Origin of the sequence: Streptomyces sp. M41 (assembly GCF_043673425.1) — a bacterium.
Classification (GTDB): Bacteria; Actinomycetota; Actinomycetes; order Streptomycetales; family Streptomycetaceae; genus Streptomyces.
On the sequence record NZ_JBIMKE010000011.1, the window covers coordinates 115343 to 171256 of the forward strand.

Annotated in this window: 56 protein-coding genes, 1 tRNA gene and 1 riboswitch (1 of these 58 running past the window's edge); of the genes, 34 read left to right on the top strand and 23 right to left on the bottom strand. The window is 68.7% G+C overall.

What is annotated here, in order from left to right; genetic code table 11:
- The 6 genes from ACHBTE_RS16590 to ACHBTE_RS16615 all read right to left on the bottom strand — a co-directional run.
- A protein-coding gene (locus ACHBTE_RS16590) for an ArsR/SmtB family transcription factor (RefSeq protein WP_394724630.1) crosses the window boundary here: on the bottom strand, nucleotides 1-530 show its 5' portion. The gene continues 67 nt to the left of window position 1, outside the view; only the first 530 of its 597 coding nucleotides appear in the window; it begins with the start codon at nucleotides 528-530; its stop codon lies beyond the left edge, outside the window.
- Nucleotides 531-618: 88 nt separating this feature from the next.
- Complete coding sequence (locus ACHBTE_RS16595) at nucleotides 619-1587, bottom strand: glycine betaine ABC transporter substrate-binding protein (protein ID WP_394724631.1); 969 nt, start codon at nucleotides 1585-1587, stop codon at nucleotides 619-621.
- Nucleotides 1584-2366 (bottom strand): ABC transporter permease, encoded by a 783-nt coding sequence (locus ACHBTE_RS16600; RefSeq protein WP_394724725.1) that lies wholly within the window; start codon nucleotides 2364-2366, stop codon nucleotides 1584-1586. Before ACHBTE_RS16600 ends, ACHBTE_RS16595 begins: the two co-directional genes overlap by 4 nt.
- Before the next feature lie 80 nt (nucleotides 2367-2446).
- On the bottom strand, nucleotides 2447-3655 hold the full coding sequence (locus tag ACHBTE_RS16605) for a betaine/proline/choline family ABC transporter ATP-binding protein (protein ID WP_394724726.1): 1209 nt from the start codon (nucleotides 3653-3655) through the stop codon (nucleotides 2447-2449).
- Nucleotides 3656-3821: 166 nt separating this feature from the next.
- Nucleotides 3822-4469: an ABC transporter permease gene (locus ACHBTE_RS16610; RefSeq protein WP_394724632.1), complete on the bottom strand. Its 648-nt coding sequence runs from the start codon at nucleotides 4467-4469 to the stop codon at nucleotides 3822-3824.
- Nucleotides 4470-4495: 26 nt separating this feature from the next.
- Entirely contained in the window at nucleotides 4496-4978 is a 483-nt protein-coding gene (locus ACHBTE_RS16615) for an Lrp/AsnC family transcriptional regulator (protein WP_394724633.1), read from the bottom strand.
- A 170-nt stretch (nucleotides 4979-5148) separates the two neighbouring features.
- Between ACHBTE_RS16615 and hppD the strand changes: the two genes are divergently transcribed.
- The 5 genes from hppD (at nucleotide 5149) to nthA (ending at nucleotide 8500) form a co-directional block, all read left to right on the top strand.
- Nucleotides 5149-6294, top strand: a complete 1146-nt coding sequence (gene hppD, locus ACHBTE_RS16620) for a 4-hydroxyphenylpyruvate dioxygenase (RefSeq protein ID WP_394724635.1) — start codon at nucleotides 5149-5151, stop codon at nucleotides 6292-6294.
- A gap of 72 nt (nucleotides 6295-6366) precedes the next feature.
- Nucleotides 6367-7227 carry a Teichoic acid biosynthesis protein C (Precursor) gene (locus ACHBTE_RS16625; RefSeq protein WP_394724636.1) on the top strand — a complete coding sequence of 287 codons (861 nt, stop codon included), beginning with the start codon at nucleotides 6367-6369 and terminating at the stop codon, nucleotides 7225-7227.
- Between the two features lie 23 nt (nucleotides 7228-7250).
- A complete protein-coding gene (locus ACHBTE_RS16630; protein WP_394724637.1) occupies nucleotides 7251-7568 on the top strand; it encodes a hypothetical protein in 318 nt (105 codons plus the stop codon).
- Nucleotides 7569-7638: 70 nt separating this feature from the next.
- A complete protein-coding gene (locus ACHBTE_RS16635) occupies nucleotides 7639-7926 on the top strand; it encodes an SH3-like domain-containing protein (protein WP_394724638.1) in 288 nt (95 codons plus the stop codon).
- On the top strand, nucleotides 7916-8500 hold the full coding sequence (gene nthA, locus ACHBTE_RS16640) for a nitrile hydratase subunit alpha (protein WP_394724639.1): 585 nt from the start codon (nucleotides 7916-7918) through the stop codon (nucleotides 8498-8500). The genes ACHBTE_RS16635 and nthA overlap by 11 nt, the downstream gene beginning before the upstream one ends.
- A gap of 93 nt (nucleotides 8501-8593) precedes the next feature.
- On the opposite strand, the gene ACHBTE_RS16645 is transcribed toward nthA, so the two are convergent.
- The gene (locus ACHBTE_RS16645) at nucleotides 8594-10138 is read right to left on the bottom strand and encodes a tetratricopeptide repeat protein (protein ID WP_394724640.1); all 1545 of its coding nucleotides are present in this window, start codon (nucleotides 10136-10138) and stop codon (nucleotides 8594-8596) included.
- A 92-nt stretch (nucleotides 10139-10230) separates the two neighbouring features.
- On the opposite strand from ACHBTE_RS16645, the gene ACHBTE_RS16650 reads away from it, so the two are divergent.
- The gene (locus ACHBTE_RS16650) at nucleotides 10231-11637 is read left to right on the top strand and encodes an FAD-binding oxidoreductase (protein WP_394724641.1); all 1407 of its coding nucleotides are present in this window, start codon (nucleotides 10231-10233) and stop codon (nucleotides 11635-11637) included.
- Between the two features lie 19 nt (nucleotides 11638-11656).
- Here ACHBTE_RS16650 and ACHBTE_RS16655 read toward each other — a convergent pair whose 3' ends face one another.
- On the bottom strand, nucleotides 11657-12070 hold the full coding sequence (locus ACHBTE_RS16655; RefSeq protein WP_394724643.1) for an SsgA family sporulation/cell division regulator: 414 nt from the start codon (nucleotides 12068-12070) through the stop codon (nucleotides 11657-11659).
- Between the two features lie 309 nt (nucleotides 12071-12379).
- On the opposite strand from ACHBTE_RS16655, the gene ACHBTE_RS16660 reads away from it, so the two are divergent.
- The gene (locus tag ACHBTE_RS16660) at nucleotides 12380-13981 is read left to right on the top strand and encodes an RDD family protein (RefSeq protein ID WP_394724644.1); all 1602 of its coding nucleotides are present in this window, start codon (nucleotides 12380-12382) and stop codon (nucleotides 13979-13981) included.
- Nucleotides 13982-14070: 89 nt separating this feature from the next.
- Nucleotides 14071-14841, top strand: coding sequence for an RDD family protein (locus ACHBTE_RS16665; RefSeq protein ID WP_394724645.1), 771 nt, complete (start codon nucleotides 14071-14073; stop codon nucleotides 14839-14841).
- A gap of 10 nt (nucleotides 14842-14851) precedes the next feature.
- Here ACHBTE_RS16665 and ACHBTE_RS16670 read toward each other — a convergent pair whose 3' ends face one another.
- Nucleotides 14852-15109 carry a hypothetical protein gene (locus tag ACHBTE_RS16670; RefSeq protein WP_394724646.1) on the bottom strand — a complete coding sequence of 86 codons (258 nt, stop codon included), beginning with the start codon at nucleotides 15107-15109 and terminating at the stop codon, nucleotides 14852-14854.
- 391 nt (nucleotides 15110-15500) lie between these two features.
- On the opposite strand from ACHBTE_RS16670, the gene ACHBTE_RS16675 reads away from it, so the two are divergent.
- Both ACHBTE_RS16675 and ACHBTE_RS16680 read left to right on the top strand, forming a co-directional pair.
- On the top strand, nucleotides 15501-17849 hold the full coding sequence (locus ACHBTE_RS16675) for an immune inhibitor A domain-containing protein (RefSeq protein WP_394724647.1): 2349 nt from the start codon (nucleotides 15501-15503) through the stop codon (nucleotides 17847-17849).
- A 158-nt stretch (nucleotides 17850-18007) separates the two neighbouring features.
- Nucleotides 18008-18358 (top strand): hypothetical protein, encoded by a 351-nt coding sequence (locus ACHBTE_RS16680; protein WP_394724649.1) that lies wholly within the window; start codon nucleotides 18008-18010, stop codon nucleotides 18356-18358.
- Nucleotides 18359-18472: 114 nt separating this feature from the next.
- On the opposite strand, the gene ACHBTE_RS16685 is transcribed toward ACHBTE_RS16680, so the two are convergent.
- The gene (locus ACHBTE_RS16685; protein ID WP_394724650.1) at nucleotides 18473-19063 is read right to left on the bottom strand and encodes a nicotinamidase; all 591 of its coding nucleotides are present in this window, start codon (nucleotides 19061-19063) and stop codon (nucleotides 18473-18475) included.
- 135 nt (nucleotides 19064-19198) lie between these two features.
- Nucleotides 19199-20557, bottom strand: coding sequence for a nicotinate phosphoribosyltransferase (locus tag ACHBTE_RS16690; RefSeq protein WP_394724651.1), 1359 nt, complete (start codon nucleotides 20555-20557; stop codon nucleotides 19199-19201).
- Between the two features lie 120 nt (nucleotides 20558-20677).
- Here ACHBTE_RS16690 and clpS point away from each other — a divergent pair, with 120 nt between their 5' ends.
- The 7 genes from clpS (at nucleotide 20678) to ACHBTE_RS16725 (ending at nucleotide 25710) form a co-directional block, all read left to right on the top strand.
- Nucleotides 20678-20995: an ATP-dependent Clp protease adapter ClpS gene (gene clpS / locus ACHBTE_RS16695; protein WP_394724653.1), complete on the top strand. Its 318-nt coding sequence runs from the start codon at nucleotides 20678-20680 to the stop codon at nucleotides 20993-20995.
- A 146-nt stretch (nucleotides 20996-21141) separates the two neighbouring features.
- On the top strand, nucleotides 21142-21750 hold the full coding sequence (locus ACHBTE_RS16700) for a DUF2017 domain-containing protein (RefSeq protein ID WP_394724655.1): 609 nt from the start codon (nucleotides 21142-21144) through the stop codon (nucleotides 21748-21750).
- 340 nt (nucleotides 21751-22090) lie between these two features.
- Nucleotides 22091-23530, top strand: coding sequence for an amino acid permease (locus tag ACHBTE_RS16705; protein ID WP_394724656.1), 1440 nt, complete (start codon nucleotides 22091-22093; stop codon nucleotides 23528-23530).
- 178 nt (nucleotides 23531-23708) lie between these two features.
- The gene (locus tag ACHBTE_RS16710) at nucleotides 23709-24131 is read left to right on the top strand and encodes a Mov34/MPN/PAD-1 family protein (RefSeq protein ID WP_394724658.1); all 423 of its coding nucleotides are present in this window, start codon (nucleotides 23709-23711) and stop codon (nucleotides 24129-24131) included.
- A 122-nt stretch (nucleotides 24132-24253) separates the two neighbouring features.
- Complete coding sequence (locus ACHBTE_RS16715) at nucleotides 24254-24349, top strand: putative leader peptide (protein ID WP_316959376.1); 96 nt, start codon at nucleotides 24254-24256, stop codon at nucleotides 24347-24349.
- Between the two features lie 116 nt (nucleotides 24350-24465).
- Complete coding sequence (locus tag ACHBTE_RS16720; protein WP_394724660.1) at nucleotides 24466-24744, top strand: MoaD/ThiS family protein; 279 nt, start codon at nucleotides 24466-24468, stop codon at nucleotides 24742-24744.
- A 15-nt stretch (nucleotides 24745-24759) separates the two neighbouring features.
- Entirely contained in the window at nucleotides 24760-25710 is a 951-nt protein-coding gene (locus ACHBTE_RS16725) for a PLP-dependent cysteine synthase family protein (protein ID WP_394724661.1), read from the top strand.
- Between the two features lie 28 nt (nucleotides 25711-25738).
- On the opposite strand, the gene ACHBTE_RS16730 is transcribed toward ACHBTE_RS16725, so the two are convergent.
- Nucleotides 25739-26179, bottom strand: a complete 441-nt coding sequence (locus ACHBTE_RS16730) for a type II toxin-antitoxin system PemK/MazF family toxin (RefSeq protein WP_394724662.1) — start codon at nucleotides 26177-26179, stop codon at nucleotides 25739-25741.
- Nucleotides 26180-27148: 969 nt separating this feature from the next.
- On the opposite strand from ACHBTE_RS16730, the gene ACHBTE_RS16735 reads away from it, so the two are divergent.
- On the top strand, nucleotides 27149-27643 hold the full coding sequence (locus ACHBTE_RS16735; protein ID WP_394724663.1) for a hypothetical protein: 495 nt from the start codon (nucleotides 27149-27151) through the stop codon (nucleotides 27641-27643).
- 313 nt (nucleotides 27644-27956) lie between these two features.
- Here ACHBTE_RS16735 and ACHBTE_RS16740 read toward each other — a convergent pair whose 3' ends face one another.
- A complete protein-coding gene (locus ACHBTE_RS16740; RefSeq protein WP_394724664.1) occupies nucleotides 27957-28148 on the bottom strand; it encodes a hypothetical protein in 192 nt (63 codons plus the stop codon).
- Between the two features lie 1352 nt (nucleotides 28149-29500).
- Here ACHBTE_RS16740 and mycP point away from each other — a divergent pair.
- The 4 genes from mycP to ACHBTE_RS16760 all read left to right on the top strand — a co-directional run bounded on the left by mycP (nucleotide 29501) and on the right by ACHBTE_RS16760 (nucleotide 34392).
- Nucleotides 29501-30709 carry a type VII secretion-associated serine protease mycosin gene (mycP, locus tag ACHBTE_RS16745; RefSeq protein WP_394724665.1) on the top strand — a complete coding sequence of 403 codons (1209 nt, stop codon included), beginning with the start codon at nucleotides 29501-29503 and terminating at the stop codon, nucleotides 30707-30709.
- A gap of 222 nt (nucleotides 30710-30931) precedes the next feature.
- On the top strand, nucleotides 30932-31381 hold the full coding sequence (locus ACHBTE_RS16750) for a hypothetical protein (RefSeq protein WP_394724666.1): 450 nt from the start codon (nucleotides 30932-30934) through the stop codon (nucleotides 31379-31381).
- A gap of 5 nt (nucleotides 31382-31386) precedes the next feature.
- Nucleotides 31387-33675 carry a hypothetical protein gene (locus tag ACHBTE_RS16755; RefSeq protein ID WP_394724667.1) on the top strand — a complete coding sequence of 763 codons (2289 nt, stop codon included), beginning with the start codon at nucleotides 31387-31389 and terminating at the stop codon, nucleotides 33673-33675.
- A 48-nt stretch (nucleotides 33676-33723) separates the two neighbouring features.
- A complete protein-coding gene (locus ACHBTE_RS16760) occupies nucleotides 33724-34392 on the top strand; it encodes a hypothetical protein (RefSeq protein ID WP_394724668.1) in 669 nt (222 codons plus the stop codon).
- Between the two features lie 1008 nt (nucleotides 34393-35400).
- Here ACHBTE_RS16760 and ACHBTE_RS16765 read toward each other — a convergent pair.
- From ACHBTE_RS16765 to ACHBTE_RS16785, 5 genes are all read right to left on the bottom strand, one after another.
- A complete protein-coding gene (locus tag ACHBTE_RS16765) occupies nucleotides 35401-36603 on the bottom strand; it encodes a hypothetical protein (protein ID WP_394724669.1) in 1203 nt (400 codons plus the stop codon).
- Nucleotides 36600-36791: a hypothetical protein gene (locus ACHBTE_RS16770; protein ID WP_394724670.1), complete on the bottom strand. Its 192-nt coding sequence runs from the start codon at nucleotides 36789-36791 to the stop codon at nucleotides 36600-36602. The genes ACHBTE_RS16765 and ACHBTE_RS16770 overlap by 4 nt, the downstream gene beginning before the upstream one ends.
- 45 nt (nucleotides 36792-36836) lie before the next feature.
- The gene (locus tag ACHBTE_RS16775) at nucleotides 36837-37745 is read right to left on the bottom strand and encodes a hypothetical protein (RefSeq protein WP_394724671.1); all 909 of its coding nucleotides are present in this window, start codon (nucleotides 37743-37745) and stop codon (nucleotides 36837-36839) included.
- 687 nt (nucleotides 37746-38432) lie between these two features.
- A complete protein-coding gene (locus tag ACHBTE_RS16780; protein WP_394724672.1) occupies nucleotides 38433-39599 on the bottom strand; it encodes a hypothetical protein in 1167 nt (388 codons plus the stop codon).
- Between the two features lie 2 nt (nucleotides 39600-39601).
- Entirely contained in the window at nucleotides 39602-40648 is a 1047-nt protein-coding gene (locus ACHBTE_RS16785) for a DNA-methyltransferase (RefSeq protein ID WP_394724673.1), read from the bottom strand.
- A 555-nt stretch (nucleotides 40649-41203) separates the two neighbouring features.
- Between ACHBTE_RS16785 and ACHBTE_RS16790 the strand changes: the two genes are divergently transcribed.
- Nucleotides 41204-41956, top strand: coding sequence for an MBL fold metallo-hydrolase (locus ACHBTE_RS16790; RefSeq protein WP_394724674.1), 753 nt, complete (start codon nucleotides 41204-41206; stop codon nucleotides 41954-41956).
- Nucleotides 41957-42117: 161 nt separating this feature from the next.
- Here the strand turns inward: ACHBTE_RS16790 and ACHBTE_RS16795 are convergent, their stop codons facing one another.
- Together ACHBTE_RS16795 and ACHBTE_RS16800 are read right to left on the bottom strand one after the other, a co-directional pair.
- A complete protein-coding gene (locus ACHBTE_RS16795; RefSeq protein ID WP_394724675.1) occupies nucleotides 42118-43383 on the bottom strand; it encodes a PTS transporter subunit EIIC in 1266 nt (421 codons plus the stop codon).
- A gap of 424 nt (nucleotides 43384-43807) precedes the next feature.
- Nucleotides 43808-45106, bottom strand: coding sequence for a PTS transporter subunit EIIC (locus tag ACHBTE_RS16800; RefSeq protein WP_394724676.1), 1299 nt, complete (start codon nucleotides 45104-45106; stop codon nucleotides 43808-43810).
- A gap of 182 nt (nucleotides 45107-45288) precedes the next feature.
- Here ACHBTE_RS16800 and ACHBTE_RS16805 point away from each other — a divergent pair, with 182 nt between their 5' ends.
- From ACHBTE_RS16805 to rdgB, 4 genes are all read left to right on the top strand, one after another.
- The gene (locus ACHBTE_RS16805) at nucleotides 45289-45522 is read left to right on the top strand and encodes a glucose PTS transporter subunit EIIB (protein WP_394724677.1); all 234 of its coding nucleotides are present in this window, start codon (nucleotides 45289-45291) and stop codon (nucleotides 45520-45522) included.
- Nucleotides 45523-45668: 146 nt separating this feature from the next.
- On the top strand, nucleotides 45669-46406 hold the full coding sequence (gene rph, locus ACHBTE_RS16810) for a ribonuclease PH (RefSeq protein ID WP_394724727.1): 738 nt from the start codon (nucleotides 45669-45671) through the stop codon (nucleotides 46404-46406).
- Nucleotides 46407-46554: 148 nt separating this feature from the next.
- Complete coding sequence (locus tag ACHBTE_RS16815; protein WP_394724678.1) at nucleotides 46555-46959, top strand: hypothetical protein; 405 nt, start codon at nucleotides 46555-46557, stop codon at nucleotides 46957-46959.
- 137 nt (nucleotides 46960-47096) lie between these two features.
- Nucleotides 47097-47702: an RdgB/HAM1 family non-canonical purine NTP pyrophosphatase gene (gene rdgB, locus ACHBTE_RS16820; RefSeq protein ID WP_394724679.1), complete on the top strand. Its 606-nt coding sequence runs from the start codon at nucleotides 47097-47099 to the stop codon at nucleotides 47700-47702.
- 1 nt (nucleotide 47703) lies between these two features.
- On the opposite strand, the gene ACHBTE_RS16825 is transcribed toward rdgB, so the two are convergent.
- Both ACHBTE_RS16825 and bcp read right to left on the bottom strand, forming a co-directional pair.
- Nucleotides 47704-47790: transfer RNA gene (locus ACHBTE_RS16825), tRNA-Leu, on the bottom strand.
- 39 nt (nucleotides 47791-47829) lie between these two features.
- Entirely contained in the window at nucleotides 47830-48297 is a 468-nt protein-coding gene (gene bcp / locus ACHBTE_RS16830; protein WP_394724680.1) for a thioredoxin-dependent thiol peroxidase, read from the bottom strand.
- Between the two features lie 95 nt (nucleotides 48298-48392).
- On the opposite strand from bcp, the gene ACHBTE_RS16835 reads away from it, so the two are divergent.
- From ACHBTE_RS16835 to ACHBTE_RS16845, 3 genes are all read left to right on the top strand, one after another.
- Nucleotides 48393-48722, top strand: coding sequence for a DUF3618 domain-containing protein (locus tag ACHBTE_RS16835; protein ID WP_394724681.1), 330 nt, complete (start codon nucleotides 48393-48395; stop codon nucleotides 48720-48722).
- A gap of 53 nt (nucleotides 48723-48775) precedes the next feature.
- Nucleotides 48776-49132, top strand: a complete 357-nt coding sequence (locus tag ACHBTE_RS16840) for a co-chaperone GroES (protein WP_128428777.1) — start codon at nucleotides 48776-48778, stop codon at nucleotides 49130-49132.
- 46 nt (nucleotides 49133-49178) lie between these two features.
- A riboswitch (guanidine-III (ykkC-III) riboswitch) is annotated at nucleotides 49179-49250 on the top strand.
- A 36-nt stretch (nucleotides 49251-49286) separates the two neighbouring features.
- On the top strand, nucleotides 49287-49607 hold the full coding sequence (locus ACHBTE_RS16845) for a DMT family transporter (protein ID WP_394724682.1): 321 nt from the start codon (nucleotides 49287-49289) through the stop codon (nucleotides 49605-49607).
- Between the two features lie 33 nt (nucleotides 49608-49640).
- On the opposite strand, the gene ACHBTE_RS16850 is transcribed toward ACHBTE_RS16845, so the two are convergent.
- Nucleotides 49641-52031 carry a transglycosylase domain-containing protein gene (locus tag ACHBTE_RS16850; protein ID WP_394724683.1) on the bottom strand — a complete coding sequence of 797 codons (2391 nt, stop codon included), beginning with the start codon at nucleotides 52029-52031 and terminating at the stop codon, nucleotides 49641-49643.
- A gap of 261 nt (nucleotides 52032-52292) precedes the next feature.
- Between ACHBTE_RS16850 and ACHBTE_RS16855 the strand changes: the two genes are divergently transcribed.
- From ACHBTE_RS16855 to ACHBTE_RS16870, 4 genes are read left to right on the top strand one after another with little or no spacing between them, the layout of a single operon-like run.
- Nucleotides 52293-53093, top strand: a complete 801-nt coding sequence (locus ACHBTE_RS16855; protein ID WP_394724728.1) for an ABC transporter permease — start codon at nucleotides 52293-52295, stop codon at nucleotides 53091-53093.
- A complete protein-coding gene (locus ACHBTE_RS16860; RefSeq protein ID WP_394724684.1) occupies nucleotides 53086-53907 on the top strand; it encodes an ABC transporter permease in 822 nt (273 codons plus the stop codon). Before ACHBTE_RS16855 ends, ACHBTE_RS16860 begins: the two co-directional genes overlap by 8 nt.
- 10 nt (nucleotides 53908-53917) lie before the next feature.
- Nucleotides 53918-54973 (top strand): ATP-binding cassette domain-containing protein, encoded by a 1056-nt coding sequence (locus ACHBTE_RS16865; RefSeq protein ID WP_394724686.1) that lies wholly within the window; start codon nucleotides 53918-53920, stop codon nucleotides 54971-54973.
- A gap of 33 nt (nucleotides 54974-55006) precedes the next feature.
- Nucleotides 55007-55825, top strand: a complete 819-nt coding sequence (locus ACHBTE_RS16870; protein ID WP_394724687.1) for a DUF1707 domain-containing protein — start codon at nucleotides 55007-55009, stop codon at nucleotides 55823-55825.
- Nucleotides 55826-55914 lie beyond the last annotated feature (89 nt).

The window sequence follows — 55914 nt, forward strand, 5'->3', positions numbered from 1 at the left end:
TCGGGGTCGTCGTCAGCGACCTCGGAGTTGTCGTACTCCCTGAGCAACTCGTGCATTCTGCCGATCAGTTCGCGAGCGAGCGCTGGTGTCAGGCGTAGGTTCCAGTCGCTCACGTCCATGGCGTGATCCCCCCATTTCGGGAGCCAGTCATGGCGCGTGGCCATCAGCGTCGACAGCTCGCGGCCATGCGTGGCCGCCATCTCGTACAGGAATGTGTCGGCTGCCCCGCGAACGGCCGGATCCTCGTCCCGGAGCAGGGACTCACCCATGCTGATGTTTTGCTTGACCGCCTGCCACCAGCGCTCCCGCCCCTTGCCATGCTCGGGCGCGTCCTCGATGAAGCCGTGCTCGGCTAGCTGCCTGAGGTGATAGCTGGTGGCCCCGCTGGACTCACCCAGCCGCTCGGCGAGCATCGAAGCGGTGGCGGGGCCATGCCGCCGTAGCGCGTCGAGCAGTTCCATCCGCAGAGGGTGCGCCAGGCCGCGCAGCGAACGGGCATCCAGTTTCCGTACGAGGTGCTCTTCCGGCATGTGTACGAAGGTACCTATGCAAAGAAGTCTTTGCAACGAATTCTTTGGAACTGGGTCTCGAGGCCGCGGCTCGCGCTCTGCGCGCCGGCTAGCGCACGAACCCCTCCTCCTTCATCCAGTCCAGCGCCACCTGATGCGGGTCCTCCCCGTCCACATCCACCTTCGCGTTGAGGTCCTGGGCCACGGAGTTGTTCAGTTTTCTGCTGATGGGGTCGAGGATCTCCGGGATCGCCGGCCACCTTTGCAGGGTCTTGGTGTTGATCATCGGGGCGGCGTTGTAGTTGGGGAAGAACCTCTTGTCGTCGTCCATCACCACGAGGTTCATCGACTTGATGCGGCCGTCCGTCGTGTAGACCTCGCCGTAGACGCAGCTGCCCTTCGCCGTCTGGGTGTAGATGATCCCGGTGTCCATCTGCGTGACGTTCCCCGTCGGGATGCGCATCCCGTATTCCTTCTCCATGCCGCGCAGCCCGTCCGCCCGGTTGGCGAACTCGACCTCCACGCACAGCGTCACCGCGCCGGGGTCGGACCTGGACAGCGCGGCCACCTGGGACAGCGTGTTCGTGCGGTACTTCTTGTGGTTCGCCTGGTTCATCGCCAGGGCATAGGTGTTGTTCAGCGCGGACGGCTCCAGCCAGGTCACCCCGTTCTTCGCGTCGGCCTTGCGCACCGCCTCCCACTGGGCGTGCGGGTCGGGGATCGGCTCGCTGTGGCCCAGATACGTGATCCAGGCCGTGCCCGTGTACTCGTACCCGGCGTCCGCCTCGCCCTTGACCACCGCCTCGCGGCTGCCGATGGAGCCCTGGATACCGGTGCGGTCGAGGACCTCCGCGCCGGCCGCCTGGAAGGCGATGCCCATGATCGAGCCGAGGATGAGCTGCTCGGTGAACGACTTCGACGTCACCGTCAGACGGGCGCCCTCGAGCGGCTCACCGCGGCCGATCGTCCCGGGCCGGACGTCGTCGGCCATGGGGGAGCCGCTGGTCAGGCCGCAGCCGGGGGCCAGCGTCAACAGCAGACCTGCCGCGGCGAGGGCCGTACGGCGTCGCCCCCTCATGTCTCCAACCCCCTCGGCCGCAGCAGTACTTCGGCCAGCGACGCCAGCCAGTCCACCAGCAGGGCGAGGGCGACCGTGAGGATCGAGCCCAGCACCAGCACCGGCATGCGCTGGTTGGTGATGCCGGCCGTGATCAGCACGCCCAGCCCGCCGCCCCCGCCGAACACGGCCAGGGTCGCGGTGCCGACGTTGAGCACCAGCGCCGTCCGCACGCCCGCCAGGATCAGCGGCACGGCCAGCGGCAGCTCCACCCGGCTCAGCACTCCCGTCGGTGACATGCCGATGCCGCGTGCCGCCTCCAGCACGGTCGGGTCGTTCGCCTTGAGCCCGGCGATCGTGTTGGACAGCACGGGCAGCACGGCGTAGATGATCATGCCGATCAGGGCGGCGCGGCGGCCGATGCCCAGCCAGATCACCAGCAGGGCGAGCAGTCCGATCGCCGGGGTCGCCTGGCCCATGTTGGCGAACGCCATGGCCACCGGGGTCGCTTTCCGGAACGCCCGCCGGGTGAGCAGGATCCCCAGCGGGATCGCGATGATCAGCACGAAGAAGGTGGAGATCGCCGTGAGTTCGATGTGCTCCCACAGGGCCTGCGAGACCTGACCGTCGGACAGCGCGTTCTCGGACACCGGGTCCAGGTCGGCCTGCTGGAACCACAGGAACGTCACCAGCAGCAGGACGACCAGGCAGGCGGGCACGAAGGTCAGCTTCTGCCAACTCACCCGCCGCGCAGGGGGCTTGACCGGAGCCGGGGCCTCGGCCGCCGCCGCGTCGGCCACTTTCGCCTCGGCCGCGGCCTCCGCCGCATCCTCGTCGTGCTCGTCCGGGCCGGGGGGCCGGTCGGGGGCCTCGGGAGTGCTCACGCCTTCCTCTCCCCTCCGTCGCCCTCCTGCTCCGCGTGTGTGCGCTCGCTCCGGGAGACCTCCAGCTCGTGCTGGGCCTCCAGCGCCTCCAGCCGGTCCGCCTCCAGCAGCTCGTGCACGGAGTTCATCAGCGTCTCCATGTCGACGACGCCGGTGTACTCACCGCGCCGCCCGGTCACCGGGACACGGCCCGCGTTGTCCGTCAGCACGGCCTCCAGCGCGTCCCGCAGGGTCGCGTCCCTGGTCACCGTGTCGTGGACGAGCGTGCCCGCCCGCGCCAGCGAACCCTTGGCCCGCATCATGTCGCCGCGCCGCAGCCACTTGTAGGGCCGGCCACGGGGGTCGAGCAACAGCAGCTCGTTCGTGCCGCTCGCCCGCAGCCGGTTGAAGATCTCCTGGAGCGGGTCGTCGACGGTCGCCGTCGGATAGTCGGTGATCTCCACATCCCTGACACGGGTCAGGTTCAGCCGCTTCAGTGCCGCGCCGGCGCCCACGAATCCCGATACGAAGTCGTCCGCCGGGTTGGTGAGGATGGCCTCCGGGGTGTCGAACTGAGCGATGTGCGACCGTTCGCGCAACACGGCGATACGGTCACCGAGCTTGATCGCCTCGTCGAAGTCGTGCGTGACGAAGACGATCGTCTTGTGCAGCTCATGCTGGAGTCTGATCAACTCGTCCTGGAGATGATCACGGGTGATCGGGTCGACCGCCCCGAACGGTTCGTCCATCAGCAGCACCGGGGGGTCCGCCGCCAACGCCCGCGCCACGCCGACGCGTTGCTGCTGGCCGCCGGAGAGCTGGCGCGGGTAGCGGCCGTGGAACTCGCCCGGGTCCAGGCCCACCAGGTCGAGCAGCTCCTCGACCCGCGCGCTGATCCGCCCCTTCGGCCAGCCGATCATCTTCGGCACGAGAGCGATGTTCTGCGCGACCGTCATGTGCGGGAAGAGGCCGGCGGACTGGATCGCGTACCCGACCTTGCGGCGCAGCTTCACCGGGTCGATGTCCGTGACGTCCTCGCCGCCGATGCGGATACGGCCGCCGGTCGGCTCGATCAGCCGGTTGATCATCTTGAGCGTGGTGGACTTGCCGCAACCGGAGGGGCCGACGAAGACGACCACTTCGCCCGCCTTGATCTCCATGCTCACGTTGTCCACGGCCGGCTGCGGATTGCCCGGGTACCGCTTGGTCAGGTTCTCCAGCTCGATGGAAGCACCGTGATGCCCGGCCGGAGCACCGGTGTCGCCGCCTCCGCCTCCGCCTCCGCCTCCGCCGCCTCCGCCCCCGGCGCCGCGCCCGCTCCCGGCCTCGCCCTCGGCCCCACCGTCGCCCCTGCGCTCGTCGCCGCCCGTGGGCCCACCGCTGCCGCCGCTGTCAGACACGGATCCCCCTCGGAATGGTCAGCCGTCCGACCAGGACGTACGCGGCGTCGAACAGCAGCGCCAGGATGATGATCCCGACCGTGCCCGCGAGCACCTGGTTGAGCGCGTTCGCGCTGCCCAGCGAGGCGAGCCCGCGGAAGATCACATTGCCCAGGCCCGGCCCGGAGGCGTACGCCGCGATCGCCGCGATGCCCATCAGCATCTGCGTGGCGACCCGGATCCCGGTCAGGATCGGCGGCCAGGCCAGCGGCAGCTCCACCCGCAGCAGCCGGGCCAGACGCGACATGCCGATGCCGCGGGCCGCGTCCACCAGGGCCGGATCGACCCCGCGCAGCCCGACGATGGAGTTGCGTACGACCGGCAGCAGCCCGTACAGCGTCAAGGTGATCACCGTGGGCGCCACACCGAGCCCCACGATCGGGATGAGCAGACCGATCATGGCGAGGGACGGAACGGTCAGAATGGTCGAGGTGGACAGCGTGGCGAGGTTGCCGGCCCACTCGCTCTGATACGTCGCGACACCGATCGCCACGCCCAGCAGGGTCGCCACGACCATGCACTGGAAGACGGCGCTCGCATGCTGCCAGGCGTCGGTGAGCAGCTGCTGGTGGCGGTTGCCCAGGTACTCCCAGAAGCTCACCAACGCTCACCCCGCTCACCGGTCCGCTAGGTCGTCCTCTCCCGGTCCTCGGCCGCCTGCTCCACCAACGGGATGATCCGCAGCGGCACGGGGTTCTCCATCACGATCGCGGTGGAGGCCCGGACGATCCCATCGAAACCGACAACCCGGTCGATCACACGCTGAAGATCGGCGTTGGAACGCGCCACGAGGCGGCACAGCATGTCCCCGCTCCCGGTGGTCGTGAGCAGTTCGAGCACCTCCGGCACGGTCGCCAAGTGGGCCCGTACGTCGGCCCCTTGCCCCTGTCTGATCTGGAGCGTGGCGAAGGCGGTGACCGGATACCCGAGCGCGGCCGGGTCGACCTCGGGACCGAATCCACGGATGACTCCGTTCGACTGAAGCCGGTCCAGCCGCGCCTGCACCGTCCCGCGCGCCACCCCCAGCCGCCGGGACATCTCCAGCACCCCGATCCGCGGTTCCCGCGCCAGCAGCACGATGATGCGCCCGTCCAGATGATCGATCGCCACTACAGCCCGTCCCTTCTCCCTCTTCGCTCCCTCGTCACTCCCTCTCCACTCCCTCTGCGCAGTGGTCATCCTGTACAGAAAGCTCGCGATCATGGGCTCAGTACTAAACAGATTGCCCAGCAGATGCACGAACTATTGCGCACCTTGCCGTGCCGGGCGAGGCTGCGCCTATGACGCAGACCACACACCACACTCCCGACACCGCCCGGCAGGCCGACCCCTTCCCGGTCAAGGGAATGGACGCGGTCGTCTTCGCCGTGGGCAACGCCAAGCAGGCGGCGCACTACTACTCGACCGCCTTCGGCATGCGCCTCGTCGCGTACTCCGGACCGGAGAACGGCAGCCGCGAGACCGCGAGCTACGTGCTGGAGAACGGCTCCGCCCGTTTCGTCCTCACGTCCGTCATCAAGCCCGCCACCCCCTGGGGCCACTTCCTCGCCCAGCACGTGGCCGAGCACGGCGACGGCGTCGTCGACCTCGCCATCGAGGTCCCGGACGCGCGTGCCGCGTACGCCTACGCCCTCGAGCACGGCGCGAGCTCGGTCGCCGAGCCGTACGAACTGAAGGACGAGCACGGGACCGTCGTGCTGGCCGCCATCGCCACATACGGCGAGACCCGCCACACCCTCGTCGAGCGCAGCGGCTACGACGGCCCGTACCTGCCCGGCTATGTCGCCGCCGCGCCGATGGTCGAACCGCCCGCCCAGCGCACCTTCCAGGCCATCGATCACTGCGTCGGCAACGTCGAGCTCGGCCGGATGAACGAATGGGTCGGCTTCTACAACAAGGTCATGGGCTTCACGAACATGAAGGAGTTCGTGGGCGACGACATCGCGACCGAGTACAGCGCGCTGATGTCGAAGGTCGTGGCCGACGGCACGCTCAAGGTCAAGTTCCCGATCAACGAGCCGGCCATCGCCAAGAAGAAGTCCCAGATCGACGAGTACCTGGAGTTCTACGGCGGTGCCGGCGTCCAGCACATCGCGCTGAACACAGGCGACATCGTGGCGACGGTCCGCACGATGCGCGCGGCCGGCGTCCAGTTCCTCGACACCCCGGACTCGTACTACGACACCCTCGGCGAGTGGGTCGGTGACACCCGCGTGCCCATCGAGACCCTGCGCGAGCTGAAGATCCTCGCGGACCGCGACGAGGACGGCTATCTGCTCCAGATCTTCACCAAGCCGGTCCAGGACCGTCCGACCGTCTTCTTCGAGATCATCGAGCGGCACGGCTCGATGGGCTTCGGCAAGGGCAACTTCAAGGCCCTCTTCGAGGCGATCGAGCGGGAACAGGCCAAGCGCGGCAACCTCTGAGCCACCGCCGGGCCGGGTATCTCCACTCGTGCGGGCGCCACGGGGGCGCCCGCACGAGCGGGGGAGGCCGCAGTGACCGACCGCTTCGACCTGACGGCACCGGCCGAACGCTGGCTGTGGCGCAAGGACACCCTCAAGGAGCCCACGCTCCTCCAGTCGTTCGCCTTCGACGAGGTCCACCAGCACCTGTACGTCCTTCAGCTGCGCCGGGGCGGCGGCGCGGCCGGCGACCTGTGCCTCAACCGGCTCGACCTGCGCGGCAAGCGGCTGGGCCACATGTATCTGCGCGGCTTCGGACACGGGGTCGGCATGGGCGTGCAGCACGCCTCCGACGGCACCGTGTGGATCTGGACCGAGGCCGACGCCAGGAACGGCTACGGCAGGGGCGTCACCCGGTTCCGCTTCTTCGACGGCGCCGTCCGCACCCGCGCCGACGTCAAGGTCCGCCACCCCGTGCCGGGTTCGACCTCCAATCAGCCCTCGGTCTGCATGGCCTCGCACCGCATCGCCGTGCGCCACCGCGTCGACGGCGAGCCCCGCTACCGGGTCTGGGACCTGGACGCGTTCGTCGCCCGCGACTACTCCGCCCCGATCGCCGACTTCCCGCAGACCGGTGCGCATCCCGATCCGGGGATCCCGTTCCAGGGGTACGCCCTGGCCGGCGACCACATCTACCAGCTGGCCGGGTCCGCGTACGACGCCAGGACCAACCCGCCCGCCCGGCGCGGCAACATCCACCTCTCCTGCCTCGACATCCGCACCGGAGAGCTGCGCGAGCGCCGGCGCACCGAGGCGGGCCACTCCCTCGACCACCGCGAACCGGAGGGCCTCGCCGTCCGCCACGGAGCCGGGGGCAGACTGTGCCTGGGGCTCGGGTCGGGGGAGGTGGGCAAGCGCAGGTTCTCGATCTACTTCAAGCCGCGCGCGTCCTGAGCCCGGCGCCATAAGCTCACTCCATGGCCAGGATCAACGACGTCGGCGGTGTCCAGGGTTTCGGCCCCATCGACACCACCGACGACACGGAGCCCTTCCACGCGGACTGGGAGGCGCGGGTCGTCGGTCTCCTCAACGCCCTGCGCGCACAGGGCGTCTTCAACACGAACGAGTTCCGGGAGGCGATCGAGTCGATGCCGCCCGCGGAGTATCTGGCGGCGTCGTACTACGAACGCTGGTTCACCGCGATCTGCACGCTGCTGGAGCGCAAGGGTGTGCTCGCGCCGGGGGAACTCGACGAGCCCACCGAACAGGCTGAGCCGGATGACCGGGTGCGGTGAGCGCGGTGAGCGAAGTGCGCAAGGTGAGCAAAGTGAGCAAAGTGAGCGGGACGATCGTAGGACGCCCCCGATGACCGACCGTTTCCCGCCCGGCACCCGCGTGCGCACCTTCCACCACGACCCGCCGCACCACACCCGGCTGCCGCGGTACGCGCGCGGCAAGCGAGGCGTGGTGGTCGAACCGGAGGGGCCGGCCGAACTGGCCGACGTCAGCGCGCAGGGCAGTGCCGGCGCGCCGGTCGAGCAGATCTACGCGGTCCGCTTCGAGGCCCGTGACCTGTGGGGCGCCGGGGACCATCACGTCGTACTGGACCTTTGGGAAAGCTATCTGGAAGAGGACCGTGACCATGAGCGGTGACCACCACGACGACGCGGCGATCGCGCGGCGCGTACGGCGGCTGGAGACCCTGCTGGAGGACAAGGGCCTGCTCCCGGGCGAGCGGGTGGACGAGGCGATCGACGCGTTCCTCGCCGAGTCGTCCCCGGCGAACGGGGCGCGGGTCGTCGCACGGGCCTGGACGGACGAGGCGTTCAAGGAGCGCCTGCTGCGGGACGGGACGGCGGCCGTGCGGGAACTCGGCTACATGGAGGGCTCCTACCAGCGGCTGCGCGTGGTCGAGAACACCGCCACGACCCATAACGTCGTCGTCTGCACCCTCTGCTCCTGCTACCCCCTGCGCCTCCTCGGCCCGTCCCCCAGCTGGTACAAGTCCGAGGCCTACCGCTCCCGCGTGGTCCGTGAACCCCGCGCCGTGCTCGGTGAGTTCGGGCTGGAGCTGCCGGCCGACGTACGGATCACGGTCTGGGACTCCAGCGCCGAGACCCGCTATCTGGTCCTGCCCCGCCGCCCGGCGGGAACGGAGGACATGAGCGAGGAGGAGCTGGCCGGCCTGGTGCCGCGCAACGCATTGATCGGCACCGCGGTGGTCTGAAGGCGCGAGCCGGCCGGTCGGCGACGGCCCGGCCCGTCGGCGCTGCGAGGACGCGGACCGCGCACCCGCACCGACCTCACCTCCCCACCGACCTCACCTCCGCGCCGGCTTCGCGACCTCCGCCTCGGCACCCTCGGGCTTCGCGCCTTCCGGCTTCGCGCCCTTCGGCTTCGCGTCCTCCGCCTCCGCCTCCATGTCCGGTACGTCCTCCACCGACGGCTCGCCCAGTTCCCGCAACGCCGTCTCGGCAGCCGGCGCCCGCGTGGGGGAGAAGTGCGGGTTGATCCGCAGGGCCTCCTGAAGATGCCGCCGGGCCGGCCCCGCCATCTCCAGTTCCCGCTCGATCATCCCCCGGTGATAGGCGTACACGGCACTGCGCACCGCACCCCCGCGAGCCTTGTCCGTCGCCACCCTGGCGAACTTCAGCGCCTCCTTGTGCTGCCCCGCCCGATGCAGCGCCCAGCCCAGCGCGTCGGCCACGGCGATCCCCGGCTGGCGCCGCCACTCGGCCCGCAGCCGCCGTACGGCGGACCGGGTGTCGCCGTGGTCCGCCTCGAAGCGGCCCAGGATCAGCTCCTGGTCCACCCCACCGGCCGCCCCCTCGGCGACCCGCTCCCGCAGCAGGTCGTACTGCACCCGAGCCGCCTGCCCCAGCCCCAGCGACTCGTACAACTCGCCCAGCTCCAGGGCGTACTCGGGGCACGGCTGCTTGGCCAGAGCCACCCGGTAGGCGTTCAGCGCCTCCGTCGTACGGCCCATCGCCGCCAGCACCCGCCCCTGCCCGGCGAGCGCGGCCCGCTGGTCGGGGTCGAGCCGCACGGCCTCCTGGAAGTGCCGCAGCGCCACCTCCAGATCGCCGCGCTCCCAGGCGAGCTGACCCGCGCGCTCGAGATACGCCGCGCGTTCCGCCGGGGCCTCGGCCGCAGCCGCCGCGTCGGACAGCGCAGCCGCCGCGTCCTCACGCCGGCCCCGGTCCCGGTACACGGCCGCCGCCCACGCCTGCACGGCGGGCCCGGAGCGCAGCGCCAGCAGCCGGTCCAGGGTCCGCTCGGCCGCCTTGTACCGGCCCAGCCCCGTGTAGGCGTCGATCAGCGGCGGATACGTCGTCCACCGCTTGCGGTCCGCCTTCAGTGCCGCCTCGCCCCAGGTCTGCGCCGCCCGGAAGTCCCGTCGCGCGTTGGCCAGCGCCGCCATGCCGCTCAGCGCCTCGGCGTTGCCCGCCCGCACCTTCAGCGAGGTACGCAGCGCCTTCTCGGCCTTCGGGTAGTACACCGGCTCGGCGGTCCGCCGCCCCTGCTCCACATACGCCGCCCCCAGCACCGCCCACGACGCCGCGTCCCTGGGATGCGTCCGCAGCCGGGCCTCGCGCTCGTCGATCAGCACCGCCAGATCGGGCAGCGCGGCCGGCACCCCCGTGGTGACCGCGGTGAGCGCCTGCGCACCCGGCGCCGGAGCGGCCGGCCCGGTGTCGTCCGACCCCCAGGGCAGCAGCGCCAGCAGCCCGCCCAGCACCGCGCACCCCGCCACCGAGGCGATCAGCACCGGTCGCCGGATGCGCGGGCGGCGCTCGGGCGTGTCCTCGTCGTTCTCCCCGGGGTCGTTCCCGGCGGCGCTGTGGTCCGTGGCGCTCTTCTCCATGGCGCTCACTGTGCGTCAATACGACGACCACACCCCGCCGCACGGCGTCCGGCGTACACGGGGTTCACACCGATGGCCCCGAGTGCCACGCTGTGATCATGAGCCGTATCGAAGCCGCACCCCACCAGGCCCAGGGTGACCTCACCGAGCGGCTGCTCGCGGGTCTGCCCGCCGAGGCCGTCCTGACCGACCCCGACATCACGGCCTCCTACGCCAACGACATGGCGAGCTTCTGCCCGGCCGGCGCCCCGGCCGTCGTCGTGCTGCCGCGCACCGTGGAACAGGTCCAGCACGTGATGCGCACCGCCACCGAACTGCGCGTCCCGGTCGTCCCGCAGGGCGCCCGCACGGGCCTGTCGGGCGCGGCCAACGCCACCGACGGCTGCATCGTGCTGTCCCTGACCAGGATGGACCGCATCCTGGAGATCAACCCGGTCGACCGCATCGCCGTCGTCGAGCCCGGCGTCATCAACGCCACCCTCTCCCGCGCGGTGGGCGAACACGGCCTGTGCTACCCGCCGGACCCCTCCAGCTGGGAGATGTGCACCATCGGCGGCAACATCGGCACCGCCTCGGGCGGCCTGTGCTGTGTGAAGTACGGGGTGACCGCCGAGTACGTCCTCGGCCTCGACGTCGTCCTCGCCGACGGCCGCCTGCTGTCCACTGGCCGCCGTACCGCCAAGGGCGTCGCGGGGTACGACATGACCCGCCTCTTCGTCGGCTCCGAGGGCTCGCTCGGCATCGTCGTCCGGGCCGTCCTCGCGCTGAAGCCGCAGCCGCCGCGGCAGCTGGTCCTGGCCGCCGAGTTCGCCTCCGCTGCCGCCGCCTGCGACGCCGTGTGCGAGATCATGGCCGGCGGCCACGTCCCGTCCCTGCTCGAACTGATGGACCGTACGACCGTCAAAGCGGTCAACGACATCGCGCACATGGGGTTGCCGGAGACCACCGAGGCCCTCCTCCTGGCCGCCTTCGACACCCCGGACCCCGGCGCCGACCTGGCCGCCGTGGGCGCCCTGTGCGAGGCGGCCGGCGCCACCCAGGTGGTCCCGGCGGACGACGCCGCCGAGTCCGAACTCCTCCTCCAGGCACGCCGGTTGTCTCTCACCGCGCTGGAGGCGGTGCGCGGTGTGACGATGATCGACGACGTGTGCGTGCCCCGCTCCCGGCTCGGCGATCTGATCGAGGGCGTCGAGCGGATCGCCGAGAAGCACCAGCTCACCATCGGGGTCGTCGCGCACGCGGGCGACGGGAACACCCACCCGACCGTGTGCTTCGACGCCGCCGACCCCGACGAGTCCCGGCGCGCCCGCGAGTCCTTCGACGAGATCATGGCCCTCGGTCTGGAACTCGGCGGCACGATCACCGGCGAACACGGTGTGGGCGTGCTGAAGAAGGAGTGGCTGGCGCGCGAGATCGGCCCGGTCGGGATCGAGATGCAGCGAGGGATCAAGCAGGTCTTCGACCCGCTGGGCATCCTCAACCCCGGCAAGCTGTTCTGACCCGTCCCCGCCGCGGGCGTCACCGGGCGAGCAGCTGATCGAGCGCGTCGTCGATCCCCAGCTGCTCGCCCTCCGTCCCCGGCGGCACCACCCGCAACGTCCGCTCCAGCCACGCCGATACCTGGGCCGCGGGCGCCTGAAGCAGGGCGTCCCCGTCCGGCGAACTCAGCGCCATCAGCACGACGTCGCGGCCCTCGACCTTCGTGGGCCACACCCGCACGTCCCCGTGCCCGGACGGCCGGAACACCCCCTCCACGAGCAGATCGCGGGAGAAGGTCCAGTACACGGGCTGCTCGGAGGTGACGTGGAAGGTGACGTGGACGGCGTACGGATCGTCGCTGCGGTAGCTCAGCCGGGCCGGGACGGCGACGCTGCGCTCCGGCGACAGGACGAGCCGCAACTCCAGTTCGCGTTCGATGACGGTGTACTGCATGGCGTGGTTGTCCTCTCCCGTGAGGTGAGCGGGCCCTTCGGAGCGGGCCCGTACGAGTGGAGAGGGGGCAGCGGGCGGACCATTACGCGGGATCGCGGAACTTTTTTCGGGCCTGCCCCCGGCCGGGGCTCGGCCCGTTCCCCGGCCGGTACTTCGGGCCTGTTCTCCGGGCGCTTCCGCTGTTGTGAAGTACCTGTACGAGGTTGCCCGGAAAGGAGCGGGTCCCGCGGGACTGCCGGTGCGGGGTGCGCCGGTCTGATAGATGTGGAGGCCCCCAATCGACCCTCGAGCAGATACCGGACGACGGACATGAGCGCCCCAACCCCGGCCCCAGGTGACGACAGGCCCCGCGAAGGGTATTACCCGGACCCGTCCATTCCTGGATATGTCCGGTACTGGAACGGCGTCTCCTGGGTGCCGGGCACCAGCCGTCCGGCCCCGACCGACGGTGAAACGCTCAGCCCGCCGCCGGGCGCGGGCCAGGGCGGGTCCGCGGCGGGGGCCGCCCAGACCGCCCAGGCCGCCGCGGGGGCCTCGGTCGAGGAGACCGGCCCGCACTTCTTCGACGAGGACCCGGCCGGGCAGCCCGCTCCGGACGGGGGGCAGCACGGCAACCGCCCCGAACCGGCCTCGGCGTGGGGCGCCGACCCCTCCCGGCAGGCCGGTTTCGGCGGCGACCCGGACCACCGCGTCTCCTGGGGCGCCCAGCAGGGCACCGACCCGAGGGATCCGCGTGCCGCCGCCGGCCAGGCCCGGCCCGACGCCTCGCCCGGCCGCCCGGACGCCGGCGCCGACGCGGGCGACCTCGACTCCGGAAACACGTTCATGATGCGCCGGCCCACGGCGCGGTCCGGGGACGCGTCTTCCGCCGGCTCCCAGCAGGGCGGCCGGTCCGCCGAGCACACCCCGAACTCCGGTGGCTCCGCGCCCGTCGACGGCACCATGGCCATCCGCGCGCTGTCCCCGCGCACGGCGCAGCAGGGCGGGGCGGCAGGGTCGCAGTCCGGGAGCACGGGCGCGTCCGCCGGATCGGGCGCCGCGCGTCCGGACGCGAACCGCCCCTCCGCGGCCGGCGCTCCGCAGGGCCCGGGCTTCGGGGCGGGGAATGCCGCCGCGGAGCGTGCCTCGGGGGCCCAGGCACCGGCCCAGGCGGGCGCTCAGGCCGCGTCCGCAGCCCCGTCGGGTACCGCTGCCCCCACCGCCCTCTCGGGGCCGCAGCAGGGCGCTGCGAGCGTCCCCCAGCAGGCCGGCGCGCAGTCCGCAGCCGCCGGTTCCGCCGCGCCCGTGACCTCCGGACCCGGCGGCGGCCAGTCCTCCTGGGCGCAGCAGGTCCACCGGCTCGCCGGGCCGGCCGACGACGACCAGCCGGTCGCCCCCTGGAAGCCCGTGCGGGAGGACCCCTTCGCGGCTGCCGCCCTGCGCCAGGCCGCGGCCCGCCCCGCGAACCTCGGCAAGCGGCTGGCCGCACGGCTGGTGGACTCGGTGGTGCTGGCCGCCGTCACCGCGGTGGCCGCCGTGCCGCTCGGCACCAAGGCGATCGACCACATCAACGACAAGATCGACGCCGCCAAGCTCTCCGGCGAGACCGTCACCGTCTGGCTGCTGGACGGCACGACGTCGGTGTACTTCGGCATCATCCTCGCCGTCCTGCTGGTGGCCGGTCTCCTCTACGAGGCCCTGCCCACCGCCAAGTGGGGCCGCACGCTGGGCAAGAAGCTGCTCGGCCTGGAGGTGCGGGACATCGAGGCCCACGAGCCCCCGGAGTTCGGGGCGGCCCTGAAGCGCTGGCTCGTCTACAGCGTTCCCGGGCTGCTCGTGATCGGGGTCGTCGGTGTGCTGTGGTGCCTGTTCGACAGGCCGTGGCACCAGTGCTGGCACGACAAGGCGGCGCGTACGTTCGTCGCGGGCTGACCGGGTCCTGCGAACGGCCCGGATGATCCGGTACTCCGGACGGCCCCGCGCCGGATGCGAAGGCGCGGGGTTCGCGGTCGACTCGGGCCATGAGCAGCGAACCGCCTCCCGGCCCTGGCCAGCAACCCCCGGAAGACGACCCGTTCAGGAAGCAGCCCCCGCCGCCGGACGGCCAGGGTTCGCCGGGCGGCGAGGGACCGCCGTACGGCAGCCGGCCTCCGCCCGGGGGTGAGCCACCACCCGGGGGTGAGCCCCCGCCCGGCGGTCAGCCGCCATCCGGGGGCCAACCTCCCCCCGGCGGCGGTCCGTACGGTGGTGGCGGTCCGTACGGCGGTGGCCCCTACGGTGGCGGCCCCTACGGGGGCGGTGACCCGTACGGCGGTGGCGGCCCCCCGGACCCCCTCGCCGGGATGCACCCTCTCGCCGACAGCTTCAGGCGCACGCTGGCGCGCGTCATCGACATGATCCTGGTGGGCGTCGTCGTATGGCTGCTCACCTGGGGCTTCGGGGTCACCGAGTACGAAGTGGACACCGACAAGGTGGAGTACGGCAGGGGCCTGTTGCAGTCGCTGGTCGCCGCCGTGCTCTTCATCGGCTACGACACCGCCATGACCGTCCGATCGGGGCAGACGCTCGGCAAGAGGCTGTTCAACATGCGGGTGGCCAACCTCGACAACGGCGCCACCCCGTCGGTGCAGACCGCGCTGATCCGGGCGGCCGTGCTGTGGCTTCCGTTCGCCTTCTGCTGCGCCTGCGTCTGGACCATCATCTGCGGCGGCTGGAGCTACTTCGACCGCCCCTACAAACAGGGCCTGCACGACAAGGCGGCGAAGACGGTCGTGGTCAGCGCCGGCAGCTGAGGTGCGGCGGTCAGGACTGCGTCAGGACCCGCTCCTCGGACTGTTCCCGGCCCGCGTCGGCGGGCGTGCGCCCCGCCACCACACGCGACCTGCTCGGCATGGGCACCGTCATGGCCACCAGCAGCCCGAGCAGGAGCGCCGCGACGGCGATGACCGCGATGCCCGGGCCCGAACTCGTCTGGGACAGCAGCAGCATGGCGAGCGTCGAGAAGATCACGGTGCACGAGCCGTAGGCGAGCTGTGCGGCAGTCGGACGAGGCATGATCATCGTGTCCTCGGAATCAGGGGTGCACGGGGGTCTCGGCCTGGCTTTCCGCCGACGTCCGGGCGTTCCGCCATCCGACTCTAACCGCGTCCATGCCCGAGGGGAACGAACAGTAAGCGTGACCTGACCAACAGTGCCGGTGCACGGGGGGCGCACGGAGTCATGTCGTCCACCAAGTGGACGGCGCAACGCGCCCGTTGGGTAAAAGATCGTTGTTCGCTAAATGAACATGGACTCCGCATAATGCAATTGACCTGTCCAAGTCAAGGTCTGTTTTTTCTGGTTAACCTCTAGTCAAATGTCGTCACTTGACTACACGCGTTGATCGGCGCGCGCGGACCCTCCATGACCAGGATCCTTCATTCCGCGCGCCCGCACGCGGGGGAGGAAGCAAGTGACCAGCAGACCCTGGACGTTCAGAGCGGCGGCTACCGCCGTCGCGCTCGCGACGGCGGCGGCGACCTTCTCGACCTACGCGGTGGCGCAGGCCGACGAAGGAGCGCCGAAGGCCTCCGTGGAGCGGCACGACCCGGCGGAGAACACTCACGTCGACCACGACCTGGAAGGGCCTCTGAGCAAGACTCAGGAGGCGCAGCGCGAAGAAGCCCTGAACCAGGTCATATCCGGCAAAGCCAAGGTGACGAAGCGCGAAGGCTCGCAGGTCGTCAAGCTCAAGAGCAAAAAGGGCGACAGCAAGTACGTCGAGCTGGGCCGCGAGAAGACCGACAAGATCTTCACGATCCTCGTCGAGTTCGGCGACAAGGTCAGCGAGTTCGGCGGCACCCCCGGGCCGCTGCACAACCAGATCGCCAAGCCGGACCGCAAGAAGGACAACTCCACGGCCTGGAAGGCCGACTACAACCAGAAGCACTTCGAGGACCTGTACTTCGGCACCGGCAAGAAGACCGAGTCGGTCAAGAAGTACTACGAGAAGCAGTCCTCCGGCCGGTACTCGGTCGAGGGCGAGGTCTCGGACTGGGTCAAGGTCCCGTACAACGAGGCCCGCTACGGCAACAACGCCTGCGGTGACACCAACTGCCCGAGCGTGTGGAACGTCGTCAGCGACGGTCTGAACGCGTGGGTCGCCCAGCAGAAGGCGGCCGGGAAGACCGACGCCGAGATCAAGACGGACGTCAAGCAGTTCGACCAGTGGGACCGCTACGACTTCGACGGCGACGGCGACTTCAACGAGTCCGACGGCTACATCGACCACTTCCAGGTCGTGCACGCCGGTGAGGACGAGTCCGCGGGCGGCGGCGCCCAGGGCGAGGACGCGATCTGGGCCCACCGCTGGTACGCGTTCGGCACCGACGCCGGTGCCACCGGCCCCGAGGGCAACAAGCTGGGCGGCGCGAAGATCGGCGACACCGGCATCTGGGTCGGCGACTACACGGTCCAGCCGGAGAACGGCGGACTCGGCGTCTACGCCCACGAGTACGGCCACGACCTCGGTCTGCCGGACCACTACGACACCCAGGGCGGCGAGAACTCCACCGGGTTCTGGACCCTGATGTCCTCCGGTTCCTGGCTCGGCACCGGCAAGAACGAGATCGGTGACCTGCCCGGCGACATGACCGCCTGGGACAAGATGCAGCTGGGCTGGCTGAAGTACGACACCGCCAAGGCCGGCACCACCTCGTGGCACAAGCTCGGCGTCGCCGAGTACAACACCAAGCACAAGCAGGCCCTCGTGGTCGAGCTGCCCAAGAAGAAGGTCACCACGCCCATCGTGGAGCCGGCTCAGGGCGCGAACCAGTGGTGGAGCGGCAGCGGCGACAACCTCGCCAACACGCTGAGCCGTTCCGTGGACCTCACGGGCAAGTCCGCCGCCTCCCTGACGCTCGACGGCTGGTGGGACATCGAGGCGGGCTACGACTACCTCTACACCGAGGTGTCCACCGACGGCGGCGCCAACTGGACGGCCGTGGACGGTACCGCCGACGGTGCGGCCATCGGCAAGGACGCCAGCGGCAAGCCCGCGCTCGACGGCACCTCCGGCGCCTTCAAGAAGCTGGTCTTCCCGCTCGACGCCTACGCCGGCAAGAAGATCGACCTGCGCTTCCGCTACCAGACGGACGGCGGCGTGGCCCAGAAGGGCTTCGCGGCCGACCAGATCACCGTGACGGCCGACGGCACGGCCGTGTTCTCGGACAACGCCGAGACCGCGGACGCCGCTTGGGCGAAGAAGGGCTTCTCGCGCATCGGCGCGTCCATCACGGACGACTACGCGCAGTACTACATCGCCGAGAACCGTCAGTACGTGTCGTACGACAAGACGCTGAAGACGGGCCCGTACAACTTCGGCTTCTCGAAGTCCCTTCCGGACTGGGTGGAGCACTACGCGTACCAGAACGGTCTGTTGATCTGGAAGTGGGACACCTCCCAGCAGGACAACAACACCAGCAAGCATCCCGGTACCGGTCTGGTCCTGCCGATCGACTCCCACCCGACCGCGATGAAGTGGTCCGACGGCACGCTGATGCGCAACCGCATCCAGGCCTACGACTCGCCGTTCAGCAAGTACCGCACCGACGGCATGTGGCTGCACAACGCCGACGTGGCGACCAAGATCCCGTCGAGTGCCGGTGTGTCGGTCTTCAACGACCACACCAACACGTACTACGACGCGTCGAACCCGACGGCCGGTGTCAAGATCACTGACACCAACACCAAGATCAAGATCGTCAAGGAGGCCAAGAACGGCTCCACGATCGAGCTCGAGGTCCGTCCCGCGGTGAAGTAATCCTCGTTTTTGCAGGTCAGAGCATGATCGGCGGTGGCCCCCTGGCGGGGTTGCCGCCGATCGTGTTTAGGTGCACCCTGTGCTTCCGTTATTGACACCGGCGCCGACGCCGGTGCCGACCCTGACCTCGACACCGATTCGCACGGGGGTGTGACCGCATGGCCGCAGGAGGTTTCTGCAAGCTGCCTACCGGCAGCGTGGTGGTGGCGCTGAACCTGCCCAGACCCACCGCCGACGGCACGGGCTGCGTCCGTGTCCTCGTCCACGCCCAGAACCGCGCCCGAGCCCTGACCAGGCTCCGCAACCTGGGCATGCGCGCCGTCTACCTGCGCGGCAACGCCGCCCCACCGACCCCGGACGAGATCACGGCGGTCCTGCACCACCCCGACGGCCTGATATGGCGTACGGCCCCCGACAACGGTGTCTGCCCGGTCCCGGGCACCGAGCTGACCCAGGAACTCTGGCACCCGATCAGGGCCCTGCTGAGGCGCCCGGCGGCGCGGACGTAGGGCGGTGGGGGCGGTGGGGAGACCGGAGCGAAGCCCGGCGCATCCCGGCGGTGCCGTGCCCTCCGGGGCCCGACAGGACGGGCTGCCGTCGCCCGGGACCGGCCTCCCCGGGGCCTACGCGACGACCGGCTTCCCGGTCAGTTCCACGCCGGCCTCGCGCAGCTCCTCCAGCGCCCGCTCCGTGGTCTCCGTGGCGACCCCGGCGGTGAGGTCCAGCAGCACATGCGTACGGAACCCCTCCCGCACCGCGTCCAGAGCCGTCGCGCGCACACAGTGGTCCGTCGCGATGCCCACCACGTCCACCTCCGAGACCTCCCTGGCCCGCAGCCAGTCCGCGAGCCGCGTCCCGTTCTCGTCGGCCCCCTCGAACCCGCTGTACGCCGCCGCGTACGCCCCCTTGTCGAACACGGCGTCGATCGCACCGGAGGTGACCGCGGGGGCGAAGTTCGGGTGGAAGCCCACGCCCTCCGTGCCCGCGACGCAGTGCGCCGGCCAGGAGTCGGCGAAGTCGGGGTTGGTGGAGAAGTGCCCACCGGGCGCGATGTGGTGGTCGCGGGTGGCCACGACGTGCTGGTAGCCGGACCCGGCCGCCTGCCCGATCAGCTCGGTGACGGCGGCGGCCACATCGGCACCACCGGACACCGCGAGGCTGCCTCCCTCGCAGAAGTCGTTCTGCACGTCTACGACGATCAAGGCGCGGCGCATGGTCGGTGTCCTTCGGTTATGGACGCGGAGGTCGGGACGGTGAAACGGGCTGGCCCGGCCGTGAACTTCCGAGCCTAGAGACTTCACGTTCGGTGCGGGAGGGGGCATGGGGTGAGCACGCCGGGCGCGCTCGCTTCACGCCCCCGTCGGGCTCCCCGAGCGCCGGTTTACATACTCCGTGGGAATGACAGGCTCCCCGCGCGAGAGCTGGGTCGCGGACAGCGGCAGATTCGCCCGGGCGGCCGCGTGCCGGTCCCGTACGACATCCAGCGGCTCGCGGGCCTGCACCTCACCGCCCTTGACCAGCTCGATCAGCAGCTGCCGCTCGGCGAGCTCCGGCGGGACCGGCCCGGTGCCGACGACCTCGGCCTCGGCGACGCCGTACTCGTCGAGGCGGCGCGCGGCCCACTTGCGTCCCCCGATGGAGGTCTTGCCGCCGGTGGACTTCTTCGCCACGGGCACCAGCGGCGCACCGGGCTCGGTGGAATCGGCGCGGGCGACCAGCTTGTAGACCATCGAGCTGGTCGGATGCCCGGACCCGGTCACCAGCTGGGTGCCGACGCCGTACGCGTCCACCGGCGCCGCCGCCAGCGAGGCGATGGCGTACTCGTCCAGGTCGGAGGTCACGATGATCCGCGTGTCCGTGGCGCCCAGCTCGTCCAGCTGCTGCCGCACCCGGTGCGCGACGAGCAGCAGGTCGCCCGAGTCGATACGGACGGCGCCCAGCTCGGGTCCGGCCACCTCCACGGCCGTACGGACGGCCTCGGCCACGTCGTAGGTGTCGACCAGCAGCGTGGTGCCCCGGCCCATGGAGTTCACCTGGGCCTGGAAGGCGTCGCGCTCGCGGTCGTGCAGCAGGGTGAAGGCGTGGGCGCTGGTGCCGACCGTGGGGATGCCGTAGCGGAAGCCGGCGGCCAGGTCGGACGTGGAGGTGAAGCCACCGAGGTAGGCGGCGCGCGACGCGGCGACGGCGGCCAGCTCGTGGGTGCGCCGGGCGCCCATCTCGATGATCGGGCGGTCACCGGCGGCCGAGGCCATGCGGGAGGCCGCCGCGGCTATGGCGGAGTCGTGGTTGAGGATGGAGAGGATCACCGTCTCCAGCAGCACGCACTCGGCGAAGGTGCCCTCGACCCGCATGATCGGCGAGCCCGGGAAGTAGACCTCGCCCTCGGGATAGCCCCAGATGTCGCCCGAGAAGCGATAGTCCGCGAGCCACTCGAGGGTGCCCTCGTCGACGATCCGCCGCTCGCGCAGGAAGCCCAGAACGTCCTCGTCGAAGCGGAAGTTCTCGACGGCGTCCAGCACGCGGCCGGTGCCCGCCACGACGCCGTAGCGCCGCCCGTTCGGCAACCGCCGGGTGAAGACCTCGAACACCGACCGTCGCTCGGCGGTGCCCGACTTCAGTGCGGCCTGAAGCATCGTGAACTCGTACTGATCCGTGAAGAGCGCCGTCGAGGGAACGTCCACCGGCAGCCCAAGGTCCGCTGTGTTCATGGCTACGGATGGTACCCCCATTTCGTCAGTCTGACGATTTAGGGGGAGCCCCGACTCGGCCGTGCTCAACGCACGCGACTGCGCAGCCCGTTTGTGCGACCGCCCCCCTCGGGTGGCAGCATGGGCTGTGTGACGTCACCCGCTCCCCTTGAGATCGAACGCACCGAATCGGCGGAGGAAGTCTTCGCCGTACCCGAGCCCGACGTCCCCTGGGTCACGATCGTGCACAACGACCCCGTCAACCTCATGAGCTATGTGACGTATGTCTTCCAGACGTACTTCGGCTATCCCAAGGACAAGGCCACCAAGCTCATGCTCGATGTCCACCACAAGGGCCGGGCAATCGTCTCCAGCGGAAGCCGCGAGGAGATGGAGCGCGACGTGCAGGCCATGCACGGCTACGGTCTGTGGGCCACGCTCCAACAGGACCGAAAGTGACCTCTCGTACTCGCAGGTCCGCCCACGACCTCCAGACCCGCAAGTGCGCCCATGACCCCCCGACCCGCAGGATCACACGCGACCTCTCGACCGCAGGATCGAACGTGACCTCTCGACCGCAGGACCGGAAGTAGCGAATCGCCTCCATGCCAGGAACCTTCGAACCGCTCCCCGGCGGCGGCGCGGCCGTCGCCCTCGACGACGTCGAGATCTCCATCATCCGGTCGCTGGCCGTCCAGCTCCTGGAACTCATCGGCCCCGGTCCCGCCGAGGACGCCCCCGAGGACCCGCTGGCGGAGCTGTTCGCCGAGGGACCGAGCGAGCCACCGGCCGACCCGGTCCTCCGGCGCCTGTTCCCGGACGCCTACAGCGACCCGGAGGGCACCCCCGGCCCCGAGGAGGCCGAGGAGCGGCGGGCGTACTCCGCGGAGTTCCGCCGCTACACCGAGAACGACCTGCGCGCCGGCAAGCGGGACAAGGCGCTCGCGGTGATCCGCTCCCTGGACGCGCTGAGCGCCACCTCCACCGGTGAGGACGCGGCGGTGCTCAAGCTCTCCGCCGAGGAGTCCCAGCAGTGGCTCGGGGCCCTCAACGATCTGCGCCTGGCCATCGGCTCGCGTCTGGACATCAGCGACGAGGACGACACCGACCTGCTCTACCGGCTCCCGGACGAGGACCCGCGCAAGCCGATGGTGATGGCGTATCTGTGGCTGGGCGGGCTACAGGAGACGCTGGTCGCGACGCTCCTGCCGTAGATTGCGACACTTTCGTAGCGATATGTGACCGTTCTGTGTTCGCTCAGCAGACGCTCAAATCCGGATAACGATCAAGTCAAAGCCGTCACCCATATTGGGGGGCGGCTTTCCTTTTGTCCGGTTCTTCTTGTGCGGTGCGCCACACTCCCCTGAGTCGATCAATGTGACGGGCGTGATAAATCTTCACGACGCCCGGCGAACACCACCCGAATGTTCGGCCGGGTGCGCCACGTGACCGACGGATCGTCGGTCAGGCACAGCTCCAGCAATCCGGGGGGATCGAGACCCGATCCGAGGCCGACTACAGGTCCGGGTCGGCATGGAGAAAGGCGCACTGCACATGACCTCTTCGAAGGTCACTGACGCGACGGCCACGGGTGCCCCCGAAGAGGGGTACGAGCGCGGCCTCGGCAGCCGTCAGGTCCAGATGATCGCGATCGGCGGCGCCATCGGCGTCGGCCTGTTCATGGGTGCCGGGGCGAACATCGCCAAGGCCGGCCCCAGCATCATCCTCATGTACGCCCTCGCGGGCGTCGTCATCTTCTTCATCATGCGGGCCCTGGGCGAGCTGCTGCTCTACCGGCCCGTCTCCGGCTCCTTCGCCGAGTACGCCCGCGAGTTCCTCGGCCCGTTCTTCGGATACGTCACCGGCTGGACGTACTGGCTCATGTGGGTGGTCACCGGCATGGCCGAGCTCACGGCCGCCGCCATCTACATCCACTTCTGGTTCCCCGAGATCCCGCAATGGGTCAGCGCCCTGGTGTTCCTGGTGGTGCTCTTCGGCGTCAACCTGATCTCCGTCAAGATCTTCGGCGAGGTCGAGTTCTGGTTCTCGATGATCAAGGTCACGGCCATCATCGGCATGATCGTCATCGGCCTCGGCGTGCTCACCCTCGGTTTCTCCGACGCCGGTGACACCGCCACCGTCTCCAACCTCTGGTCGCACGACGGCTTCTTCCCGAACGGCATCGGCTCCAGCCTGATGACCCTCCAGGGCGTCATGTTCGCCTACCTCGCCGTCGAGCTCGTCGGCGTCACCGCGGGCGAGTCCGAGAATCCCGAGAAGACCCTGCCCAAGGCCATCAACACGCTGCCCTGGCGCATCATCGTCTTCTACGTCGGCGCGCTGCTCGTGATCCTCTCCGTCGTCAAGTGGACCGAGTTCTCCGCGGGCGAGAGCCCCTTCGTCCACGCCTTCGGCAAGATCGGCATCCCGCTCGCCGCCGGCATCGTGAACTTCGTGGTGCTCACCGCGGCCCTGTCGTCCTGCAACTCCGGCATGTACTCCACCGGCCGCATGCTGCGCGACCTGGCCGCCAACAGCGAGGCCCCGCAGGCGTTCGGCAAGCTCAACGCCCGCAAGACCCCCGCCGTCGGCATCTCGGTCTCCGTGGCGCTCATGGGCATCGGCGTCGTCCTGAACTACGTCGTCCCGGAGAAGGCGTTCCTCTACGTCACCTCCGTCGCCACCGCGGCCGGCATCTGGACCTGGATGATGATCCTCGTCAGCCACATCCGCTACCGCGCCGCGGTCGACGCGGGCCGGCTGCGCGCCTCGTCCTTCCCGGCTCCCGGCGGTGCGCTCTTCAGCTGGGTCGCGCTCCTCTTCCTCATCGGCGTGACCTGCATGATCGCGTACGACAAGGACGCGCGGGTCTGCCTGTACGTCGCCGCCGGCTGGGCCCTGGCCCTGGGCGTCGGCTGGGCGTTCCTGAAGAAGCGCAACCCGCAGCTCACCGTTCGCGGTGGCGACGAGCCGGAGCTCGAGAAGGTCGGCTGACCGGGACTCTTCCTGGACCTGGACCGAAACCGGTGGACGCCGGTCGCAGGGGCCACTCGTGGCGCCCCCTGCGACAGCCGCTCAGGCGTCCACACCAGGACGTCCCCTACGTCCGGCATATGGGCCGCCCCGTACCATCCCTCGGTACGGGGCGGCCCCTCTGCTTATCCTGACCGACATGCTGACCATCACCCAGGCCCTCGTCGACCAGATCGTCGCCCACGCGCGCAAGGACCACCCCGACGAGGCATGCGGCGTCGTCGCGGGCCCGGCAGGCTCGGACCGCCCGGAGCGCTTCATCCCGATGCTGAACGCGGCCATGTCCCCCACCTTCTACGAGTTCGACTCGGGAGACCTGCTCAAGCTCTACCGCGAGATGGACGACCGCGACGAGGACCCGGTGGTCATCTACCACTCCCACACGGCGACCGAGGCCTACCCCTCCCGCACCGACATCTCCTACGCCAACGAGCCCGGCGCGCACTACGTCCTGGTCTCCACCGCCGACACGGACGGCCTCGGCGACTTCCAGTTCCGCTCCTTCCGGATCGTGGAGGGCGAGGTCACGGAGGAGGAGGTCCGGGTCGTGGAGGCGTACTGAACCAGCCCCACCCGGGCGAATACACAGTGCCTGAACAGCGGGGTCTCACTCTCCGACCGTCATCCGTCCGCGATGTGGGATCACATTCCAGAACCCGGACCGGGAATCGATACGATGAGCGCATGGTTTTCCACGACGTGAGCGAAAAGACGCCGGGCATGCTGCTCGTGGCGCGGCTGCACGTCGACCTGTGCAGGCTCGCCAGCGCCATCTGTTGACGCCGACCCCTGCCGCCGTACGGCCGTGAGCCGCGGCGCCGCACACACGCACCACCCTGCTGCACTTGCGCTGCCGCGCGCCCCCGACCGACCACTCCCGACAGGAGCCCTCAGCCATGGCCATCGAGGTCCGCATCCCCACCATCCTCCGCACCTACACCGACGGTCAGAAGGCGGTGGAGGGCAGTGGTGACACCCTCGCCGAGCTGTTCACCGACCTCGAGACCCGGCACACGGGCATCCAGGCCCGCATCGTCGAAGGCGAGCAGCTGCGCCGCTTCGTGAACGTCTACCTGAACGACGAGGACGTCCGCTTCCTCGACGGCATCAACACCAAGCTGTCGGACGGCGACAACGTCACGATCCTGCCGGCCGTCGCCGGCGGCATGGCCTGAGGGCCCTGACCACCGATGCGTTACGACTCCCCGTTGGCCGCGGTCGGCAACACCCCCCTGGTGCGCCTGCCGCGGCTCTCGCCGTCCGCCGAGGTCCGCATCTGGGCCAAGCTGGAGGACCGCAACCCCACCGGCTCGGTCAAGGACCGCCCCGCCCTGCACATGATCGAACAGGCGGAGAAGGACGGCCGCCTGACGCCGGGCTGCACCATCCTGGAACCCACCTCCGGCAACACCGGCATCTCCCTGGCGATGGCGGCCAAGCTCAAGGGCTACCGCATCGTGTGCGTGATGCCCGAGAACACCTCGCAGGAACGCCGGGACCTGCTCGCCATGTGGGGCGCGGAGATCATCTCCAGCCCGGCCGCGGGCGGCTCCAACACCGCCGTACGCGTGGCCAAGGAACTCTCCGCCGAGCACCCCGACTGGGTGATGCTCTACCAGTACGGCAACCCGGACAACGCGGGCGCCCACTACGCGACGACCGGCCCGGAGATCCTTGCCGACCTCCCCTCGGTCACCCACTTCGTGGCCGGCCTCGGCACCACGGGCACCCTGATGGGGGTCGGCCGCTACCTGCGCGAGCACAAGCCCGACGTCAAGATCGTCGCGGCGGAACCACGCTACGACGACCTGGTCTACGGCCTGCGCAACCTCGACGAGGGCTTCGTACCCGAGCTGTACGACGCCTCCGTCCTGACCACCCGCTTCTCGGTCGGCTCCGCCGACGCGGTCACCCGCACCCGTGAACTCCTCCAGCAGGAGGGCATCTTCGCGGGCGTCTCCACCGGCGCCGCCCTGCACGCCGCGATCGGCGTGGGCAAGAAAGCGCTGAAGGCCGGGGAGAGCGCGGACATCGTGTTCGTCGTCGCGGACGGCGGCTGGAAGTACCTCTCGACCGGCGTCTACACCGCGGCGACGACCGAAGAGGCCATCGAGACACTCCAGGGCCAGCTCTGGGCATGACCGTCCCCCGTGGGGCGGCCGACGCCCGCTACGTCGCCAGGTGACGGACCTGGTCCCACACGACCGGGTCCATCACCCCCACCCGTCGCCGGAAGTCCCACACCGGTACGTCCCGCAGCTCGCCCGTCTCCAGGAAGCTCGCCCGCCCCCGGGTGTCCCCGACGGAGCCCGGCGGCAGCGGAATCACTCCGTGCCGCTCGTCCCGGTACTTACTGGTGATCTTGGCAACGGTGACCCGCTGCCCGCGCACCGCGAGCACCAGACAGGGCCGGTCCTTGGCGTCCGGCCCGTCCTCATAGGGCACGTTCGCCCACCAGATCTCCGCCGGCTCCGGCAACCGAGCCGGGGCACGCCCCCGAGGCCGCCCCGGCGGCCGGGTCCGCCGCCCGCGCCCCCACCCGTCGACGAGCGCGGCGACCAGTGCGAGCAGCACCACCGCCGCGAGCGCGAGCCACCAGGACGTATCCATAGCCACGAAGGTACCGGCGCCCACTCCGCCCCGCGCGCCTTCCCCCACCCTTGCCCCGCCCCCACAGCCCGAAAGGGCCGCATGCCGGCCGAGGCAGCCGGCGGGGCCGGACACCTCCCCACCGCACCTGCCCCGAGCGGGCTCGCGGCTGGTCGCCGGCTGCTGCTCGGGGCAGGCCGCTCAGCGCGCACGCCGGATCGGCCACGTGGTGCACCGATTGCTTCGGCCACATCGCATCGAGCAGGCACGTCGTATCGAGCTGCCCATACGGCAGTCGGGTACGTCTGTCGGCAATGTCCTCGACAGAAGGAACGACTGGTGTCAGCCCGGACGGAGACGGCGTGCCGAGCCGGACCGAGCACCGCTGCCGACGGACCGACGCACAGAACGGGGCGGCGACAGAAGGAACGACTGGTGTCAGCCCGGACGGAGACGGCGTGCCGAGCCGGGCCGAGCACCGCTGCCGACGGACCGACGCACAGAACGGGGCGGCGCGGCTGGACCAGCCGGCCCGGACAGGGTGATTGCGATGGCCGGCGGGTATTCGCATCACGGAACCTGAGGCGGAGCGGGAGGGGCGATGCCTCGACGGTGACGCAGACAGCGCGTCATGTGCCGCTGCTGGGCCCTTCGAGCAGCGGTGCGCGGGCCCTCGCCCCAACCCCGGTGTGTTTGCAGGCCGGTGCACGCTTTTCAGCCACCGACGACAGCGAAGACCAAAGCGGCTGTCACGAATTCGTGACGTTCGGTTGCGACCCACTGCGCCCGACTTGCCCGCTTGTGCTCTTACTTGCGCCCGCAAAGAGGGTAGGCGATTTGTCAGTGCCCGTAGCTACAGTGATATCTGACGCTTTGGCTAGCGGGGAGGATGCTGTGGCGGAGGACGGGGCGATCGACGCACCTGCGGGGGACCCGGCCGCACGGGCAGAGGGTTTAGCAGGGGGACCGGTAGCACGAGCGGCCGCAGAGGTGTTCGGGGTCGGGTCAGGTCTTCAGGCAACTGTTTCGGCTGTCGGTGATGTCATCACGGAGCTGCAGTCGTTCACGAAGTTCCGGGACCGCATCGACGGCCTCCTGCGTGACCTGCGGGAAAGCGCGGCCGGCCCGAAGCAGGTGGGGCAGAACGTGGTGTCGCGGGCCAACTTCGGTGGCGGATCCGACGGTTGGGCCGAGGCCGCCAACCTCTTCGGCGCGCACGAGACGGTGATGACGGAGCTGGAGAAGCTCTCCAAACTCCTCACCGACTCCATCGAGGGCATGAGCATCGCGGTCCTGGCCTCGCACAAGGGCTACGAGAACGTGGACGCGGACGTCAGCCGCCGCATGCTGGCCATCAGCAAGGACACGACCGAGCACTACGGCGGCACCTACGAGCCGCAGGTCCCAGGTACGCCGGGCGGGCAGACCACGAAGCCCGGCGACACCTCCGGCAGTGGCGACACGTCCGGAGCATCGGGCTTCTAGCGACGGCCGGTTGCGCATCACGGGGACACACACGGGGACAGCGGGGAGACGAGATGGGCGACAAGGGCAAGGGTGGCGGCAAGACATCGTTCGAGGGCATGAGCCATGAGGAGATGCTCGCCTGGCTGGATCAGGCCGACGCCGGCATGGTGCTCGCCGCCGCGGCCAAGCTCGTGCTGGTGGCCGCGGAGGTCAAGAAAGTCGGCGAGGAGCTGAAGACGCGCCCGCAGTGGGTGAGTTGGAAGGGCGAGGGCGCCGACGCGTTCCGCACCTGGAGCGCGGACCTCGCGAACGCGACGCTGAGGCTGGCGGACTACAGCCGAGGCGCGTCGAAGTGGCTCACCGAGGCCGCCGGCACGATCGGGAGCGTCCAGGCGTCGATCCCCCGCGACACGAAGTACGGCCAGTCCACCCTGAGCAAGGCACAGGCGAACCTGGAAGCAGCGAAGACCACGCCCAAGGACCCCGACTCGGCCTCCGTCACCCGCGACTCGAACCGGGACATCCAGACGGTCCTGGCCAAGCGTGAGGCGGAGCGGCAAGAAGCGGCTCGGCAGATGAAGAAGCTCGGGGAGTCTTACACGCTGTCTGCGGAGCAGATGGATGCGCTGGAGAGGCCGAAGTTTCCGCCGCCGCCCAAGGCTGTCCTACCGCCGGAGCGGGACGACATGACGAGTGAAGATCGCGTGCGTTCCGGTGGTGGCACTGGTACAGCCGCACCTGATACGGCCGGACCGATCGGATCCGGTGGGCGTGCCAGTGGCTCGGCGGGCCAGAGCGGTGGGGTGAACGGGCAAGTTGGCGCTCCTGAGACCTCAGCCGATGCTCCCGGAGCCCCTGCCGGAGGAGTTGCGCGTCCACAGCCGCCCACGGGGATGGAGATCGACAGCGTCGCTACCCTGCCCGAGGCGCCAACTGCGCCGTCGGCGCCGGCGAGTGGCCCGCCGATGGCCGGGGGACGCCCGGAGGGAACTGCGACGATGCCTCCCGGAGTAGTACCGCCGGTGACCGGGAGCACGCAAAGGCCAACCGGCCCTTCGTCGGGGAAAGGCCGCCCGTCTCCCGGATTCCGACCCCCGGTAGCCTCTGGACAGACGCCGATGGGCACCGGACCTTCCGCGCAGCGTCCCGCCACGGGTGGAGGCATTACGGGCGGCAGGCCCGTGTCTCCCTCTCCGGGGAGGGCCACTGGCAGTATCCCTCGGGGCGCTGTGATTGGCGGTGAGGGTGTGTCCGGCCGTGGTCAAGCGGGTCAGCCCATCGGTACCGGAAGGCCAGGGGCCGTCCAGGGCGGAACGGGCAGTGGCCGGCGCATCCCAGGGCAGCCCGACGGCATTGTCGGCGGTCGCACGCAGGGGACGGGGGGTGTAAATGCCCGTCCCATCGGCGCCGGCGGCTCCACCACGGCACGTGGCACGGCTCCCTCTGCACCCGGCGGTGGAACGGGTGGTCGTCGCTTCGCCCCGGAGACCGGAGGCATCGTTGGCGGCCGTCCCCAGCAGACCGGGACGGGGAGCGCACGCCCCTTCACCCCAGGCGGCTCTGGAGCGGTCCACGGTGTTCCGGGCGGCAGCGGGCGTCCCGCAAGTCCTGCAGGTCAGGGCGGCACGCGCGGCGGTCAGCCGGTCTCAAGCACGGTGCGACGGGCAGGCGAGCCGCAGCAGGGTGCAGGACCTGTTGGGCGTGGCGGATCCGTTGTGCCGCCGGGCTCTCGCTCGGCGGAGTCTCGTCCTGAGGATCGCCGAGGCGAGCGCCCCGACTACCTCACCGAAGACGAAGAGACCTGGCAGCAGGGTGCCCGTCGCGCCACACCGCCCGTCGTGGACTGAACTCGTTAGGACCACAAGAGGAATGCCGATGCCCACCAGCAACATGCAGCGTCTCACTCACAGGACCCTGCTGCCGGGAGTACTGGCAGCCCTGCTGGTGGGCATTGCCACGACGCCGTCCCATGCGGAGTCCATCCGTTCCCAGCAGTGGCACCTGACCGCCATGAAGGCGGACGAGATGTGGAAGGTCACCAAGGGCGAGGGCATCACTGTCGCGGTGATCGACAGCGGGGTCGATGACAAGAACCCTGACCTCCTCGGCCGAGTATTGAAGGGGAAGGACTTTGCGCTAGACGCCTCAGGCGATCAGCACACTGACGCCAGTGGCCACGGGACAGGCATGGCCGGATTGATCGCCGGAACCGGCGAGAGCGGGGGAGGCGATGGGGCTTTCGGCCTCGCCCCGGGGGCGAAGATTCTGCCCATTCGGGTGCCCCTGAAAGCAACCGTATTCGCTGAGGCGATTAGGTATGCCGCCGATGCAGGGGCCAAGGTCATCAACATTTCCATGTCGGTGGGAGGAGGCGCTGGAGGGGAGGAGGAGAGCGAGGCTGTGAGGTACGCCTTGAGTAGGGGAGCTTTGATCTTCGCAGGCGTCGGCAATGACGGTGACTCGTCTCTCGTGTCCCCCGCTGCCACCCCTGGGGTCGTTGCGGTGGGATCAATTGGCCAAGACCTCCGTAAAGCCCCTGAATCCCAGTACGGCCCTCAGGTAGACCTAGCTGCTCCAGGCGTCGACATGCTGCATGCATGTGGCGGTAAGACGGGCTTGTGCGAGACCCGTGGTACGAGTGACGCGACCGCCATCGCCTCCGCCAGTGCGGCCCTCATCTGGTCGAAGCACCCTGACTGGACCAACAACCAGCTCCTTCGGGTCATGCTCAACACAGCAGCGGGCCCCACAAGCGGCGCCAAGCGAAACGACTACATCGGCTATGGAGTTGTCCGTCCCCGGATCGCCCTGAAGACACCCGGAGACCCGGGCCCTGCCGACGAATACCCGCTCCCCGACCTGGCCGCCGCGGAGCCCAAGTCGCCGTCTCCGAAGCTCTCTGAGCCCGCTGCGGACAAGAACGAGGAAGACAAGCAGTCCGCCGCCGTACCCGCACGCGACGATGACAGCGACACGGCTCTCTGGATCACGCTGGGCGTGGGCACTGCCGCGCTGCTGGGTGCCGCAATCGCGATCCCTGTAGTGCGTGCCCGGCGCCGCAACACGGCGTTCCTCGGGCAGTAGCGCAGAGCCGGTCTGTGCTGATGGCCCCAGCAAACGGACGCGATCAGCAGAGTTCAAGTTGACATACGGTCTCACTGAGTACAGGTACTCAGACGCGCTGGCGGCGGATGCGGATGGGGCACATGATGCCGTGGCGCTACCGTACTTCTCGACCACCGCAGCGCTTCGCTCGCACGCTCACTACGGTTCGACGGCATACAACAACACGGGGAGGGACCACGCATGGCGTGGGAGGAGTGGGAGCAGCTCAAGGCCGCGGCGGCCGAACGGCATTCCACACAAATGCAGCTCAACCAACTGCCGGTAGATCCGGGAGGAAGCGGCGGGACGCAAGGCGACCTTGTGGTGGGGCATGCAGATCTTGAGGCCGTGGGCAAGGCCGCCCACGCCCTGTTCGAGGACTTCACGACCTACAGCGGGCACGCGCGCGTGGCCTCCACGGCTGCTGCGGGTGGACTAAAGGGCGAGGGGTTTGCTCTGGGGGCAGCCCTGGCCCATGTGGCGGAACGCTGGAGCGAGCAGTCGAAGACCCTGCTAGACGCCTGCGCCCACATCTCCAACCACCTGCGCTACACCAAGAACCTGCACGCGGCCGGCGACTCGTACATCGCCGGGACCATCAGCAGCATCGCCACGCTCGACAAGGGCTTCGACGAGCGGAAAGGCCACTGACGCCGATGGACCTCGATGCACTGCGCTACGGCAACTTCTCCAAGCTCGGTGAAGCGATCACCGACTGGGAACAGATGACGAAGAAGCTCGCGGATCTGCAAAAGGACGCCGAGAGCAACCTCAAGGCCAAGGCCGACAAGGCCAAGTGGGCGGGGGCCAACGCCACCGTCAGCCGCGAGTTCATCGCCAAGACCGCCGCCGAGTTCGCCGACGCGCACACCCAGGCCAACTCCATCACCAAGATCCTCAGCGACACCCGTGGCGAACTCATTGGTTACCGCACCCAGTTGAACGATGCAATCTCGCGGGCCACGCAGCAGAACATGAGCGTGATCGACACCGGCGATGGCACATTCGCCGTCATGGGGAACACCCGGCCCGACTGGGCGTCCGACCCGAGCGGAAATACCGGCGCGACGGACCAGAAGGCGGTGGACGCCCTCCGTGATGAGATCCAGGGCATCCTGACCAAGGCGACGCAGAGCGACAACAGCGCCGCGAAGGTCTTGATGCTTCTCGTCGACCAGGCCAAGTACGGCTTCTCCGACGCCAACTACAAGGACCGCGACACAGCAGCCAAGGCCATCGCGGACGCCGACAAGATGGCCAAGATCCTCGCGAAGAACCCGCGCGATGTGACGAACACTGAGCTCGCCTCACTTAACTCCACCCTGGCGCACTACAAGAACGATCCACTCTTCGCGGAGCAGTTCGCCACCCAGGTCGGCCCCAAGAAGGTGCTCACTTTTTGGGCTGGCATCGCCGATCCCTACCAGGGCAACTACGACCCCGATCGCGCCAAACAGGCCAAGCAGCTTCAGAAGAACCTCGGAATTACCATCGGTCGGGCCACGCTCTCCGACAGCGACAAGATGCAGGGCTGGGAGAAGGAGATCATCGAGCTCGGCCCCGACCAGCTCGGCATCGACGACGCAAGCAATCCGACCGGCTACGCCGTCATGAGTAACTTGATGCGTTTCGGTGACTACGACGATCAGTTCCTCAATGACTACGGAAGCAAGCTTCTCGCATACGACAAGAAGGTCAATGGCGAGGGGATCAACCTCTGGGTGAACAATGGCAACGACGGCGACTTGAACTACTGGGGTTCCAAGAACGACCGCGGTCGCGATCCCGTCACAGGCTTTCTGGAAGCTCTAGGTCACAATCCGGACGCCTCGACGCAATTCTTTGCTCAGCCCGCAGGCGCGGGTGACAGCGTCAACAAGGACTCGGAGATCAACGACCACCTGAAATATCTGACCACAGAGCGCGTCTGGGTGTCTGACACCTCCCCTCTCGGCGGCGATGACAACTATATTGCGGGTCGCAAGTCACTCGGCCACGCTCTTGAGGCCGCGACGACTGGATACTCATACGACGCGAGCGCTGACGACATCAAGGCCGGCGGCGAACATCGGACTTCCGCGACCGCAGCCGTGATGGAAGAGGTGGCCTTCCTCTACGGCAGCGAGGACGGACCGAAAATGCTCCATGACCAGCCCGAGATGGCAGCCAGTTTGGGCAAGATGGCCGGTGCGTACATCGATGACATCAACTACAACATGTCAGGTGTCGGCGAGTACGAAATGAACGAAGCCGCCTTCCCTGCAAAATATGACGGGCGTGCGAAATTCACACAAGAAGGCGCCATCAATTTCCTGAGCGTACTTGGTCAGGACGAAAACTCACACCGTGCCGTCACCGCAGCGCAGCATCTCTATTCACTCAGCGCTCTCGACGCTTATCCGCCAAACAGTGATGCGAACATCAGGCATGCGCACGATGTACTTACCACAGAGGCCAAGGCGCGGGGCATCCTCGATAACGCCCGTGTCGAGCAAGCTGCGACGGACTATGGCGCGAATTCGGAAGATGGCAACAAGTCACTGGGCCGGTCCGCCGACTGGATCAAGCTGGGGGTCGGGGCGGCTGTCGGTGTCGGGGTCGCCGCCATCCCACTGCCTGGAACGACGGCTGCGGCGATGGTCATCGCGCCGGTCGCCGCCGATACCGTCGGAGGGGCAGTGAACACCTTCATCGGCCATGAAATCGACAAGGGTATGGCCTCCAGGGAAGAGGACCCCAAGGAGCAGGCGCAGATGACTAGCAGCGAATTCTACAAGAAGGGCGAAAATCAACTGGGTTCCGTCTACCATAACTACATCAAAGATAGTCCAGATGCCGCCAAGAGCGCCGACGATAACAACTGGAACGACGATATCCAGAACGCATACCTCGGCGTTGGGTCCCACCAGAACGATTACCGCGGCCGAACTCCTTACAAGGACTGATCTGTGCGACAGGAAAGCGGACGTCTGCAGAATAGGGTGCAAACATTCATGGCCCTGCGCTCAGCGGTGGGCGCCACTGTGTTGATCTTGAGTGTCTCCGCGTGCAGCAGCAACGATAGTGACAAGAAGGAGCCCAGCCTGACCGCGTCCCAGGTTTGCGACTCATCACTCGACTCGTCGGCTGCCGCAGCACTCAGACGCATGGGTAGTGGCGAGAAGTTCACAGAACTGCCCGGCACGATGGACTCCGGAGAGCCGAACAAGTTCTCCCTCAAGCGCGCCGCGAACACAGTTCACGAGGACATGACGCAGCGAAATCAGTGCGCTGTCTATAAGGCGGGAGACGCAACTGGTCATCCATTGATCGATGTGGACTTCTCCGCGGTCAAGGACCACCCCAGCATGGATGGCGCCTCCCAAGAAGCGGAGTCGGAGAACGTAATTTATCCAATCGGCGTCTACGCAAAGACACACGAAAACACCAGCGCGGCGATTTACTTCAAGTGCTCCACCCGTGACGCCGGAAAGATCAAGGAACCGACCTCGTTCATCCAGGGGTCTCTCTACAGCACACCGGATCAAATCTCTCCGAAGACCACGGGCCGAGACTTGATGACCGTCCTCAGTGCCATTACACGGGCCATGGCCAAGCAGTTGGGCTGCACGTCGGAGGCAGCGTTGCCTTCGCAGGTTCCGGACGTTGTAATCCGCCGATGACGGACGAGGAGATAGTCCGGCACTTCGACGGACGCGGCCGTGTCGAGCTGCTTCCCGGGCGCCTGGACGCATCGCGAAAGCGCCGGATCGAGCAGATCACCCACGAGCTCGGCTACCGGTTGCTCGCAACCGAGAACCTCGGCCGCGCCGGCGTCCGGCTCCGCTACGAACGCGACGACGCCCCGCATGCCCGCCGCCGAGCCGAGCAGACCATCGAAAGGCTGCGCGCGGGCGGCCCGGTACTGTCGGCCATCGAGCCTCCTCCACCCCCGCCGCCACGGCCAGCCCCACCCCACATGCCCCGGCAGCCACCACCCCGCCCCCGACGGTCGCTGGAACCGCAGCCGCCACCACCGCTGACCCCGTGCACGCCCCGGATCCCGCCCCGGCCGCATCACCCGCCTCTACCTCCTCCGCCTGCTGTCACCTGAGACCCTCGCCGGAATGACCTTGGAGCGCTCGGGCCTCAGTGGACGCGTTCAGGACATCGGAGGAGCGGGTCGGTGAGGCTGAAGACATGACGACGTCGCCCCTTGCACAGGGGCGATTGCCCCTGTCCGCCGTATATGCGCCGACCGGACAGTTGGCTTCCTGGAGGAGGCCCTCATGCCGCAGAGCGACCCCTGAGACTGCCGAGTTTGAAGCCAAACCGCTCTTTGACAAGGCAACCGGCTATATCCCTGGGGCGGGTGGGGATATGTAAGCGGGCGCGCATCTCCTGCGTGACCTCCGCGATGACTTGCGGCGGTGATCCGTCCGCGGAACTCGTCAACCAGGCGGACGATGCCGGTGAGGTCGGCCGAAAGCGTCGGCGTGTCCGGGGAAGCCGTAGCCCATGGTGAGGGCATTGCGGAGTTCGGCGGTGGTACGCATGGCATCCCCTTCGGCCCGCTGGACGGACAGGTGCCAGTCCTTGGTCCTCCTGCCCTCCTCGTAGACCACGCCCCGGCATTCGAGCTGCCGAGGGCGTGGCGTTTCGCATCATTGCGGCACGGCGGTCGGGCGGAGTCAGCTGTTCCCGCCCGGTCGTGGCAGTTTCAGCTCCAGCGGCCCGCAGCCCAGGCGGGCGGCCTCGGCCTCCACGTAGCGGGGGAAGAGAGTGCGCAGGTCCGCGCTCATCCTGCTTTCGTTGGCCTGTATGAGGAACACCGTCGCGCCCGCCTGGCAACGGGCCTGGAAGACGCCGAGGTTGGGGCCGAGGCCGCCGTAACCGATGGAGGAGCTAATCCGGTTGCCCTCCTTCAGGGTCATCCTCGTGAAGATCGCTGCCAGCCGCGGGTCTTCGACGGTCATCAGGCGCTGCTCCGGCTGCGAGCCGGTGAAGTTGCGGTCGCAGGTGCGCACCGGGCCGTGCCCGTCGGTGATCATGGCGTACTGGTTCGGCCTGCGCTTCTTGCCCAGGGTCAGGCCCTTGATGCCGCAGAGTGCGTCCGGCTTCTCCGTGCGGGTGTAGCGGGCGGCCTTCGGCAGGCGTTCGACCGGATCGGCGATCGTGCCGGCGCAGCCCAGGTCCGCGCTGACCTTGTTGACGAGCTTCACGACCATGCGGGCCATCGCGTCCCGCTGGTCGGTGCGCGGCTCCAGATCGCCGATCCATGTGCCCTGGGCGATGTCCACGACGGTCGGCCCGTCGAAGTCGCCGGGGCGGCCCAGGCAGCCGTCCGGGATGGCGAGCCAGGCGCGGTCGTCCGAGGCCATGCCCAGGAGGCCGCCGCCGAGCGGGGTGAGGCGGGCGGAAAGGAACTCGTCCGCCCACTTGCCGTCGTCGCCGGCCCGGTCGTTCAGCCGGTGCACACGGGCGGTGAGCGCCCAGTCGTCTCCGTCGCTGTTCGTCAACTGGCAACTGCCGACGGGGCCGTCCATAGAGCGCCTACCGTGCAGCACGGGCGCCTCGACCGCCTTGACGTTCTCAGGCTCGCGGAATATCGGGGCGAGGTCGTCGCGGGACAGCGCGCCCCAGCACACCTCGTCGGGCGCGAAGGGCCCGGCCTGCGTCTGCCAGGCTGTGCCGCCGGCGCCGAGCAGAACCCCGGCGAGACCCGCGGCCAGCAGCGGCCGGACCCGGCCGCGCAGCAGGTGGCGCCAGTGCAAACGCTGGCGGCGTCGGCGCCACCGCTCCCGGCGCAGGCGCCGATACCGCTCGCTGAGCAGCTCCCGGTCGGCGGGCAGGGGCCCGTCGTATCCGTTCGGTTCGTCCGCGGTGCTGCTCACCGGGTGGCTCCCTTGGGGGCGATGGGGGCGCAGCCCAGGCGGGCGGCGGCCGCGTTGGCGAAGGCGGCGAGGTAGCTGGGGTCGGTGGAGGCGCCCATCGGGAAGGTGGCGGGCCGGCCGGCACAGTCGGCTCGTACGATCGCGTGCTCCTCGCCGATCGTGCCCGTGCCGCGCCAGCCGCGTGCCACGGGGCGCTCGCCCGCAATCCCTTCGAAGACCGCTGCAAGCCGTGGCTATGTGACCGTCGCGAGCTGCAGGTACGTCACGTCGTTGCGATCGCCACGAACGGTGCACGTCTGCAAGTCGCGGGTAGCAGCGCCGATCTGGTCCTCGATGTCCTCCGTGCCGAGGCGCAGGCCGCGGATGCCGCAGACATCCTCATCTGGCCTGAAGCTTCTCTCCGGCTCACCCGGCAGGTCGTAGAGGGGCGAGCTGACCCTCAGCGGCTCGTCAGGCGCGCAACCGGCCGCCGCCATCCCACGGTTGGCCGCAGCGACGAGCAGCACCGCAGCCTGACGGGCACCACCCAGACCGGCCGGATCGTTCTGGCTGTACGAGGGGCCGCTGGTGTACGTGCCGGAGGCACGCATGGTGACGATGGTCGGACGGCCGTCCGGCGCATCGCAGGACTTCGGGAGCACCAGCAGGCCACCGTGCCCGTTCACCGTTCCCGGCAGGCCGTCCGGCAGAGGGACCATGTCGCCGCCCAGGAAACCGTCGTGGATCAGCGCGAGCCGTGCCTCGGCGGCCTTGGGTACCGGGCCGTACTCGACGGACACCTGCTGGTCGATGGAGACCTTGTCGCCGTCGTAGCTGCTCTCGTAGTCGCCGGCGATGGCGACTTCGCACCTGCCGGTCGGACGCTCGCGCGTGGGCGCTGTCTCCCTGCTGGTGCGTGACCCGTCGTCATCGTTGCCGAACGCTTTGTCGCCGAGGAATTCCGGGCCGCTGTCCTCCTCCCATGCGCCCCAGCAGTAGCGGTCCTTCGGCCATGGCCAGGTGTCTGCCACCCACGTCCCAAGCCCGGTCCCCGCAAGCGCGAGCACCAGCGCGCACGTCAGCGACAGCCGGCCGCGCCTGCTCTGCGGCAGCGCTCGACGCAGCCGACCGGGCGCCGTGGGCGCCTCGTCTTTCTCACTCACCCCGTGATCCCCCTCCGGCGCAGGTCGCCAATCGCTCCCCGACGTGCGCCCTTGCCGTAACCACACGCTCACCCGCGGGCGCACCGAACAGCGCGTGCCCTACACGTCCGAGTGAGCGATCTTTGTCCTGCGTTTGAAATGAGGAATTGCATGCGGCCTTGGATGGACCGTCACCTGATCGCGCACGAGCTACAGGCCGGAGAAGGCTGAGGCCTCTCCAGCCGGGGCACTGCCGGCCGAGCCGGAGCCGGGCCTCCACCCTGGCAATCTCGCCCTTGATCGCCGAGTTCGGTCCTCAACAGGTCGTTGCCGACCTTCTCGAACAGCTCCGTCAGCGTCTCGCACCGCTCGCTCCCAGCCTGATGTAGCGCTCCCGGGAGTCGTACATGTCCCGCCGGGCGGCAGCAGTACGGCACCCGGAATCACGACCGAGGCCGCCCGCCTGCCCGTCCTCAAGCTTCACCAGCCCCTTGCTGATAACTGGTTGAGCTGCATCTATGCGGTGTGCCGCTCGGCAACCGCGGCCTTTAGCCGCTCCCACTCTTCCCACGCCCCGCCTGGCCCTCCCGGGTCTGTACTCAGCGAGCGTTGAACGTCGTGTCGCGGCACCGCGCTCGTACTGCAGGCGTGCCGAGGTGTAGGACGCTGTGACGGGTGGCCGGGGAACAGGCGTAGCTGCCGCCCGACTCAGAACATCATCTGGCCCGATGGGATATTCGCTGTCTTTCCCTTCTTGATTTTCGGTGCCGGCTTTAGCTCCGTCAGATACTTGGATAGGCGCAGGGTTATCGTTTCGCGCAGGCGGTCGACCGAACCTCCGCTTTCCAGAGCGGCGTCCGGCGCAACGTCCAGCGTGTAATGGCTGAGTGTGGCAGCATCGGTTCCGATGACATGCGTGATTTTCAGGTTATTCGGCGTATGCGTTTCCGACTGGTCGATGTCGAAGACATAGATCCACGCCGGAGGGTCCTCGACAGGCTCGTTTCCCTCTTTGGCCAGGCGCCATGTTCCGTCATCGACCTTTATGAGGTCAGGGCGGCCAAGATGACGTTGCCAGCTCTGCCAGACCGCGAGTGGGATAGCCAGAATGCATCCTGCCGAGTCGCTGTGAGCGCCGATCTGGAATTTGAACATCATTTGATAGAATGTGCGCTTGAAGGCGTTTGCTATGTTCGGGCCCTGTACGCCTTCCGACAGCCACTGCGGATGCGTGGCGATACTTTCCTTGAACTCGCCCTTATGGGCATGGCGAGCGAAGCGCAGAAGCTCTACAGACTTTCTGTATGTGCCGTGAAAGTCCATCGTTTGAATTTCAAAGATTCCATATTGCCCAATCGCGATTGAGCCGTTGGAATCCGGAACCAACTCGATCATGGTGGAGTCGAATGAAAACTCGGGTGACCTGTCGGTCGAGTTGATGGAGATCTCACCGCCGAGCTTGTTCTGGAAGTAGACGATGGACGGTTTCCCGGCAGCAACGCGCTCGCGCAGGTCGTCTGCTTCCTTCTTCTTTGACAGCACGGATGCTGCGACGATCTTCACGTCAGCATCGGCTGCATGCCCGAAGAGCCGGTGGGCGGCGTCTTGCAGCATGGCGGAGTCGAGAGCTCGGAACGGGCAGGCTAGCCAGTCCTGGGGAGCGCCGTTACTGGTGCTGTTGATCGTGCAGACACCCTTGGAATTCTTACGCTTGACGCACTTGGTGTCTTTGCTGGTAGCCGTGGTGAGGAATGGGCAGCGCTCAGCCTCTTGGTCGCTCAGGCTGGTCGGCGTCTCGGCGACGACCGGGTACATTCGGTGCCCGAACCATTCGGCGATGTAGTTGTTGGCCTTTTTGGCCGTTCCCCCGGACAAAGCTAGGCTCCAGACTCCTCGATATCGTCAAATGTCATCTGGTCCAACACGGCGGCGCCATTTTTCACAGCCGCCTGCTGAAACGGCTCGTGCAGTTCGAATCCAATTGCTCGACGCCCTGAAGCTGCAGCAATCGAAAGAGCTCTGCCCGTGCCGGCGAACGGATCCAGCACCGTTCCCCCGGGAGGGCACGAGCTCAAAATGCGCGGTTCGATCAGGTCGGTCGGAAAGGTCGCCGAGTGGCCATCTGAGCCGGAACGGGCGTTGACCTTGACGACGTCACAAGCTCCGTCCTCGACCTCTTCCATGTCGTAATAGACGACGTCCTGCGCCCCGGGTTCTACTTCTTCGAAGTCGTAGTAGTACTTCGGGCGCCCTTCCTTCGGGCGCTTGACAAAGTGGAAGAAGTGCTCGTGAGTCAGGCGCAGGCGATCCTTCTCCGGCCGCGGCGGCACGTTGGGCTTGTGCCAGATCAGATCATTGCGCAGAATCCAGCGGCGATCCTGCATCGCGATGGCGAAACGAGCAGGAATCAGGAGAAGTTGCTTTTCCTGTCGGTAGCCGCCCATGGGCGTGCGCCGCCGGGAACGGGGGTTGTCACCGAGCCCTTGCCGGCCGTCGTGGCGAATGCTGGACCAACGGGCGAAGAAGGTGTCGCCGATGTTGATCCACATGCTGCCCTTGGACTTCAGCGCCGCGGCCCCCCGCTGGAAGATCTCGACAAGGTGGCCGATGTACCACTCCGGCAGCGGTTCCAACCCGAGCACGCCGCCGTGTTTGCGGTACCACTCGTACGGGGGCACATCAGTCTGGACTCGGGATTCGTCCTCCGCGAGCCACTCCTTGAGGATGCCCTCGTTGTGTTCCTGACCGTAGCTGCGTAGCCCCCAGTACGGCGGTGAGGTGATCAGCAGGTCGATGGACTCCGGAGGAAGGTCCGCCATCAGGTCGTAGGCGTCCCCACACTGGACCGTGATCCGGGCGTTGCTCGGGCCGCCCTCGTCCGGTGCGGGTGTCGTGCTCTGAGTCTCTTCTACCTGTGCCACCACGCAGAGCAGCCTAGATGGTCCCTCTGAGGGTGGCGATCAGCTTGCGCCGGCCCAGCCACACCCGCATTTACGGCATTGATTCACATGAGCCACCGCCTGCCCCGCCCACATGTGACCTGAGAGGGCCTCCAGTCGGAGGGGTCGCGCGCACCGGGCACCGGATTGAGTCCCTGACCTGGGGTTTCCGCTGACCTTGATCCGCACCGGCGGGCGCACAGGGCGTCGAGCTGTGCGGCGGTTCGGTGGCCCACCGAAGCGGTTGCCATGGAGACCTATGGCCACCTGGCTCCCGACGAGGACGAGAACACCCGTACGGTGGTCGAAGGGCTCCTGTCGGAGGCGGCGTGGATATGCCCTGGAGGTGTCCTCCGATCATGGTCGAACAGCTGAACGCCACGTAGCCCAGATGGCAGCACCGCTCAGGTGAGTTCGCCCACAACCGCCCTTGGCGGAGGAGCGACCAAAGGTTTTGCGCCTTACGCTCGACAAACCGCACGACCCCCGACGCCAAAGTTCTCGATCCTCTCATTTTCCGCCAGCGGAGGTTTCTGTTTCATGAAGCTCACCGTCGTCGGCTGCTCGGGGTCGTTCCCGTCCGCGGAATCGGCCTGCTCGAGCTACCTCGTCGAGGCCGACGGCTTCCGGCTGCTTCTCGACCTGGGCAACGGCGCCCTGGGCGAGCTGCAGCGCCACTGCGGTCTCTACGACCTCGACGCGATCTTCCTCAGCCATCTGCACGCCGACCACTGCATCGACATGTGTGCGTACTTCGTGGCGCGCTACTACCGGCATGAGGGTGGCCGCTGCGCCCCGCTTCCGGTCTTCGGACCCGAAGGCACGGAGCAGCGTCTGACCACCGCCTATGCCGACACCCCCACCGCCTCGTCCATGAGCGAGGTCTTCGACTTTCACACGGTCAAGCCGTCCACCTTCGAGATCGGCCCGTTCACGGTGCACACGGAACGCGTGGCCCATCCGGTGGAGGCGTACGGCATCCGCATCGAGCACGGGGGCAAGGTCCTGACCTACTCCGGCGACACGGGCATCAGCACCGCCCTGGACGAACTCGCCCTCGACGCCGACCTCTTCCTGTGCGAGGCCGCCTTCACGCACGGCAAGGAGGACATCCCCGACCTGCATCTCAACGGCCGTGAGGCGGGCCAGACAGCTGCCCGCGCCGGTGCCCGCCGCCTCGTCCTCACCCACATCCCGCCCTGGACCGACCCCCAGGTCAACCTGGCCGACGCGCGCGCGGTCTACGACGGTCCGGTGGAGCTGGCGGCGCCGCGGCAGACGTACGAGATCTGATCCATAGCGAGGATTGGTCCATAGCGAGGATTGGTCCGGAGTGAGGGCTGGTCCGTGGCGGGGGTTGCCGTGCGACATTACGAAGGCCCCGGAACCCACCCGGTTCCGGGGCCTTCGTAATGTGCGGCTCGGCTGGGCCTTAGGGCCCTACGGCCTTACGGCTACTTCGCCTCCGCCTTCTGGAGCTCGGCGAGTTCCTCGTCGGACTCGCGGCCCGGCGTCGGCAGGTTGAACTTGGTGATCGCGAATCGGAAGATCGCGTAGTAGACCACGGCGAAGCACAGGCCCACCAGGGCCAGGCCCCAGGGGTTGGTCGCGATGCCGAGGTTCAGGCCGAAGTCGACCGCGCCGGCCGAGAAGCCGAAGCCGTCCTTCATGCCCAGGGCCCAGGTGAGAGCCATCGAGACGCCGGTGAGGACGGCGTGGATGGCGTACAGGACCGGGGCGATGAACATGAAGGTGAACTCGATGGGCTCGGTCACGCCGGTGACGAAGGACGTCAGCGCGAGGGAGAACATCATGCCGCCGACGACCTTGCGGCGCTCCGGGCGGGCACAGTGCACGATCGCCAGGCAGGCGGCCGGCAGCGCGAACATCATGATCGGGAAGAAGCCGGTCATGAACTGGCCGGCGCTCGGGTCACCGGCCAGGAAGCGGGCGATGTCGCCGCTCTTGCCCTCGTACTCACCGGCCTGGAACCACGGGAACGAGTTCAGCAGGTGGTGCATGCCGATCGGGATCAGCGCGCGGTTGGCCACACCGAATATGCCTGCGCCGACGGCGCCCGAACCGACGAGCCACTCACCGAAGTTGTGCAGACCCGTGCCGAGGACCGGCCAGATGTAGCCGAAGACGATGCCGATGATCAGGCCCGCGAAGGCGGAGACGATCGGGACCAGGCGCCGCCCGCCGAAGAAGCCCGCCCAGTCCGGGAGCTTGGTGCGGTACAGGCGCTGGTAGAGGAGGGCCACCACGATGCCCATCACCACACCGCCGAGCACCTTGGCGTCCACCGGTGCGTCGACCATCACGACCTTGCCATCGACGGCCTTCGCCACCTGGGGCAGGTTCGGGTCGGTGAACGTGGCGAGCACGTTCTTGAAGACCAGGTATCCGACCACGGCCGCGAGCGCGGTCGAGCCGTCGGACTTCTTCGCGAAGCCGATCGCGATACCGACGGCGAACAGCAGCGCCATGTTGTCGAGGATCGCGTTGCCGCCGGCCGCCATGAAGCCGGCGATCTTCGTGAGGAACGTGGGGAACTCCGGGTCGCCCAGCATGTCCTCGTTGCCGAAGCGGACCAGGAGGGCGGCGGCGGGGAGGACCGCCACCGGCAGCATCAGGCTGCGGCCGATGCGCTGCATGACAGCCATCGCGGCGGCGCCCTTTTTCTTGTCGGCCGCGGGAGCGGCGCTGGCCGTGGTCACAACTTCCTCCAGGGGGTCCACCCGGCCATAGGCTGGGGCAGGGCACGGCGCCGCCCGGGGAAAGAAAGGGAGACGGCGGCGTCTGGTCTAAACCACTGAGTGGTGTAGACCTGTTGTAGCACGGTGGAGGCGATATAAGGAACCCGTAATTGCGCGACCGGAGCGCTACGCGGAGTGTCCTGTTTGGTCAGACCTTTGGGATGTCGTCGTCGGGCCTTCGGGACGTCGTCACCAGGCCCTTTGGGGCCTTGTCGTCAGGCCCTTGCGACGTCCCCGTCGGGCCTTGCGACGTCCCCGTCGGGCCTTGCGACGTCCCCGTCGGCCCTAGCGACGTCCCCGTCGGGCCCGAGGCGTCCGCGTCGGGCCTTCGGGGTGTCCTCGTCAGACTCTCGGGATGCCCTCGTCAGCCGTCCGGACTTCCTCATCAGCCCTTCGTGACGTCCTCGACCTCGTCCTCGGGCTCCCTGCCCGGTGTCTTGAGGTCGAACGCGGTGATCGCGAAACGGAAGATCGCGTAATAGACGACGGCAAAGCACAGGCCGATCGGAATGATCGCCCAGGGTCTCGTCGCCAGATTCCAGTTGATGACGTAGTCGATCAGCCCGGCCGAGAAACTGAAACCGTCGTGCACGCCCAGACCCCAGGTCACCGCCATCGAGACACCCGTCAGCAGCGCGTGCACCGCGTACAGGAGCGGGGCGATGAAGAGGAACGAGTACTCGATCGGTTCCGTGATGCCGGTGACGAACGACGTCAGCGCCACCGATGTCATCAGACCGCCGACCTCTTTGCGGCGGCTCGGCTTCGCGCAGTGCGTCATGGCGAGCGCCGCCGCGGGCAGCGCGAACATCATGATCGGGAAGAAGCCCGAGGTGAACTGGCCGGCGTCCGGGTCGCCCGCGAGGAACATGTTGATGTCACCGTGCACCTCCTCGCCGTCCGGTGTGGTGTAGGTGCCGAACTGGAACCAGATGGGCACGTTGAGGAACTGGTGCAGCCCCACCACCAGCAACGCGCGGTTCGCGATGCCGAACACTCCCGCGCCCCAGGCTCCCAGGTCGCTCATCCAGTCGCTGAAGCTCTCCAGCGCGTCACCGATCGGCGGCCAGACCCACAGACACAGCGAGGCGAACACGATCGCCACGAACGCCATGATGATCGGGACGAGCCGCCGCCCGTTGAAGAAGCCGAGCCAGTCCACCAGCTTCGTGCGGTGGTAGCGCTGCCAGAAGAAGGCAGTCAGCAGGCCGATGACGATGCCGCCGAAGACGCCGGGGTTCTGATATTCGTACGCGCTCACCGCGCCGTCGGCCGTCGCGCAGCCGATGGTGGCGACCTCCTCCGTGCCGGGCGGGCAGTCCTTCGGGAACTCGCGCAGCACATTGAAGTAGACGAGGAACCCGGCCACCGCCGCCAGTGCCGTCGAACCGTCCGCCTTCCTCGCCATGCCGATGGCCACGCCGACGCAGAACAGCAGGGGCAGTCCCAGGGAACCGTCGAGCAGCGCGCCTCCCGCGCCGTCCATCACCTTCGCGACGTTGTCCCACCCCAGTCCCTCGTCCCCGAACACATCCGGTTGCCCGAGCCGGTTGAGGATGCCGGCGGCCGGCAGTACGGCGATGGGGAGCTGAAGGCTGCGGCCCATCTTCTGCATGCCCTGGAACAGGGTGTGCCAGCGGGAGCGCGCGGGGCTGACCGAACTGTCGGCGCTCTCGGCGCTCATGGCGTCCCTCCCGGCTCCGCTGGGCTGGGTTTGTCGGCCGTCGCCATGGTGGTGTAGACCAGTCGACGGGACGGTTCCCATGTCGTGAACGCCATCCTTCGGCAGGTACGACATGTCCGCTCGCGAAGTTGGGCCAACTGTGGGTTACTGCGACAAAGCGGTTCGGATCAGGGAGAAGGAACATGGCCAGCAAGGCTGAGAAGATCGTCGCCGGGCTCGGCGGCATCGACAACATCGAGGAGATCGAGGGCTGCATCACCCGGCTCCGCACCGAGGTCAACGACCCCGCGCTGGTCGACGAGACCGCCCTGAAGGCCGCCGGCGCCCACGGTGTCGTGAAGATGGGCACCGCCATCCAGGTCGTCATCGGCACCGACGCCGACCCGATCGCGGCGGAGATCGAAGACATGATGTGACGCCCGGGCACCGTCGTCCCGGGCCGACCGCCCATCAGGGCGGTCCGCCCCGGGCCGACCGCCCTGATGGACGGTCCCGCAGGGCCCTTCCCGGCGATGGGGAAGGGCCCTCCCCGTCTGCGGCTAGGCTCGACGGCATGTCCTCACTGTCTCGCATCGACGGCCGCACCCCCGAGCAGCTCCGCCCGGTCACCATCGAACGCTCCTGGAGCAAGCACGCCGAGGGCTCCGTCCTCGTCTCCTTCGGCGACACCAAGGTCCTGTGCACCGCCTCCTTCACCGAAGGCGTCCCGCGCTGGCGCAAGGGCAGCGGCGAGGGCTGGGTCACCGCGGAGTACGCGATGCTGCCCCGTGCCACCAACACCCGCGGCGACCGCGAGTCCGTCCGGGGCAAGATCGGCGGCCGTACGCACGAGATCAGCCGTCTCATCGGCCGCTCCCTGCGCGCCGTCATCGACTACAAGGCGCTCGGCGAGAACACCGTCGTCCTCGACTGCGACGTCCTCCAGGCCGACGGCGGCACCCGCACCGCCGCCATCACCGGCGCCTACGTCGCCCTCGCCGACGCCGTCGCCTGGGCCCAGGGCAAGAAGCTGATCAAGCCCGGCCGCAAGCCGCTCACCGGCACGGTCAGCGCCGTCTCCGTCGGCATCGTCGATGGCGTACCGCTCCTCGACCTGCGCTACGAGGAGGACGTGAAGGCCGACACCGACATGAACGTCGTCTGCACCGGCGACGGCCGATTCGTCGAGGTCCAGGGCACCGCCGAGGCCGAGCCGTTCGCCCGCGAGGAGCTCAACTCCCTGCTCGACCTCGCGGTCGCGGGCTGCGGGGAACTGGCCGATCTGCAGCGCAAGGCGCTTGCCGGCGTCCTCGAAAAGTAAAGGACGCACCAAGAACAGCCACAGCCGCGGGCAACCGCGCCGCCTTTCCCCGCGTCCCTAGAGGTACGGGCGTACGGCACACCGCTGTACGCCCGGCCAGTGCACAACGGGGGGCCTGCAAGGCCTGAGCAGGGAGGGAACGTCAACCATGGCCACGAGCCGACGCCGCCGGAGCCGTATCGCCACAGTTGCCGCAGTCATCGCGGCAGTCGGGCTGACGGCCGGACTGACCACCGGCTGCGACGCCGTCGACAAGGCGCTGGACTGCGTTCAGACCGCCGAGGCCATCGCCGACAGCGTGACCGAGTTGCAGCAGGCCGTTGACAGCGCGTCGAACGACCCGACGAAGATCGACGAGGCCATCAAGTCCATCGGGGACAACCTCGACAAGATCGGCGACAAGACGGACGACGCCGACCTCGACAAGGCGACCGAGGACATGCGCAAGGCTCTCGTCGACGTCCAGGGGGCCGTCGAGAACGGCGACACGACCCCGGACATCGGCGGTGTCACGAAGGCGGCCGGTGAACTCACCAAGGTCTGCACGCCGTAACACCCGGCACGAAGCGCGACAGCGACGGGACGGACAGGGTTCCGATCGCCGGGCGGCCCACCAGTCGGTAACCCGGCCCGTCGGTCGGTAACCCGGCCCGTCGCTGCGGCGGTCGGCGGGTCGGGATACTGGACCCCATGACCCGCCTGATCCTCGCCACCCGTAACGCCGGGAAGATCACCGAACTCCGCGCGATCCTCGCCGACGCAGGACTGCCCCACGACCTCGTCGGCGCGGACGCCTACCCGGACATCCCCGACGTCAAGGAAACCGGCGTCACCTTCGCCGAGAACGCGCTGCTCAAGGCGCACGCCCTGGCCCGGGCCACCGGCCTGCCGGCGGTCGCCGACGACTCGGGGCTCTGCGTCGACGTGCTGAACGGCGCCCCCGGCATCTTCTCCGCCCGCTGGGCCGGCCGGCACGGCGACGACAAGGCCAACCTCGACCTGCTGCTCGCCCAGCTCTCCGACATCGACGAGCCCCACCGCGGCGCCCACTTCGCCTGCGCGGCGGCGCTCGCCCTGCCCGACGGCACGGAACGAGTGGTGGAGGGGCAGCTGCGGGGAACCCTGCGGCACACGCCGACGGGCACGAACGGCTTCGGCTACGACCCGATCCTCCAGCCGGACGGCGAGAGCCGGACCTGCGCCGAGCTGAGCCCCGACGAGAAGAACGCCATCAGCCACCGGGGCAAGGCGTTCCGGGCACTGGTGCCGGTCGTACGGGAACTGCTCGCGCAGTAGATGGTGCGGCCGGAGGGACTCGAACCCTCACGGGAGTTACCCCACTGGGACCTAAACCCAGCGTGACTGCCAATTCCACCACGGCCGCCTGCCCTTGCCCGGCCATGCTACTGGCCGGGTGGGACGCTCAGACGCCCAGGTCCTTGATGATCTTGGCGACATGGCCGGTCGCCCGGACGTTGTAAAGAGCCCGCTCGACCTTGCCCTCCTCGTCCACGACGATCGTGGAACGGATGACGCCCAGGTACGTCTTGCCGTAGTTCTTCTTCTCGCCGAACGCGCCGTAGGACTCCGTGACGGTCTTCTCCGGGTCGGCGAGCAGGGTGACCTTCAGGGACTCCTTCTCGCGGAACTTGGCGAGCTTGTCCGGCTGGTCGGGCGAGATGCCGATGACGTCGTAGCCGGCCGCGGCCAGGAGCTCGAGGTTGTCCGTGAAGTCGCAGGCCTGCTTGGTGCAGCCGGGTGTGAGGGCCGCCGGGTAGAAGTAGACGATGACCTTGCGGCCCTTGTGGTCCGAGAGGGACACCTCGTTGCCGTCGGCGTCGGGCAGGGTGAAGGCGGGGGCCACATCCCCCGGCTGGAGTCGCTCGCTCATCGAACCAGCGTAACCGGGGAGCCTGACGGTGCGGTTCGCCGTGGAGCTGACAGACTGTCCGCAAACAGCATCAGCTTCACTTCGGAGGCCGAACGGTGGCGGACACGTCGGACACCAGAACACCGGCGCAGATCGAGGCGGACATCAAGGCCCGCCGCGCAGCGCTGGCCGAGACGCTCGACGAGATCGGGGTGCGGGTGCACCCGAAGACGATCGTCGGCGACGCCAAGGCCAAGGTCGTCTCGAACATCGACCACACCCTCGGACGGGCCTATGTCGGCGTCAACCGGGCCGTGAGCGATGTCAAGGCCCGGTTCACCGACGAGGAGGGCGCGCCCCGCATCGAGCGGATCGTGCCCGTCGCCCTCGTCGCCGTCGGGCTCGTGGGCCTGCTGGCTCTCGGCACCCGGCGCCGCAGGGACTGAGTGACGCGGACCCGACGGCGTACACAGGCGGCCCAGGCAGGTAGGTTCAAGGTGTGAGCGCCAACAGAAACGAGCACAGCACCCATCACGACAAGCTGCCCATCCGGATGCTGCACGACCGAGTACTCGTGCGGCAGGACACCAGCGAGGGCGAGCGGCGTTCCGGTGGCGGCATCCTGATCCCCGCCACGGCGGCCGTGGGCCGTCGGCTGGCCTGGGCCGAGGTCGTCGCGGTGGGGCAGAACGTCCGGACCGTGGAGACCGGCGACCGGGTCCTGTACGACCCGGAGGACCGGGCCGAGGTCGAGGTGCGTGGAGTCGCGTACGTCCTCATGCGCGAGCGCGATCTGCACGCCGTGGCCGCCGACCGGTTCGAGGGGTCGGAGGACTCCACGGGGCTGTACCTGTAGTTCAACGGGCCGAGGGGCTGGTGACCGTCGTCACCAGCCCCTTTTCCCGTTTCCTTGCTAGCTTTGAAGGAGCCCGACGAGACGCGCCGTACCGGGATGCAGGCAAAGACGACGCACCCCCGCATTACGCCGCCACGTCTCGGAGGTGCTTGTCATGGCCTGGGTCCTGCTCGTCGTCGCCGGTCTGCTCGAGGTCGGCTGGTCGATCGGCATGAAGTACACCGACGGCTTCACCCGGCTCGTCCCCAGCCTGTTCACCGGCGCCGGCATCGTCGCCAGCATGGTCCTGCTCTCCTACGCCGCCCGGTCCCTGCCCATCGGCACCGCCTATGGCGTGTGGGTCGGCATCGGGGCGGCCGGTGCGGCGGTGGTCGGCATGGTGGTGCTGGGGGAGCCCGTCACCGCGGCGCGGATCTTCTTCGTCTGTCTGCTGCTGGTCGCCGTGGTGGGTTTGAAGGCGACCAGCGGTCACTGAGCCGGCCCTGCGGTCACCGGACCGGCTCCGCGGTCACTGTCTACGGGTGCCGCCCTGCGTTCCGGCCGTGTTTCCCGTTGTGCCGCCGCCCCCCGTGTCCGTGCCGCCTGCGCCGGTGGCGCCGCCGCCCGAGGTGTCCGTTCCGCCGCTGCCGGGATCGCCCGTGGTGCCGCCCTCGGTGGTCGTGCCCCCGTCGGTGGTACCGCCGTCGGCCGTCCCCCCGTCGGTCGTGCCGCCGTCGGCCGTGCCCCCGTCGGTGGTACCGCCCGTCGTCGGGCCGCCCGTCGTGCCGCCGTCCGGCTGGCCCGGCGTCTGGCCACCGGTCTGGCCCTCGGTGTCCTGGCCGCTGTCCGTCGGGTCCTCGGTGGCGCCGCCCTCGTCCTGCTCGTCGGCGTCCTGGTCGCCCTCGGTCGGGTCGGTCGTCGGGTACTGGGGCACGTCGGCGCCCTGCTGGAGCTCCAGGTCGAAGTCCTTGACCGGCTTGCCCTTCAGGGCCTTCTCGGTGAACTGGGCCCAGATCGCGGTGGGCGGGCCGCTGCCGTTCATCCGGTTGACGCCCAGCGCGCCGTACAGGGGCTTCTGGGCGGCCGTGACCGGGTCCTGGCCCATGACGGCGACCACGGTGGCCAGTTCGGGGGTGTAGCCGGCGAACCAGGCGGCCTTGTCCTCCTCCGCGGTGCCGGTCTTGCCCGCGGCCGGGCGGCCCGCCGCCTGGGCCGGGGTGCCGGTGCCGTTCTCCACGACGCTCTTCAGGACCGAGGTGGTGGTGTCGGCGGCCTCGCGGCTGATGACCTGGGAGGTTTTGCGCTTGGGCAGGTCGATGACGTCGGAGCCGTCCTTGGTGATCTTCTCGATCATGGTGTACGTGCCGTGCTTGCCGTGGTTGGCGAGGGTCGCGTAGGCCTCCGCCATGTCCAGGACGCTCGCGGTGGCGGTGCCCAGCGCGATCGACGGGTACGGGTTGAGGTCGGGCGTGGCGGAGGGCAGGCCCAGCTCCACCGCGGTGTCCTTGACCTTCTCGGGGCCGACGTCGACGGCCATCTGCGCGTACACCGAGTTGACGGACTTGTCGGTGGCCGTGCGCACGCTGATGTCGCCGTAGGACACGTCGTCCTCGTTGGCGGGGTCGTAGCCGCTGGTCCAGCCCTGCACGGGGCGCTTGTTGGTGCCGTCGTAGATCGTGTTCGGGGTGATCGGGCGGCCGTCCTGGGTGGTCGACCCGTTCTCCACGGCCGAGGTGAACACGAACGGCTTGAAGGTGGAGCCGACCTGGTAGTCCCGGCGGGTGGCGTTGGGGGTGTACTGCTTGACGTAGTCGATGCCGTTGTACATCGCCACGACCTTGCCGGTCTTCGGGTCGACGGAGGCGCCGCCCGCGCGGACGTAGGTGTCGACCTTGTTGTTCTTCTTGTCCAGCTTGGACATCAGCTGGTCGTCGACCGCTTCGACGAAGGCGTCCTGCTTGTCCTTCTGCAGGGTCGTGGTGATGCGGTAGCCGCCCGCCTCCAGGTCCTCCTCGGAGGCGATCTTGTTCTGGATCAGATAGTCCTTCACGATCCGCACGATGTAACCGCGCTGCCCGGACAGATTGGTGGAGGCCGTGGCCTCCTTGGGCCTCGGGAACTTCATGCCGGCCCGCTCGCTCTCGGACAGCCAGCCCTTGGTCACCATGCCGTCCAGGACGTAGTTCCAGCGGGCCAGGGCCGCGGACTTGTTCTCCGGGTGGGCGACGACGTCGTACTCGCTGGGCGCGTTGACCAGCGCGGCGAGGTACGCGGCGCGGGCCGGGTCGAGGTCCTTGGCGTCCATGCCGTAGTAGGCCTGGGCGGCGGCCTGGATGCCGTAGGCGTTACGGCCGAAGAAGCTGGTGTTGAGGTAGCCCTCCAGGATCTCGTCCTTGCTCTTCTCGCGGTCCAGCTTGATCGCGATGAAGAACTCCTTCACCTTGCGGGTGACGGTCTGCTCCTGGCGCAGGTAGTAGTTCTTGACGTACTGCTGGGTGATGGTGGAGCCGGACTGCTTGCCCTTGCCGGTGGCGGTGTTCCAGGCGGCCCGCGCCATCGCCTTGGGGTCGACGGCGGACTCGGTGTAGAAGTCGCGGTCCTCGGCGGCCAGGATCGCGTGCCGGGCGGGCTTGGAGATCTGCGCGAGGGTGACGTTCTCCCGGTTGACCTGACCGTCACGGGCGATCACCGAGCCGTCCGCGTACAGGTAGACGTTGGCCTGCTTGGTGGCGAGGGCGTTGGCCGGCGGGATCTTCACCATGGAGTAGCCGAGGAAGAACAACCCGAACAGCAGCAACGCGCCGATGACGAGGGTGCCGAGCACCGTGCGCCAGGTCGGGATGATCCGCCGCCATCCCGTCCGTTTGGGCCGCCGGGCCTTCGGGGTCGGCTGCTGTGGCGGCTGCTGCTCGTCGCTCATGTCGTTGCCCGGACTCCTGTTTCGCGTCGTACGTTCCCGTACGCCTCGTACGCCTAATGCGCCCCCATTGAAGACTCTCGCACCAGGCGTTCCGTTCCCGGAAACCGACGCGTGTGGCGGGAAAGTGAGCAGGCTCTCGCGGGGGTCCGTGCCGGGCGGAAAACGGCTCGCCGTGCCGGGCGGAAAACGGCTCGCCGCGCCTCGCCTTCGCGCACTAGGCTCCTGCGCTTCGGTGCCGGCGGGGCGAGGAGGGCTGTGGATGTGGGCTCGGGGCGGTTGTACGCGGCCGTCGCGCTGAGGGGGTTCCGGCGGTACGCGACCTATCGGGTGGCGACGGCGGCGGGGGTGTTCACCAACACCGTCTTCGGTGTGATCCTCGTCCACACCTATCTGGCGCTGTGGGACGAGAAGCCGCACCTCGGCGGGTACGACCAGACCCAGGCGGTCACCTATGTGTGGCTCGGGCAGTGCCTGTACGCCACCCTCGCCATCCAGGGCGGGGGCGTCGAGAAGGACCTGATGGAGCGCATCCGCACCGGGGAGATCGCCGTCGACCTGTATCGGCCGGCCGACCTCCAACTGTGGTGGCTGGCGAGCGACCTGGGCCGGGCGCTGTTCCAGCTGCTCGGGCGGGGGGTGATCCCGTTCGCGTTCGGTGCGGTCTTCTTCCCGATGGCGCTGCCGGCCCATGCCACCGTCTGGGCGGCGTTCGTGGTCACGCTCCTGCTGGCGGCTCTCGTCAGCTTCGCCATCCGTTATCTGGTTGCCCTGAGCGTGTTCTGGCTGATGGACGGCACGGGCGTCAACCAGGCCCTGATGATCACGGGGATCTTCTTCTCCGGCATGGTGCTGCCCCTGAACGCCTTCCCGGGTGCGCTCGGCGACATCGTGCAGGTGCTGCCCTGGGCGGCGCAGGTCCAGATGCCGGCGGACGTGCTGATGGGGGAGACCGATCCGCTGCGGGCGTACGCCTTCCAGGCGCTCTGGGCGGTGGTGCTGCTGACGGCGGGGCGGCTGCTGCAGTCGGCGGCGACGCGGCGGGTGGTGGTCCAGGGTGGGTGAACGCGGCGTCCTTCGCGAGGGGCTGCGGGCCTACGGGCTGATCGCCGGGATGTGGGTGCGCTCCAGCATGGTCTACCGCACCTCCTTCGTCGTCACGGTGCTCGGCAACCTGCTGGTGACCGGCCTGGACTTCGTGACGATCCTGCTGATGTTCTCGCAGGTCGACTCGCTGGGTGGCTGGACGATGCCCGAGGTCGCCCTGCTGTACGGGCTGTCGGCGACGGCGTTCGGGATCGCCGATCTCGCGCTGGGCTCGATGGACGTGCTGGGCGGCCGGATCCGGGACGGCTCGTTCGACACCATGCTCGTGCGGCCCGCGCCGGTGCTCGCCCAGATCGGCGCCGACCACTTCGCGCTGCGCCGCCTGGGCAAGATCACCCAGGGTGCGGTGGTGCTGGGCTGGGCTCTGGTGGCCGTCGACGTCGACTGGACCGTGGCGAAGGTGCTGCTGGTGCCGGTCGTGGTGGTCAGCGGCGCGGTGATCTTCTCGACGTTCTTCGTGGCGGGCGCGGCCTTCCAGATCCTGGCGCAGGATGCCGCCGAGGTGCAGAACGCGTTCACGTACGGCGGGAACACCCTGTTGCAGTATCCGCCGAGCGTGTTCGGCAAGGACCTGGTGCGCGGCGTGACCTTCATGCTGCCGCTCGCCTTCGTCAACTGGGTCCCCGCCGCCCATCTGTTGGGGCGGCCGTACCCGATCGGCCTGCCCGGGTGGACGGCCTTCGCGTCACCGCTGGTGGCGGCCGGGTGCTGTGCGCTGGCCGGTCTGGCGTGGCGGTCGGGGCTGAGGTCGTATCGGAGCACGGGGAGTTAGCGAGCAGTCGATGGACACTGTCACCGAGCCTTTCACCGAAGCCGTCACCGAGCCCTTCATCGAACTCGACCGGATCGAGAAGGTCTTCGATGTGCGCAAGAAGACCGGTTTCCTCAAGCGGGAGCGGCGGCGGGTGCGGGCCGTCGACTCGATCTCCTTCACCGTGGCGCGCGGCGAGATGGTGGGCTACATCGGCCCGAACGGCGCCGGTAAGTCGACGACGATCAAGATGCTGACCGGCATCCTGACGCCGAGCGGCGGCCGGCTGCGGGTGGCCGGCCTCGACCCCTCCCGCGAGCGCACCCGGCTCGCGCATCGCATCGGGGTGGTGTTCGGGCAGCGTACGACGCTGTGGTGGGACCTGCCCTTGATCGACTCGTACAAGCTGATGCACCGCATGTACCGCATCCCCGACGGCCGTTACCGCGAGAATCTCGACCGTCTCGTCGAACTCCTCGACCTGGGACCGCTGTTGGACGTCCCGGTGCGTCAGCTCTCGCTCGGGCAGCGGATGCGCGGTGACATCGCGGCGGCGCTGCTGCACGATCCGGACGTGCTGTATCTGGACGAGCCGACGATCGGCCTGGACGTCATCTCCAAGGCGAAGGTGCGCGAGTTCCTGCGTGAGGTGAACACCGAGCGTGGGACGACGGTGCTGCTGACCACGCACGACCTCCAGGACATCGAGCAGCTGTGCTCACGGGTGATGGTCATCGACCATGGGCGGCTGATGTACGACGGTCCGCTCGCCGGGCTGCACGAGGTGGGGGAGAGCGAGCGGATCCTGGTGGTCGACCTGGCGCGCGAGCTCCCGCCGATCGAGGCGGCGCCGGCCCGGGTGGTGAAGGTGGAGGGGCCGCGGCAGTGGCTGGCCTTCCCGGCGGCCGAGTCGGCGGCGGCGCTGGTGGCGCGGGTCGCGGCGGAGTATCCGCTGGTGGATCTGTCGGTGCGGGAGCCGGACATCGAGGCCGTGATCGCCAAGATGCTGCAGGCGTCGGGGCGCGCCCCCGAGCCTCCGGGCGAGTGGGCCGAGCAGGACGGACAGGCCGACCGGGCGATCTCGTAGCCCCGGTGCGGGGTTGCTCGTAGGCTGCTGTCCATGACCGACGACGCCCCGGAGCTTCGCGCCTCCGACGCAGATCGTGAACGAGTCGCCGAGGTCCTGCGGGACGCCCTCGCCGAGGGGCGTCTCGACATGGAGGAGTTCGAGGAACGCCTGGACGCCACGTACCAGGCGCGGACCTACGGCGAGCTGGCGCCGATCACCCGGGATCTGCCGGTCGGCGCGGTCGCCGTGCCGAAGGTCGACATGGTCAAGAAGGCCGGGGGCTCTCAGGCGAGTTGGCCGGACCGGATCGTCGGCGGCGAGGGGTCCTCGACCTGGGGTGTCGCCGTGATGTCCGCCTTCCAGCGCAAGGGGCGGTGGACCGTGCCGAAGCGGTTCAACTGCTTCACCTTCTGGGGCGGCGGCGAGATCGATCTGCGGGAGGCGAACTTCGCGGACCGGGAGATCGAGATCAACTGCGTCGCGATCATGGGCGGGGTGCAGGTGATCGTGCCGCCCGGCGTCGAGGTCGTGGTGCGCGGGATCGGGATCATGGGGGGATTCGATCACCGGGAGGAGGGCGTTCCCGGTGACCCCGGGGCGCCCCGGGTGATCGTGACCGGGTTCGCCTTCTGGGGCGGCGTCGGCGTCGAACGCAAGCTGACCCGGACCCAGCGGCAGGAGCTCCGGGAGGAGCGCCGTCGGGAGAAGCTGGAGCGCAAGGCGGAGCGGCGGGAGTTGCGGTCATCCGCCCGGGACGAGGAGTACGAGGCGCACCGGGCGATGCTCGACGAGCACCGGGAGATGTTCCGCCACGTCCACGACGAGCGCGGCAACCGCTGGGAGCGGTCGCGGGACCGGGACGAGGACTGAGCGGGAGCGGGGGCGAGGGCTGGGCGGGATGCCTGAACGGGACCCGGCGCGGGGCGCGCTGTGAGCGGCTCTCCGGCGCCCCGCACCGC

Bases quoted from the DNA above. Each gene is read 5' to 3' on its own strand.
- ACHBTE_RS16595 (WP_394724631.1), bottom strand. From the start codon at position 1,587: ATGAGGGGGCGACGCCGTACGGCCCTCGCCGCGGCAGGTCTGCTGTTG.
- hppD (WP_394724635.1), top strand. From the start codon at position 5,149: ATGACGCAGACCACACACCACACTCCCGACACCGCCCGGCAGGCCGAC.
- ACHBTE_RS16630 (WP_394724637.1), top strand. From the start codon at position 7,251: ATGGCCAGGATCAACGACGTCGGCGGTGTCCAGGGTTTCGGCCCCATC.
- ACHBTE_RS16635 (WP_394724638.1), top strand. From the start codon at position 7,639: ATGACCGACCGTTTCCCGCCCGGCACCCGCGTGCGCACCTTCCACCAC.
- nthA (WP_394724639.1), top strand. From the start codon at position 7,916: ATGAGCGGTGACCACCACGACGACGCGGCGATCGCGCGGCGCGTACGG.
- ACHBTE_RS16645 (WP_394724640.1), bottom strand. From the start codon at position 10,138: ATGGAGAAGAGCGCCACGGACCACAGCGCCGCCGGGAACGACCCCGGG.
- ACHBTE_RS16655 (WP_394724643.1), bottom strand. From the start codon at position 12,070: ATGCAGTACACCGTCATCGAACGCGAACTGGAGTTGCGGCTCGTCCTG.
- ACHBTE_RS16660 (WP_394724644.1), top strand. From the start codon at position 12,380: ATGAGCGCCCCAACCCCGGCCCCAGGTGACGACAGGCCCCGCGAAGGG.
- ACHBTE_RS16665 (WP_394724645.1), top strand. From the start codon at position 14,071: ATGAGCAGCGAACCGCCTCCCGGCCCTGGCCAGCAACCCCCGGAAGAC.
- ACHBTE_RS16670 (WP_394724646.1), bottom strand. From the start codon at position 15,109: ATGATCATGCCTCGTCCGACTGCCGCACAGCTCGCCTACGGCTCGTGC.
- ACHBTE_RS16680 (WP_394724649.1), top strand. From the start codon at position 18,008: ATGGCCGCAGGAGGTTTCTGCAAGCTGCCTACCGGCAGCGTGGTGGTG.
- ACHBTE_RS16685 (WP_394724650.1), bottom strand. From the start codon at position 19,063: ATGCGCCGCGCCTTGATCGTCGTAGACGTGCAGAACGACTTCTGCGAG.
- ACHBTE_RS16690 (WP_394724651.1), bottom strand. From the start codon at position 20,557: ATGAACACAGCGGACCTTGGGCTGCCGGTGGACGTTCCCTCGACGGCG.
- clpS (WP_394724653.1), top strand. From the start codon at position 20,678: ATGGGCTGTGTGACGTCACCCGCTCCCCTTGAGATCGAACGCACCGAA.
- ACHBTE_RS16700 (WP_394724655.1), top strand. From the start codon at position 21,142: ATGCCAGGAACCTTCGAACCGCTCCCCGGCGGCGGCGCGGCCGTCGCC.
- ACHBTE_RS16705 (WP_394724656.1), top strand. From the start codon at position 22,091: ATGACCTCTTCGAAGGTCACTGACGCGACGGCCACGGGTGCCCCCGAA.
- ACHBTE_RS16710 (WP_394724658.1), top strand. From the start codon at position 23,709: ATGCTGACCATCACCCAGGCCCTCGTCGACCAGATCGTCGCCCACGCG.
- ACHBTE_RS16715 (WP_316959376.1), top strand. From the start codon at position 24,254: ATGGTTTTCCACGACGTGAGCGAAAAGACGCCGGGCATGCTGCTCGTG.
- ACHBTE_RS16720 (WP_394724660.1), top strand. From the start codon at position 24,466: ATGGCCATCGAGGTCCGCATCCCCACCATCCTCCGCACCTACACCGAC.
- ACHBTE_RS16725 (WP_394724661.1), top strand. From the start codon at position 24,760: ATGCGTTACGACTCCCCGTTGGCCGCGGTCGGCAACACCCCCCTGGTG.
- ACHBTE_RS16730 (WP_394724662.1), bottom strand. From the start codon at position 26,179: ATGGATACGTCCTGGTGGCTCGCGCTCGCGGCGGTGGTGCTGCTCGCA.
- ACHBTE_RS16740 (WP_394724664.1), bottom strand. From the start codon at position 28,148: ATGTCCCGGTTCGAGTCGCGGGTGACGGAGGCCGAGTCGGGGTCCTTG.
- mycP (WP_394724665.1), top strand. From the start codon at position 29,501: ATGCCCACCAGCAACATGCAGCGTCTCACTCACAGGACCCTGCTGCCG.
- ACHBTE_RS16750 (WP_394724666.1), top strand. From the start codon at position 30,932: ATGGCGTGGGAGGAGTGGGAGCAGCTCAAGGCCGCGGCGGCCGAACGG.
- ACHBTE_RS16755 (WP_394724667.1), top strand. From the start codon at position 31,387: ATGGACCTCGATGCACTGCGCTACGGCAACTTCTCCAAGCTCGGTGAA.
- ACHBTE_RS16760 (WP_394724668.1), top strand. From the start codon at position 33,724: ATGGCCCTGCGCTCAGCGGTGGGCGCCACTGTGTTGATCTTGAGTGTC.
- ACHBTE_RS16790 (WP_394724674.1), top strand. From the start codon at position 41,204: ATGAAGCTCACCGTCGTCGGCTGCTCGGGGTCGTTCCCGTCCGCGGAA.
- ACHBTE_RS16800 (WP_394724676.1), bottom strand. From the start codon at position 45,106: ATGAGCGCCGAGAGCGCCGACAGTTCGGTCAGCCCCGCGCGCTCCCGC.
- ACHBTE_RS16805 (WP_394724677.1), top strand. From the start codon at position 45,289: ATGGCCAGCAAGGCTGAGAAGATCGTCGCCGGGCTCGGCGGCATCGAC.
- ACHBTE_RS16815 (WP_394724678.1), top strand. From the start codon at position 46,555: ATGGCCACGAGCCGACGCCGCCGGAGCCGTATCGCCACAGTTGCCGCA.
- rdgB (WP_394724679.1), top strand. From the start codon at position 47,097: ATGACCCGCCTGATCCTCGCCACCCGTAACGCCGGGAAGATCACCGAA.
- bcp (WP_394724680.1), bottom strand. From the start codon at position 48,297: ATGAGCGAGCGACTCCAGCCGGGGGATGTGGCCCCCGCCTTCACCCTG.
- ACHBTE_RS16845 (WP_394724682.1), top strand. From the start codon at position 49,287: ATGGCCTGGGTCCTGCTCGTCGTCGCCGGTCTGCTCGAGGTCGGCTGG.
- ACHBTE_RS16850 (WP_394724683.1), bottom strand. From the start codon at position 52,031: ATGAGCGACGAGCAGCAGCCGCCACAGCAGCCGACCCCGAAGGCCCGG.
- ACHBTE_RS16865 (WP_394724686.1), top strand. From the start codon at position 53,918: ATGGACACTGTCACCGAGCCTTTCACCGAAGCCGTCACCGAGCCCTTC.
- ACHBTE_RS16870 (WP_394724687.1), top strand. From the start codon at position 55,007: ATGACCGACGACGCCCCGGAGCTTCGCGCCTCCGACGCAGATCGTGAA.